The following is a 57,671-nucleotide window of genomic DNA, read 5'->3' as shown; positions in this document are numbered from 1 at the left end:
GGTGCCGCCCATTCTTTGCTGAATCTGAAATATTTCCTGGCCAGCCAGTAGACCAACGCCCAATAAATAAGATAGGCTTCGATGATCGCGCAGAGTCCCCGGAACATGATAGCCGAGGCCAACCCGAGGGCACCTGCGGCCTTCACCCCGACAAGGGCCCCGAGAATGACGATGGCCGTCTTAATATACCACTCAGGCCGCGTTGCTTCCTTCAGGCTGTCGGCAAAGGCTGGAAAAAAGTTGCCGATAAACAGCCCGCCGAGCAGGGCAACAATAAGTCCCGCCTCCCCGGTCAATTTTAATGACCAGGTAATACCGTATTTTTCCAGATCTTTTGGAGTATTGGCGGCTATATGTGCCTCATGACCAATAACGACGCAGATGAATGTCAGAACGAAAATGATGGTAAAGCCGTAGATAAATTTTCCGACATTGCCCCCGAGGGCCTTTATCCCGACACTTAAGATGGCAGTGAATGCCACATAGGTAAAAAAGAGAGATCCCCAGCCCGAAAGGCCGGCATAGTTTTTTGAAATGGGCGAAACCACCTTGCCCAGGTCTGTCCACATATTGTTTTTAAATCCCCATCCGAGCAGGTCGGCTCCCGACATGACCCCGAGGGACAGAAAAAAAATAAACAGACCGATCCAGACCGACCACCAATCTTCACTCGTAAAGAATCCACCCTCTTCGCTTGCCATACCTCAACCTCCTGTAATTTAGTGTTAAACAACAGAACGCAGTATGATGGGCGGATAGTCTTCTCTGTCTGGGAATAGAATCACCTCCTTGTATCAGACACAAGAATGATCGCCCAGAAAAAAAATGTCAAAAAGAGTCTTCGCAATTGGCTAAAAACAGTTCAGCAAGGAACTTTGGGAACACGATTATCGAACCACTTTTGCACGATAAATTCAAAGCTTATTTTGAAGGCACGCAATCTTCACCGAAGATATGGCCCGGGAAAATAATCTGTCAGGTACTAACAGGGCGGTTGAGCGTAGCGTCAACTGTTATGAATTGTGTGTTATGTGCTCCAGCAGAATTTTTGCCACATCTTCCGGTGGTTTGTTATCGGTTGTTATCTGGATGAAGCGCTGATAACCTTTCTGTCTTTCCTGTAACAGCGCAATGATCCTTTCGCCCGGGTCCGGGACATCGAGCAGCGGTCGGCGATTTTCCTTATCTCTGGTCAGCCGTGCTACTAATTCCTCGGGAGCGGCAACCAGGCAAAAAATCCAACTGTTGCTTAACACTTGGATGTTTGCCGGATTGAGCATAAAACGCCCGCCGGTTGAAATAACCAGGCCTTCTTTTTCGCCGAGTTCCCTGGCAATATCGGTTTCCATCTGTCGGAAGGCCGCCTCACCCGATTCGGCGAAAATTGCCTGAATCGTTCGTCCCTGGCGAGTTTCAATGAGCGCATCCGTATCAATGAATTCGCGCTGCAGTTTTTTGGCCAGCAGTTTACCGACGGTTGTTTTCCCTGTTCCCATAAAGCCCGTCAGGATGATGTTTTTATTGTCTTTATTGTGCATAATTTCGATTTGCAGTGAGTATTGGCCGGATTTTTTGTAATATCAGCGAAAAGAAGAGTATGTTTTGAGCGAAAACAACAGGTATTTGACAGGTTGGCTTGCAATGGCGAAACAGTACCATCTTTGGCCAGGTGAAGCAATCTGAAGCGCAGGCACATTTATCGGATAAGAGGATTATGAGGCAACAGAGCATCTTGCAGGTTGTTGTACGCGGCGCCGTGATCGGCGGACCCAGGCCACTGATATGTCTGCCCCTGGTGGGAGACACCAGGGACACGGTTCTTCACGAAGCAAGAGAGCTGGCTGCGCTGCGGCCCGACCTGCTGGAGTGGCGTGTCGATGGTTGCGAGCTGGTGGAGAACAGAGAAGCTTGTTTATCCTTGTTGCAGGAGCTGCGGGGATGTATTGGCGATATGCCGCTGATATTTACCTGTCGGATTGACCTGGAAGGCGGGATGACAAAGATTGCCCGGGAACAACGGCTGGAACTGTTTGTCGCGGCAATGGCAACCGGCAATGTCGATATTGTCGATGTCGAGTTGTGCAATGGTCTGCAATTTATCCAGGCCATAAAAGAACGGGCCCAGGCCAATAACGTCAAATTAATCCTTTCGTACCACAATTTTACCGAAACCCCCAGCGAACCCTTTCTCTATGCCAAGCTGGTCGAAGCGCAGAATGCCGGCGCCGACATTGCCAAACTGGCAGCAATGCCGAACAACTATGGCGATGTCCTGACTCTTCTCAGTGCGACTAACAAGGCCAGAAATGAAATTATTCAGTGTCCGATGGTAACTATCTCCATGGGAGCTGAGGGGGCCATCAGTCGCCTGGCCGGCGGACTGTTTGGCTCCGATATTACCTTCGCCGTTGGCCTGCAGCCATCAGCACCCGGGCAGATACCTCTCCAGGCGCTGGCAGGCGTCATGGATGTGCTTTACAAAGAATAACTCCGGTATTTCCAGAGGCTATTGCCTTGCTGCCATCAGCGAATGGGCCACTTCCGCCATCTGGTCAACCAGCGGATCGACACCGGTAAACAGTTTAAAGGCTGCGGCGCCCTGATAAATGAGCATTCCGAGACCGGGGACAATGGGACAGCCTTTGCCTTGCGCCGATTTGAGCAGTCTGGTCATTAATGGGTTGTAGACGATATCGGCAACTATTAAATGCGGCGATAGCAGCGATTCTTCAAGCGGCAATACCTCTTCCTGCGGATGCATGCCAAGGCTGGTCGTGTTGATCAGTACATCGCTCTCAGCCAGTGATTTTCTGAGGCTATCCGGCGGCTGTCCTGCTGCTGCCGCACAGGGCCGTATCTTCTTATTGATTTCATCGGCGAGGTCCTCCGCTTTTGCCGCCGTACGGTTGTGAATAGAAATCTTTTCTGCCCCATGAAAGGCAAGGGTCATGGCAATGGCCCGGGCGGCGCCGCCGCTGCCAAGCAGAAAAAAGCTTTTCCCGTGAACTGTGCTGCGGGTCTCTTCCTCAAAAGAGCGGATAAAACCCTCACCGTCGGTATTATACCCTTTTGTTTTGCCATCCCTGACCGTAATGGTATTGACTGCGCCGATTGTAGCGGCCAGGGGATCTAACTCGTCTAAGTGTTTAATGATATTTGTTTTATGCGGAATGGTCACATTAAATCCGGCCACATTCATCCGCGCAAGACCGGCAAAAACCGTCGGGAGATTTTCCTCGGTCACCTCAACCGGCATATAGCAATAGTCCAGGTCGAGCCGCTCGAAAACGCGATTGTGCATGGGAGGGGAGATGGAATGGCCAAGTGGATTGCCGAGAAGTATCACGAGTTTGGTCGTAACGGTCGGATATGGTTTCATGTCTTTTTTTTCAGATGAGTGCAGGGATAGTTTTTTACCGAAGTGTTTTCTTTCTACCATGCGGCGGTCTAATCGGCAACCGTGCCGTGTCCTGGCGTTTCAGCTGCAGTGCAGAATTTTTTTGCGCGGCAAGTTGAAAAATGCCAGCAGCAGGCCGAGCACAACCAGCAGGCAGCCAGCCCATTGAACAAACACCAGGTGTTCGGCAAGGACGATCTGTGCAGTGACAAGGCCCGCCACCGGGACAAGCAGCGACAGCGGGGCGACCCGGTTTGCCGGATATCTGGCAAGCAGGTAGCTCCATGCCCCGTAGCCGAAGAGGGTCGCCGCGAAGGCCAGATAGGCGATGGAAAACAGGGAAAGCGCATGCAGATGCGTGAGGGTCCGGACGACGGCTGCCGGAGAGTCAAGCAGGAGTGAACACAGCAGCAGCGGCACCGGCGGTACCAGTGACGACCAGACGACCAGGCTCAGCATGTCTATTTTTTTGCCCTGTGCCGCGGCGGCCAGGGTCGCCTTGCGCACTACAATATTGGAAATTCCCCAAAACGCTGCACCGCCAAGAGTCAGCAGCAGCGCAGCAAGAGGGATGGTGGTCGCGCTGATGGAGCCTCCGGTCACCAGATACAGGCCGGTCGCCGCCAGGACCAGCCCGGCAAGGTGCCGAAAAGAGACCGATTCCCCCAGCAGTATAACGGCAAAGAGCATGGTGAAAAAGGCCTGTGCCTGGAGCACAACCGAAGCAACCCCGGCGGGCATGCCGATATGTATGGCATAGAACAGACAGGCAAACTGACCGATGCCGACCGAAAATCCGTACATCAGCAGGTGAATAAATGGTAGTTCCGGCCGCTTGATAAAGAGGACGGCCGGAAATGCCGCCAGAGAAAAACGGAGCGAGACAAGGAGCAGTGGCGGTACCCCGTTTAAGCCAAGCCGGATAACGGTAAAATTAGCGCCCCAGATAATTACGACCAACAGGGCAATTACCAGATCTTTTGTCTTCATTGCTGCTGTGTTTTCCGCGTGTTCAAATACTAAGATCTGGGGAGCTTGTATTGCCGGCCGGGCTCAGAGCACTTTCCAGATGCCCTCGGCCGTGGTGATAAGCGTGTCCCCGCAGCGTATCTCACCCTGCATGAAGACCAGCGAACGGGTCTTTCTGAGGACTTTCGCGGTACCCATCAGGATATCGCCCGTAGTCGACGCGGCAATAAATTTTATATCAAAGGAGATTGTGGCGATCCTTTTCTCCCCGCCAAGGCTCCGGTACGCAGCCGTTCCCATACCCGCATCCATGAGGCTCATGAGAAAGCCGCCGTGGGTGATGCCACCCGGATTAAGATGCATCTCCTGAACGAGGGCTTTATACTGGTAAACGGATTCAGCAATTTTTCGAAATTCCAGCCCGCCATTGTGCTTCATAAAGCCGACAACGCTTATCTGTTGAAATGTCTCATCCATATTGATTACGACGCCATCCTGTTTGAATTACGGAAACTATGCGCGGGATAGGTACCCAGCATATCAACCCGTTTGGCAAAAAAACGCAGTTCTTCAAAGGCCAGCTGCAGCGAATGTTCGTCAATATGTCCCTCTACGTCGGCGTAGAAGCGGGCGACGTTAAAGTCTTTATCGACATAGCTTTCCAGTTTCGCCATCTGCACTCCGTTGGTGGCAAACCCGCCCAAAGCCTTGTACAGTGCTGCCGGAATGTTTCGTACCTCGAAGGTGAAACTGGTCAGGTAACTTTTGCCTGCCTCGAATGGTGGCACATCTTTTTCCCTGGAAAAAACCAGAAACCTTGTGGTGTTGTGCGATGCATCCTGAACGTCCTTTTTCAAGATCTCCAGCCCATATATTTGGGCCGCCAATTCAGAACCGATTGCCGCCTGGGTCTTGTCACCCCATTTTTTTACATCGCAGGCCCCTTTGGCCGTATCGGCGACGACATGTTTGACAAGATGCAGCTCCTCGATGATTTTTTTGCATTGGGGAATGGCATGGACATGGCTGTGCACATCGGTCAATTCTTCCAGCTTTGTCCCCGGCAGTCCGAGCAGGCAGTGGCGGATCAACTGGAAATGTTCGCCGATGATATGGAGCTGCCCATTGGCGATGAGATAATGGACGTCGGCGACCCGTCCGGCCAAAGTGTTGTCGACCGGAATCATGGCCAGATCGGCCATTTCCTCGCGAACCGCCAGAAAAGCTGCCTCAAACGAGACACTGGGTACCGTTTCAAGTTCGGGGTAGGCGATGCGGCAGGCAAGGTCTGAATATGCGCCGGCCATTCCCTGAAATGCTATCGTTTCATACATATTATCCATTGTAAATCGACTCTATCTCTTTTTTCCGGTGGTGGAAAATTTCATTGTTAAAGAAGGTTTCGAGCTTATTTGCCGCTGCCTTCGATTGATTCTTTGCCTCGTGTCATATAATAAGCACAAAGTATGGGAATCAAGGTGGCCATCATGACAACCAGAGCGACAACATTGGTGATCGGTACATCACGCGGTCTGGTCAGTTGGTTGAGCAGCCAGATCGGCAGGGTGCGTTCTGGTCCGGCTGTAAAAGTGGTGACGATGATTTCATCAAACGACAGGGCAAAGGCCAACACCCCGCCGGCCAGCAGCGCTGTGGCGATGTTCGGGAGGATAATATGGAAAAAGGTCTGCATACCATCCGCGCCGAGATCCATCGAGGCTTCGATCAGATTCTGTGAAGTTCGCCGGAATCGGGCTATGACATTGTTGTAGACCACCACCACGCAGAAGGTGGTATGGCCGGCCACAATCGTCCAGAAATTAAGATCCCAACCGGCCATCCTGAACGCGGAAAGCAGGGCGATGCCGGTGATGATGCCCGGCAGGGCAATCGGCAGGATGAAGATGAGGGTTATCGTCTCCTTGCCGAAAAAGCTCCGCCGATACAGGGCGGCCGCGGCCATGGTTCCCAGCACTATCGCCGCAGCTGTGGTAATTGACGCCACTTTTAACGAGAGGGTGATGGCATCGAGGATATCCTGACGGGCAAAGGCCGCCGCGAACCACTTGAGGGTAAAGCCCTGCAGCGGGAAACTGAACGCGCTTTCTTCGGTGTTAAAAGCATAGGCCGCAATGACAATAATTGGGAAGTGCAGGAAAAAAATCCCGCCGAATGCTACAAATTTGAGCCAGAAGGGGCATTTTCCGTCAGAGCGCATCGAAGGCCCCCATTCTTTTGGCAAAAGTCAGGTACAGCCCGATGACGACGATCGGGACGACGGTAAAGGCGGCAGCCATCGGCATATTGCCGATAGCTCCCTGCTGGGTGTAAACCATGGTTCCGATAAAAAATCCTGACGGGCCTACCAGCGTCGGAATGATGTAATCGCCGAAGGTCAGGCAGAAGGTGAAAATAGATCCGGCAACCACGCCGGGCATCGCCAGCGGCAGGAGAATTGTCCGGAAGGTCTGGCCCGGGCGCGCCCCCAGATCGGCCGAGGCGGTCAGCAGGTTAGGGTTGATCCTCTCGATTGACGACTGAATGGGCAGGATCATAAACGGCAGCCAGACATAAGAAAATACCAGCAGGCGGCCAAGGTGCGAGGTTGACAAAGTGTTGCCGCCGATAAAGGGGAGGGCCAGCAGGCTTTCCAGTGCGTGCCCCAGCCCGGCCTGGTTGATGAACCAGTACGCTATTCCCCCTTTGGCCAGGATTACCGTCCAGGAATACACCTTGACGATGTAGCTGGCCCACATCGGCAACAATACGGCAATATAGAAAAATCCTCGCTGCCAGCCGCCGGCATACCGAACCATATAGTAGGCGATTGGAAATCCGAGGCAGGCACAAAAGAGCGAAACTGCCGTGGCCATGGCAAAGGTACGCAGCACTATGTCGAAATTGGCGGCAAGAAGGAGATTCTGGTAATTTTTCCAGGTAAAGACCGGGAGCACCGTCATGGAGAAATCATCGAAAGTATAGCCGCTTTGCACCAGCAGTGCCAGCAATGAGCCGAGATAGACAATACCGAACCAGAGCAGCGGGGGCAGCAGCAGAAGAAGGAGGTACACGGTGCTGCGCCGATAGAGAAAAGAGGAAATATTGCGGCGCAGGGCGATATGGGATTTGACGGGCGTGGTCATCGCGTCGCCCTACAGATCGCCAAGGTGGACCATCGCCCGCCTGGACCAGCCGATCATGACCTCATCGCCTACCCTGGGCAGAATGTCTTGCGCCGAGGATTCGCTTGCCAGCTGGACGCTGAAGAGCAGGCTGCCGGCAATTTCCACCTCGTATCGACTGTGTGCACCATAGTATTGAATATCAACAAGTCTGCCGGATATATGAATGGTCTCCGGCGTGGGTGGCCCCTGGACAAAACTGATATGTTCGGGGCGAATCGAAAAAGAATGCGGTTGTCCCGAGATGTCCAGGGCCGGCCGACCCTCGACAACGTTGGAGGTTCCGACAAAATTGGCGACGAAGACGGTGCTCGGACGCATATAGAGATTCTGCGGAGTGTCGATCTGTTCCAGCCGTCCGGCATTGAAGACCGCCACCCGGTCAGACATCGACAGTGCTTCCCCCTGGTCGTGGGTTACATAGATGAAGGTGATGCCAAGTTTGCGCTGCAGGGCTTTTAATTCGACCTGCATCTGTTCGCGGAGCTTCAGATCAAGAGCGCCCAGCGGTTCGTCAAGCAGCAGGACACGGGGCCGGTTGACGAGGGCGCGCGCCAGGGCGATGCGCTGGCGCTGGCCGCCCGAGAGTTGCCAGGGCTTGCGCTTGCCTAAATCAGGCAGAGCGACCATGGCCAAAGCTTCCTGCGCCCGCTGTTTTCGCTCAGTCTTGGCTACCCCTTTAACCTTCAAGCCGTATTCGATGTTTTCGAGGTTGGTCATATGCGGAAACAGGGCATAGTCCTGAAACACGGTATTGACATCCCGCTCATAGGGCGGAACACCCGTTGCGTCCTTGCCGTGGATCAGGATGGAACCGGTTGTCGGCTGTTCAAAACCGGCAATGAGGCGCAGGCAGGTGGTCTTCCCTGAACCGGATGGACCAAGCATTGAGAAGAACTCACCTTCGCCGATGGTCGCTGAGATATGGTCCAGGGCACGGACTTCGCCATAAAATCTGGAAACAGTATTGAGTTCGACGGCTACGACCATTTCGACGTTCAACGGCCTCCCATGATGGCGATGTAATCCTGGGTCCAGCGACTGTACGGCACGCATGTTGTCTGGGTGGCGCATTGTGACTGCGGCGTCTTCCAGAACTTGATCTGGCTGAATTGTTCATACCCGTTGCTGGCACAGAAATCGGAACCACCCGGAGCCTTGGCCTTGCATGCACCGGGAACTACCGGGTTTGCGCCAAACCATTCGGACAGCGGGGCCTGAACCTTGTCGCTGAGCGACCATTCCAGCCATTTATAGGCACACACTTTATTTTTTGAGGAAGCGCCCAGCATGGTCGTATCGGCCCAGCCCGTGGCGCCTTCCCGGGGAATGACAGAGGCTATCGGCTGTTTCTCGGACTGCAGCATGTTCACCTGAAATGGCCAGGCACCGGAAGCGACGACTCCCTCGTTTTTAAAATCAGACATCTGGACGTTGTAGTCATGCCAGTAACGGTGGATCAGCGGATGCTGCTGCCGCAGGATGTCGAGCACAGCCTTGTACTGCGTTTCGTTCAGCTCATAGGGGTCTTTGATGCCCAGTTCCGGTTTTGTGCGCATCAGATAGAGGGCGGCATCGGCCATATAGATGGCACCATCATAGGCCTGAATGCGCCCTTTGTTCGGTTTGCCGTCGGGCAGGTCCTGCGGCACAAACAGCACATTCCAGGATTTTGGTGGGGTTTTAAAGACGTTGGTATTGTACATCAGCACATTTGGTCCCCACTGGAAAGGGACACCGTAATGTTTGTCCCCAATGGTATGCCAGGGGGCATTCTGCAGGCGCGCATCAATTGTATGCCAGCTGGGGATTTTGTCCGTATCAATTGCCTGCACTTTTTTTCCGGCAATGAGCCGCAGGGATGCATCTCCAGAGGCGGTGACCAGATCGTAACTGCCCTGGTTCATAAGTGAGACCATCTCATCCGAGGTCCCGGCGGTTTTGACGGTGACTTTACAGCCGGTGGTGTCTTCAAATTCGCCCACCCAGTTATAGTTCTTGTCGGTATCGCCGCGTTCAATGTAACCGGGCCAGGCGACAATGGACAACTTCCCTTCTCCCGCCTGTTCTGCGGCCTGGGCCGGGGGAAATGCAGTGGTCAGGGCGAGCAGGGAAAAGAGAGCACCGAGGGTGACAGGCTTGAGCAAAGCAGGCATACGAGTCTCCATTGTTAGGGGTTGACTTCAGGTAAAATATACTGGTGCTGAGATGTTGCTTTCGGGGAGGAGTCTCACAGCATGGCACTCCCCATATATCTTGCATCGGCAATATGATTAACCTATCCTTTCCATGCTGTTTCCACAAGTCTTTTTCCACAACATGAAGTACTCCGGCAATGGCGGCCGGAATCTTCGCCGGCCCTATTGTTGGCGGTGATCTACCAGGTACTGCAGATAGGTGTTATCGGTTCCACAGCAGCCGCCCAGTATTTTGACCCCGAACTCACGGTTGAGCCGGAGCATATTATCACCCCAGTGCTGCAGGTCATCCTGATGCAGGATGGCGGCGCCATCCAGTTGGCTGTGATCCAGGGAGGAGCTGTTTGCCTGAATGCCGAGCAGACGGTTGAACAGTGCCGGCGGCTGTGTTTCAGCGCAGACAAAGGTAGGGTACACGCAGTTGACCATGTAACCAAGCGGCGGCGTGACGAGACTGTCGTCAAGAGTGTTGATCGCATCGATGAGCGGCGTGCCGTCTAAGACCTCTGCTTTGCGGTTAATGACAAAACTGATGATTGCCGGGATACCCGAGCGGGCCAGGGCGCGGGCCATGCCCAGAGCTTCGGAGACGGCTGGAATGGTCTGGGCGATAATGCAGTCAACGCCGGCGATGGTCAGCTGCTCGATCTGCCACTGGTGGAATACCTGTGCCGCCTCGGCGTCGAGAGCCTGCTCCGTTTTGTAGCAGTCGTTTTTCGGGCCGATAAGACCGCCGATGAAGACCTCGGAGTCTGGCGCCTGCCACTGCTGCTGGAGATTGCGCATGAAGCTGACCGCGTCAAAGAGCAGGGATTTGTCAAAGCCCGCCTCGGCAATCCGCACCTGATCGATTCTCCAGGTGGGCGCACAGAGCAGAATCGGCAGGCCAGCCCGGGCGGCTATTTCCCGGTACTGTCGATAGATTGCCGCCAGCTTTTCGCGCCCCCTGGCATCATAGATAAGCGGGGTATTAAAAAGCGTTGGATGGAGTTCAACCTCGCCTGCCCGGCGAAGTCGTTCAGCGATGGCACACTCGGTCAGAACCAGAGAGGCGGATGTGAGAGTCGTTTGCAGATCCATAGCACCAGTTGCTTATTGCTGTATCGGGATAAAAAACAATACTATACACCTGATAAAAGAAAGGTCAACCAGGGTTATACTCTCGTGCACTTCATCTCCGGTGGTGCCGGAATGCACAGAAAATCCGCGTGACTCCCATGAGTACACAGGGTATGGTATGAGGAGAGGAATTATAAAAAACATCCTGACCGGAGAAATGGTCGTAACGGCTGTTAAGGCGTAATTGTACACATCCGCAATCTCCATCTTAACCGATAAGCAGCAATGGCCGTTTATATCCCGAAACAGATCAGTGAGTTTTTCGCGGCTGCCAGGCAGCCTTACAGCTATAATCTCCGGCGGAATATTTATATCTGGTTTGGCATCCTGTGGGGGCTGCCGATTCCTCTGGTCACCATCCTGATTCAAGTTCACTTTCTTCAAGCCTCCGGCGTTGAAAATTCGTGCCTGACCGCTATTACTTCACCTCCACAGTGGTTTTTCCTGGCCCATCCCCTGCTGTTCGGGGTGATATTCGGCATTCTGGGAACAATCAGAAACGACCAGGACGCACAACTCAAAAAGATGATCAAGAGACTTGAGCAGTTGTCCACCCTCGATCCCTTGACCGGTTTAAGCAACCGCCGCTATTTCGCCCATATTTTTCATGATGAATGTGCCCGGAGTCTGAGGCGGAAAGAAGCGATGACCTTGCTCTTTCTTGATCTCGATCATTTTAAACGGGTCAATGATGATCACGGTCATCATTTTGGTGATCTTGCCCTGCAGGCAACCGCCCTCTGTCTTAAAAAACAGTGTCGTCCCTATGACACGATTGTTCGCTGGGGGGGAGAAGAGTTTGTTATTCTGCTGCGGGCAACCGATGAAGAAGCGGCCCTCCACTTTGCCGAACGAATCAGGCTGGCCGTGCAGAGAGGTTTTGATCCCCCCCTGCCATTTCCTATGACGATCTCTATCGGCCTGGCTCAGTACCAGGAAAATGATACCCTCGAAGATTTAACCAATCGCGCCGACAAAGCGCTCTACCACGCCAAACAGACCGGCAGGAACAAGGTCGTCCCCTGGAGTTCCCTGCCTGAAGGGGAAGACGGATAGAGGTATTTTACCAGGAGTCTCTGGCCATGGCTTTATTTTCGCGGGGCGAAGGACCGCCGTGTGGGCAACATGCATTCGATATGAGATTGGCCGTTTTTTATCTTGCGGGCAATTGATGGAGGGAATATTCATTATAAGCTCGGGCGATTTGTTTGGCATGCCTTGATTAATAGATCGGGGGCAGCTTTGTTAGCTGTCTTTCTTATCCTAATGAAATGTGATTACCACTAAAGTTCAGCTTAGAAAATCCAGAGGGATATGAGGTGCCCTTTGCACGGGACGTCATAAACCCATCCCTGGGGGCTTGACCGCAGCCATCCAGGCTGCGGAACACCCGTGCAAAGGACATCTCATATCCCCTTATAGCTGAGGGTTAGTGGTAATCACATAATTAAAAGGTTGCACTTCGTTGAAAAAAATCTGCAAATATTTCCTGTTGCTCATCACCACCCTGGCAACCCTGGCGGGTGCGGTGGTCTGCGGTGGGTTTTTCTGGATACAATCCAACCCTGGCCTGCAATGGCTGCAGGCTCAAATCAACGGTCAGATTCCCGGAAAAATCAGTGTTGCAAGCCTGAGCCTGTCACTGCTGCATCCGGAACTGAACGTAGATGGCGTTGTACTCAAAGATCCTCAGGGGCTGACCCTGGCCGGTTTCAGTCATTTTTCAGCAGGGCTGGACTGGCGGGGACTCTTGCAGCGGGAGATCCGCGTCAACCATATCCTGCTGCAGGGGCCATGGGCCGATGTGGCTGTCAATAAGGATACAACGCTTAACCTGATGACTGCCCTGGTGCCACCTGACCGGGAAAAGACGACGGAACCGCCAGCCGAAAGTGGAGGATTCCCCTTTAATATCGTTTTTAACTCGATTCAGCTGGCTGGCGGTCGTTTCACCTTTTCACCGGCAGATGAGGCCATGCACCTGGAAGCAGCCGGCTTCAATATCGCCGGGAGTGGCGATCTCAACAAGCAATCCGGCAACCTGGAGGTTTCTTTGAGCGATGTTCGATTCCGCAGCGGCGACATGCAGCCACTGCCGGCAGAGATCATCTTGAAGGCCGGAATTAATGACGGCAAACTGAGCCTTTCCACCTTCCGGATCATCTCCGGGCAGACGGCCGTCAATCTCTCCGGTACAGCCGATCAGCAGCACGCGGAGCCAGTGGTCGACGCCGTTCTGACCTTTGACAGCCAGCTGGCGGAGTTAGCCAAGATTCTGCCTCTTGCCGGTGACTACTCCGGCCCGGTGAAGGGACATCTTAACCTCAAGGGCAGGGTGGCCAACCCGGATGCCAGGCTCATGCTGTCGGTTGATCAGGCAGTGCTTGCCGGGCAACCTCTGGACCGTGGTGAGCTGGCTGTTGCACTAAAGGACAGGGAGGTTAATCTGGAGAAGACAGCTCTCCGGCTGGCCGACGGAACGGTCTCTCTGGATGGCACGGTTGATCTTCGTGCCGCCTTTCCAACAGGCTTTCTGGCCCCGCCAAAAGATATCAACAGTATCGCCTACGCCCTGAAGCTGGCGCATAATATCCCGGAGCTCAACAGCTGGGTGAAACAGTTTGTCGATTTACAAGGGGCAACAGACGGGCAGCTGTCACTGACCGGAAAAGGTATCATGCCTGCGGATATTTCGGCGCAGCTGACGATGCAGGCAGCCGGACGGCAGCTTATCGCACCCGGCATGGAGAGAGCGACGGATGCCAATGTGCAGCTGACGGCAGAAATGGACCGCGGCACACTTTTGGTATCTGGCCTCAAGGTTAACACAGATGGTCTGCAACTTGCCGGAGACGGCCGTTTTCAGCTCGATGAGCAAACTGTTGCGGCACAATTGACCTTGAAAGCGGATGATCTCGCACGGGCCCTTGCTGTCGTCGGAGTACCGTCGGTCGGCGGCGCCTGTACGGCGGCGCTGAGTGTTGACGGCAACGTGAAACAACCCCAGTTTTCGGTGGATCTGGCCTCAAAGAACCTGAAGTTTGCCGCCTATTCCCTGGGCGATCTGCTCGTCCAGGCCAATATGGACCAGGACGGCCTGCTGCAGCTGAGCTCTCTTGCGCTGCAGAACAAAGGCTCCCGGATACAGGGCAAGGGTCGCCTTCGACTCCTGCCTCTGCCGGAAGGCGGCGGCCTCGATCCCGAATTTGCCAATTACCTCCAGCTCTCTCTGAAGACAGTATCCCCAGCCGATTTTATGCAGGCTGCACCCGTTAAAGGCACAATCGACGGCCAGCTGCAGGTGGATGGTGCGCTGCGTACACTGCAGGGCGACCTTGCCCTCACCGCCAGGTCGCTGAAGAGTGATGCCGTCACCATCGGCAATATCGACAGCCATCTCCGCTTAAAGAGCGGCACCGTCTTTATCGATCGGCTGCAGCTCGACAATAAGGGCTCCGCCTTGCGGACAGCCGGCTCCATTCAGCTCTTCAACCCGGAAACGCTTGGCCTGCTGGAAAATCCGCTGGTGAACCTGACTGCTGATGCAGACCACCTTAACCCTGCCGACTTTGTCGACTCGGCGAGGGGTGATTTGACCTTCAAGGCTGCGGTCCAGGGCAGCTTTGACAAGCCCGTTGGCCGGATAAACCTGGCTGGTAAAAAGGTGAGCTTTGCCGGCCAGTCTCTCGAAAAAATTGCGGTTGATGCCCGTTTTAAGGACCAGCGCCTCTGGCTGGATCAGCTGCTGGCAACTTTTGGGCCAGGCGAACAGATTCAGGGCGGCGGGTCGGTGGGGCTGGATAAAACCATGGATCTCTCTTTGCAATCGACGGACATTTCGGTCGCCTCCATTCCGCAGCTGCGTGAGGTTTTTCCGGGTAAAGGAGTGTTGCAGCTCGATGTTGCGGCCAAGGGAAAAGTGGATAACCCGGATGTCAACGGTCAGCTTGTCCTCTCGAATATAATTGTCAATGAAGGGGCGATGGAGGACGCCCGTCTCAGTTTCAGTCTGCATGATATGCTGGCCAAAGTGACGGGTAAACTGAATTTTGCTGTGCAGGCAAGCTGTGATCTGAAAAAAGGCGATTTCAATGGCCGGCTGATCTTTGACCGTACCGAGACCGCCAGCTATTTTAAGGCTGCAGGGAAACCGGACTTGCATGGTACCCTGACCGGACAGGTCCAGGCCAGCGGCAATATCCGTGACGCTGCGCGCGCCTCGGTACAGGTGGATCTTTCTGCCCTGCAGCTGCTGTTCAAAGACGTGTCGTTGCTGCAGTCTGACCGGATAGCTCTGCAGCTGGCCGACCAGAAACTGACTGTTCCGCCGATTGAACTGGCGCTGCTCTCTTCCGGCCGCTTGAAAGTGCAGGGCGATGCGCTTCTTGGCGGCAGTTTGAACATCCAGGTCGACGGTCGGATCCCTCTGGCCGCGGCGAAGTATTTCAGCGATGAACTGGGTGATGCCACCGGCAGCTTGGCCCTGCAGGGAAAACTCACCGGCAACAGTGCCGATCCGCGGATTGACGGCCGTGTCGATTTGGAAAATATCGGCATGACCGTGCCTGGTCTGGTGCAGAAACTGCATGATCTGAACGGGCAAATTGTCATGACTCCCACCGATATTCGCGTCGATACCCTCAAGGGATTCCTCGACACCGGTTCTTTTATCGTAAACGGCACCGTCGCGCATGAAAAGTTTGTGCCGACCCAGGTCAATCTGGGGCTTCAGGCGAAAGCCCTGCCGCTGGAGGTGGCGAACACCCTATCCCTGCTGCTCAATGCGGACATCAACATCACCGGGAAAGACAAACTGGCGAATGTCACCGGGGACATCGTGCTGCTGGAAGGGCTGTACTATAAAGATGTGGAGATGAACCTGTTGGAGATGGCAACGGATCGCAGGAGGACAGTGGCTCCCCCGGCCAAGCCGGTATCTTTGCCATATTTTGATACCGTCAAGCTGGACGTCAAGATCAAAAATCGGCAGCCCTTTTATGTCCAGAACAATCTGGCCGACCTGGAGATCAGTCCGGATCTGAGGGTCGGCGGTGGACTTGCCCGACCCATTATCAACGGCCGGGCCCAGGTAGACTCGGGGACACTCACTTTTCAGAAAAGGACATTTGAGGTGAAAAAAGGTGTCATTGACTTTGTCAATCCCTACCGGACCGAAGCGGCAATCGATATCGAGAGCCAGACGACCATCAGAACCTGGACCATCACGCTTACTGTTCAAGGCACCCCGGATAATTTGCAGCTGCGGCTTTCATCGGTCCCGGCGGAATCCGATTCGGATATCCTGTCACTTATTCTGTTTGGCCGGACCGGCCAGGAGCTGGTTGCCGGGGAAGGGGGATCAAAGCGTTCCAATGCCCAGATCATGGCTGAAATGGTTGCCGAAACCTTTGGCGGAGATATTAAAAAAAATACCGGCGTCGATATCCTGCAGTTGGAAGCCGGAGATGGCACGGACACCGAGGGTACCAAAGTGACCGTCGGCAAGCACCTGTCCGACCGCATTACCCTCAAGTATGCGGTTGAGTCCAAGGATGGGGCGGTTGTCCAGCGTGCTATAACGGAATATAAACTGCTGGAGCGTATCCTGCTCAGCGGCTTTCAGGACAACCAGGGCGTCTTTGGCGCAGAACTCATATTCCGGGTAGAATTCAGATGAACAAGCAGCCGAAAAAACGCCGCAGGCCCGCACCATGGCGGATGTGGGTCCTGGTTCTGGGCCTGTTGTTTCTTCCGTGCGTGCGGGGGGTGGCCGACAATACCGTCACGGTCGATAATGCTGCCGCACAGCGCAATGGCCCGGCAATGGTCGTCAGCGGTATCCAGGTGGTAATAGACGGTACTTTGCCTGAAGACAGGAAGAATTCGTACGCCTATATGGCCAGGCAGCTTATCCGACTGCACCCCGGCGATGTTCTTCATGAAAAAGCCCTGCAGGCTTCGATCGATGCCCTCAAGCTCAGCAATCGCTTTGCGGCCATCCATGTTGATTCGACTTCCCAGGCCGGCGGTGAAACACTCATTTACACCCTCACCCCTTACCGGACAATCGCCAAAATAGATATTGCGGGAAAATCTCCTCTTTTTGAGCGGGAAATTTTAAACCAGATGACAATTTATCCGGGTAATCCCTACACGCTGGAACAATTGTCGTCCCAGACCGGGGCAGTCGCCAGGCGGTATAAAAGAGAGGGCTATATCGACCCGAAGGTGTCGGTAACCGAACAGCTGCTGCCCGGAGACGAACAGGCCGTTATCCTCGTCGATATCGATAAAGGGCCGCACTACGTTCTCGGCACCCTGGCTTTTGCGGGCAACACGAATGTTTCCGCCACTGCCCTTAAATTGCGGATGTCGGTCTGGCGGGCTGATCTCATGCTCTGGTTTGGCCGGTTCAGTGAATATCAGCTGAAAAAAGACATGACCGCACTGAAAGACTACTACTACAGCAAGGGTTTTGCCGAGGCTGAACTGTCCTACAGTCTTGCCCATCCCGGCGATTCACGGCAGGTTGACGTTACTGTGCAGATCAAGGAAGGACCGCGCTATTCAGTCGAATTTTCGGGAAATAAACAGTTCTGGGATATGACTCTGAACAAAGACGTGGTTATTTTTACCTCGGGTAATCGAAACAATACCGGCATTAGAAAAAGTATCAGGAATATCAAAAAACGCTACCATGAGGCGGGGTATCTTGAGACGACGGTCAAGGTTGACAGGTGTCCCGGAACAGAAACCGGCGAGCAGACACAACCACTGTGCTTTGCCATTGAGGAAGGCCCGCAGACCATCGTGGACGAGGTAACCATTGCCGGCAATGAGGCTGTCCCGGAAGAACAGATAAAGGAGCAGATGCTCACCCGGCCGCCGTCGATTCTGCACGATGGTGCCTACGTGCCGGAGACCCTGGAAACCGACACCTATGCGGTGACAACCATGTATCTGAACAGCGGTTTTACCAAACGTACGGTGGACTCCAGGGTGAAGTTCAATCAGGACAGGACCGGTGCCGGCGTCTCACTCGATATCGAGGAAGGCCCGCAGACCATGGTGCGCTCGATTGTTATTAAAAACTTGACGGGGGTGCCGGAAGCGGCGGCAAGAAAAGTGCTGGTGCATCATCCGGGTGACCCGTTTCGAAGCGCCGCCTCGGAGGTGGAAAAAGAAGCCATCATCGGGCTGATCTCGGAAAAAGGGTACCCCTATGCAACGGTGCAGACGGATACTGCATACAGCGCGGATCATACCCAGGCGGATATCGTTTATACCGTCGATACCGGACCGCGGGTAACCCTGGGCAATATCTTCGTCTCCGGCAACCTGCGTACCGATGAAAAGGTTATCAGGCAGGAGCTGGCGATGGAGCCGGGCGGTCCCCTGTCACTGCAGGCTCTTTATGAGGCCCAGCGCCGCCTGCGGGACATGGAGATCTTTCATAGTGTGAATTACCGCACCTTCGGCTTGAAGGAAAAAGCGGACACGGTGGATCTGTTTGTTGAGGTCGAGGAGAATAAACCCTATTATGTTCAGGGCGGTACCGGGTATCAATCGGATACCGGTTTCTTTGGCCGGATAAAAGGCGGCGACCGCAATCTGTTCGGGTTGAACAAGGAGCTGTGGGCTTCAGCTGCAGTAAGCGAGACCGGCTACCGGCTGGAAACCCAGTTCACCGAACCCCGGTTTCTGGGCACCCGAACCGCGGCCACTGCCGGTGTCTTCGCCGAAGAGCTGACCGAGTTCAACCAGACGTTCGGTACCCGAAGCATCGGCGGATCACTGGGCGTCAATCGCATCTGGGACAAGCATCTGACGACGGCCATCAGTTTTGGTCTGGAAAGGCGCACGGAGTTCAGTGTTGATGCGCAGCCCGGAGAAGAATTCGACGAAGAGACCCGGACCGACTTCGTCACCACACCCTCATTCACCTATGACACCCGGGATTCTTTTGTCCGGCCAACCAGGGGCCTGCTCTCGTCCATGGGGGTGAATGTCTCCAAGGGGGTGGGCAACCAGCTGGATGACTTTGTCCGCTATAAATTCGATACCCGTTATTACTGGACTCCCTTGAAAAAACTGACCCTGGTCAGCAGGGCGATGGTCGGACAGGTGGTTTCCTACTCGGACAGTGCCCAGATTCCCGATGACCAGTTGTTTTATCTGGGGGGCATCCAAAGTGTCCGGGGTTTTGCTGAAAACCTGCTGCGCTTTGACAGCAATGGCGATCCTGTCGGCGGCAAGACTGCCGTGGTGGGCAACCTGGAGGCGCGTATCGATCTGGGCAGGAACCTGGAACTGGCCACCTTCTACGATATGGGCACCGTGCAGGATACGCTGCTGGATGAAGGATCGAGCGGGTTTCGCTCGTCGGTGGGGCTCGGTCTGCGCTATCTTACCCCGATCGGCCCGATAGGTCTGGTCTACGGGCATAACCTGAATCCTGAAGACGGCGAATCGTCCGGCAGATTTCACTTTTCCATTGGCTACAGCTTTTAAGCGGTGATAAAAGATTGGCGCAAGACAAAAGGATCCGGAAAATATGCACAACAACACTTCCTTCCGCCCGGTCAGTGATTAATGTAATCAGTACATTAGGTAACCAGGATCAACTTTGATACACTGGTAACAACGTATAATTCCAGATGGATAAGTAAAACAAACCAAATGCGGCAATACAGCAGATGAACATTGCTCTCCGCTTTGGAGAGTTTTCACGACGCCATCAATTTTCACATTTAACAAGAGGACTACAACGATGTATGAAAATGTAAAGCAGATACCACTCGCGCAGGCCCAGCAGCAAGCCTCAACTATTTTTCTGGCCAAAGTCTTTAACTGGATGGCCCTTGGCCTGGGGATTACCGGGATTGTCGCTTTTGTTACTGCCAATACCAGTCTGGCCGGGTTAATCATCGGCAGCCCGCTGTTCTTTATCCTGATGATCGGTGAGCTGGGGCTGGTCTTTTATCTTTCGGCCAGGATCCAGAAGATTCAGGCGTCAACCGCCTCCAGTCTGTTCCTTGGTTATTCGGTGCTCAACGGCCTCACTCTGTCGGTGATTTTTCTCGCCTACACCAGCTCATCGATTGCCGGAACTTTCTTTATAACTGCCGGTATGTTTGGCGCAATGGCCGTTTATGGCCTGGTGACGAAAAAAGATCTTTCCGGCTGGGGTTCCTTTTTATTTATGGGGCTTATCGGTGTCATTATCGCCTCAGTGGTCAATATCTTCCTGAAGAGTTCCGGCATGTCCTGGATGATCTCCTTTATCGGGGTCATTGTCTTCACCGGCCTGACTGCCTATGATGTGCAGAGAATCAAAAAAATAGGTGAGGACGGAATCATGAGCCAGGGCAGCGAGGCAATCAGCAAAGGCTCGATCATGGGCGCTTTGACGCTCTATCTGGATTTTATCAACCTGTTCCTCATGCTCCTGCGCTTTTTTGGCGGCAACAGGAACTGATTGGCTGCAGGAACCACTGGTTTTGGCTGAAAGAAAAAACACGCCCGGATTCCGGGCGTGTTTTTTTTTGAAAAAATCCCTCTACTTGTAAGGTGCTTTCCTGTTGGCCCGCTCCAGGGTGGAAATATAGAGTTTTTCCACCTTTTCTCTTGCCCACGGGGTCTTGCGCAGAAATTTAAGGCTGGACTGCACCGAGGGGTTATCGGTAAAACAGCGGATCTTGATGTATTTGCCTAATTTTTCCCAGCCATAATCGGCAACCAGAAAGTTCATAATCTGTTCCAGAGTTACGCCGTGCAGCGGGTTTTTGGCTTGTTGTTCGTTCATATGTCAAATTTAATGAGAAATTAATAGAAGATACGATCAATAATGTATAGTGTTGTTCGCCGTGGTACAAGCTTTAAAAGCGGTGGGACATGAAGATGCCTCCGCCTGCGCCCACGAAGGTTTTTGCTGAAGGGTCGTTGCATGAGAGTTGGTATAGTATAAACGCTGAAAAATATTATTGAGGAGCATTCACATGGCTGCGAAAAAGATTCTGATGCTTGTTGGTGATTATGTTGAAGATTATGAGGTGATGGTTCCATTTCAATCCCTGCAGATGCTGGGCTATCAGGTGGATGCGATCTGTCCGGATAAAAAGGCCGGGGACTTTGTCCGCACCTCTATTCATGATTTCGAAGGAGACCAGACCTATAGCGAGAAGCGAGGCCATAATTTTACCCTCAATGCCGATTTTGATGCGGTCAGGCAGGAGGAATATATCGGTCTGCTGATCCCCGGTGGACGTGCCCCGGAATATCTGCGCCTTAACGAAAAGGTGCTGGATATTGTCAGGTATTTTGCCGGAGCCGGTAAACCTATTGCCGCTGTCTGTCATGGTGCCCAGCTGCTTTCGGCAGCCGATGTGCTGAGGGGCCGTGAATGTTCTGCCTACCCGGCCTGTTCGGTTGAAGTCGCCCTCGCCGGCGGGAAATATGTGGCGGTTGAGATGAACAGTGCCCATGTCGAGGGGAACCTGGTCACCGCACCTGCCTGGCCGGCCCATCCAGCCTGGCTGGCCAGATTTATCGAGAAGCTCGGCGCAAAAATCACTCTGTAAGAGGTTAGGTTTCGTCAGCTGGTTCCCATGCGCCGCATGGTAACCAGCTTCACGAGTACCCGCAGGGAACATTAAACAGCATCCCGCAAAGCCTTTTGGCGGAGTCGGACAATAAGCCGGATATACATCTTTTTTTACAATAGACATGGAGGGGATATGTTTGCTGCGCGGCTGGACAGATTAACACGATACATGGAGGAGAAGGAATTCTCCGCAGTCGCGGTCAATGCCGGGCCGACTCTCACCTATCTGACGGGATTGCATTTCCATTTGATGGAACGGCCCGTGGCCATCGTTTTTACCCCTGGCGATGATCCAATTATTATTCTGCCGGAGCTCGAGCAGGCAAAGCTTGCGCGCCTGCCTTATGGTGCAAAGGTCTATGCCTACAAAGAGAGCCCGGCCGAATGGTCCGGTGTCTTTCGTGCAGCGCTGGCAAAGCTCGATCTTGCCGGCAGGAAGATCGGGGTGGAGCCTGGCCAGCTGCGTTTACTGGAGTATGAGTATCTTCGTTCCGCCATCGGTGATGCTTTTTTTACTGATGGTTCGGCAGTATTTGCCGCGTTGCGAGCTATTAAGGACACCGAAGAAATAGCCAATATGCGCAAGGCGGTAAAAATTGCCGAGGCGGCGCTTGAGGCGACCCTGCCGATGATCAAAATCGGCGTTGCCGAAAAAGAAATCGCCGGGGAACTTTTTATGCAGCTGATTCGCCAGGGATCGGATACGTCTCTGCCGTTTGCGCCGATTGTCTCCGGTGGTCCAAATGGTGCGAATCCCCATGCCCAGCCTTCCCTGCGGCAACTGGCTGCGGGCGATCTGCTGGTCATCGACTGGGGGGCGAGTTGCGACGGCTACATGTCCGATCTTACCCGGACTTTTGCCGTGGGCGAAATTGATGCAGAGGAGCGGACAATTCATGCAATTGTCCAGCAGGCAAATGCCGCAGGCCGGGCAGCGGGAAAACCGGGGGGCAGCTGTGCTGCTGTTGATAACGCCACCCGAAGGGTGATTGAAGAGGCTGGCTATGGCCAGTATTTTACCCACCGTACCGGCCACGGTATCGGCATGGAATGCCATGAAGAACCCTATATGCGGGGGGATAACGAGCAGCTGCTGGAGATGGGGATGACCTATACGGTAGAGCCCGGCATCTATCTTGCGGGGCGCAACGGGGTTCGTATCGAGGACGATGTCCTGGTGACGGCAGACGGTGCCGAATCGCTCAGCACCATGACCCGCGAAATACGGATCGTCGGATAGTGTCTAGTTCATCTCCATCCTGAAACGAGTCAGGAGGACGCCTGGCTTTGCAGGTAGGCCTGGACGAATCTGATGTCGCTGTAGCTGTAGTCGCTGCCCAGGGCCAGTTTTATTTCACTCATTTTCTTATCCGGCATCTGGTTTATTTTCTCCTCGATTGCCTGCTGCTTCGCCGGGGGCAGCAGCCTTTCGATGGCCAGTTCGCCCCGGGCAACAAAATACGCCAGATGCCCCTCGACGGTGGAGACGACCAGGTCGCGCTGAGCAGCTATCTGGGGCAGTGTCAACCCTTCTTCAAAGAGCTCAAGGCTGAGCTTTTTCGTATCTGTTTGGGCTGCTGCCGGTTGTTCGGCGGGCTTCTTGGGCTCCTGGTCCAAAGATTCGGCTTTCTCCGGGAGAGTGACCTCCTCGATATTGTTTTTCCGCCGGTAACTCGAAACCATGGCGACCAGCTCTTCGCCGTATCGCTCCGAGAGCTTCTTGCCGATACCTTTTATCGCCATCAGGGCCTGGAGCGAGTCGGGCAGATGAACGACGATTTGGATCAGGGTCTTCTGGTGGAGGATATGAAAATGAGGAACTCCTTGTTCTTTGGCCTCTGCTGCCCGCCATTCCCGCAGGGTTTGAAAGAGTTCGGGATGGTCGATATCTGCCTCCGAGTAAGTGGCCTGGGTTTTTGCCACCCTTGCCGATTCTTTTTTCGGCACCGTTTGTATTTCAGCCGATGAAACTGCCCGGAGATAGTGTGCTGCACTGAAACCTGTCGCGCAGGATTTGACGGCAGCCAGCTTGACCGCCGTTTCTTCCTGCAGACGCGTCCTCAATTTGACCGCTTTTTTGCGGATTTCCTTATTGTCGGTTTCTATCTCCAGCTGGGGGATGCATGTGTTCATACCGGCTGTAATTTTTTCCTCGAAATAAACCGATGCCTTCTGGATGCGCTCGAGCACTGCCGGATCTTCTGCCGGGAAAACATTCTGGCTGAAGAGCCCCTGCAGCTGCCGCCTGAAGTTTGCCCCGACAGTACAGATCTCGTTCACGGTCTTCTGGCGTAATGCATGAAGATCTCCGGCGCCTAAGACAACGAGCAATTCAGCATTCCTGTCCACAAGAGATACCAGCTGGCTGAGCAGAACCTGCAGTTCCTTAAAGTCAAAACATTCCAGGAGCAGTCGCTGCTGGTATTGTATTTTAGCCAGGGCCAGCTGTTCCGCCGTCACCATATTTTTCGCGGCCTGTTCGACGAAGCGCAAGACCATGCTGTCGGTTTTTACCGCTCGTGGGGAAAGCGGCGAACTGAGCACCATCCCGTCAAGGGTCCGGCAGCGGCTGAGGGCGACGTACACCTGGCCATGGGCAAACGCAGCCTGGGCATCGATGATGGCCCGGTCGAAGGTCAAGCCCTGGCTTTTATGGATGGTGATGGCCCAGGCGAGCTTCAGTGGATACTGGATGAAGGCGCCGATTTTATTCTCGGTGATCTCGAGCGTCTCCGGGTGCAGGGAATACTCGATGTTTTCCCAGGTTGCCGGTTCAACCACGATCTCGTCGGTATCGTCGGGGCATTGTATCCAGATTTTTTCGCCGGAGATGCGGGTGACCCGGCCGATTTTGCCGTTGAAGAAGCGTTTTTCCGGTGTCGAATCGTTGCGCACGAACATCACCTGCGCCTGTGGTTTCACCTCAAGGGTTACCGCGGTGGGGAAGGAGTGCTCCGGGAATTCACCTTCAATTTCGGCATCGAAGCGGTGGCTTTTCTGGGAAAGTTTCTGCAGCCTCGACGCGTTGATGGCGTCGGCGTTGCTGTTGTGGGTACAAAGCGTTATATATCCCTCGGCCTTCTGGTCTCCATCGCCAAAACCCTCGATATGGCGGGCATTCAGGCTCGACAGCGTTGCCTGGTCCAGGTTGTTGTCGCGAACCCGGTTCAGCAGCCTGATAAAGTGGTCGTCTTCCTGGCGATAGATATGCTGTAATTCGATGGTGATCAACGCACTCTGGCGCAGCGAGCTGCTGCTGAAAAAATACGGGGAATCATAGTATTGGCTCAAAATGCGCCAGTCGGCGTCTTTGACCACCGGAGAGAGCTGATGCAGATCGCCAATCAACAGCAGCTGCACCCCGCCAAAGGGCAGACTGCTGCGGCGGTAGCGGCGTAAAACGGCGTCAACGCCGTCGAGCAGGTCGGCCCGGACCATACTTATCTCATCGATCACCAGCAGGTCGAGACTTTTGATGATATTGATCTTTTCCTTGCCGAATCTGTGTCGGGCCGTCGTTTCGCTGCCCGGTACGAATGGACCGAACGGCATCTGAAAGAAAGAATGCAGGGTTACCCCGCCGGCGTTGATCGCGGCAACACCGGTGGGAGCGGTGACGATCATCCGCTTGGGAGATTTTTTCTTGAGATTGTGCAGGAACGTGGTCTTGCCGGTGCCGGCCTTCCCCGTCAGATAAATATTGCAGCCGGTTTCCCGGACAAATTCATCGGCGAGCTGCAATTCCGGGTTTGCAGGGGTTGTCATTTCTTTTTGCCATGTTGCGGAAAGTTGCCCTGGATAACGTTTGATTTTCTTGACGGCACATCCCCGGGGAAAATTGTCTGTTGTTCAGAGCTGCTGCCGCAGCACTTTTTATATTTTTTGCCGCTCCCGCACAGGCAGGGATCGTTGCGGCCGATTTTCGCCGAGCGAATCGGGATGGGGCCGCCAGATCCGGCAAACTGCCGCTGCCGCTTTTTTTCGACTGCGCGGGCATGCTCCTGGAAGGTCTCGATGGCCAGAGGCAGGGAGGTCAACAGGAAGATCTGGATCTGCGCCTCCCGATCTTCCATCTCGATGTCCAGTCCTGCGAAGGCCTCCTGGAACACCTCGTCCGGCATGTCGTCAAAATACTCCATCACCTCCATGGGATCGACCAGTCCCTGGATAGTCATCATGCTGTGGTAAAGCTCCTCTTTTTTCTGATCGCTTAACTCAGGATATTCCTCTGGATCCCACAGCTCCTCGCGAAGTGCGATGGCCTCTTCGAACCCGGAGATCCATTCGTAGAGTGGGGCAAACTGGTCCTCGTGCAGGGTTTCTATGTTGAAGGGAAAGGTGAGCCGGTTCTTCTCGAAATCGTCAATGCCCTTATTATAGGCAGCGATCAGACTGCCGGTCATTTTCTGCCCCTGCTCCATCGAATCAAATTCCGGCATGTCGCCGCCAAAGATGATTGGCATCCATTCACCGGGCATGATCAGCTCGGGGGTCATTGCCAGCCCAAACAGGTAGCCCAGCAGTTCATCAAAGCTGAAGGCAGTATCAGGATCCTCCGCTTTAGCCAGGAGATTCTGGAGATTTTTTTTATCGGTTGTTGTCAACATGAGTCTTTGGATCCTCTGGTTTCTGTTCGTTTAAGGAGAGCGTATGCACATACAGATAGTCAAAAAGAGCGTTTTATAAAAGAGAAATTTGCGGGAAGTTTGCTATTCTCCGGAAACTGGCTTATACATGGACAAAGGTCTACAACTTCTGACGGGAACGCGCGAAAGTGCTGCTATCAGCCGCCACCAGAAGAGGAACGTATGAGAGTTGCAGTTTTTTCGGATATCCACGCCAACCTGGAGGCATTGGAGGCAGTCCTCGAGCATGCCGGTCGACAGCATGTTGACAGGTATGTCTGTCTGGGCGATGTGGTGGGCTATGGGGCAAACCCCAACGAGTGCATCGAATTGATTCAGTCCCTGCCCGATTGCCCCTGTGTGCTTGGCAACCATGACGCTGCTGTGCTCGGGATTCCCACCAATATGAAACCGGATGCGCGACGGGTAATCCTGTGGACACGGGAGGTCATCACCAAAACCGGTATGTGGTTTCTGACCGAGATGGAAGATCTCATCAAATGGGACAATATTTCCTTCTGCCATTCAAATCCGTACCGGCCCCGCAACTGGTATTATGTCTCCGAGAAGACCTATATCTCCAGTTCGTTTGCCCGATCGAAAGCCAAGGTCCTGTTCGTCGGCCATACCCATGTACCCGTTGCGATAACGCGAAAAAACTTCTTCTGCGTCTATATCAGATCACCGCAGCACAGCATGGTGGTGCCTGTCGCTGAGAAAAACCGCCAGATCTTCAATTGCGGGAGTGTCGGGCAGCCGAGAGACGGCGATCCTCGGGCTGCCTATCTCATTTATGACACTGCACGGCACGTGGTCGAGTTTTATAGAGTTGTGTATGATTTCAAGACGGCCGGAGAAAAGATTCTGGCTGCCGGTCTGCCCGGGATCTATGCCCACAGACTGGTAAACGGGCTGTAATACCTTTGCACGGAACACCCGTGCAAAGGGCACCTCATATCCCTCAAGACCTTCTGTGCTGAACAGTAGTGGTAATCATAAAAAGGTAAGGCTTGGAAATATCATCGGGGCTGCGATGTGTCGCGCATTATTCAGGGAAGAGTCCTCCCCGGCCAAACTGCGGCAGACTGGATTGCAGGTCCTCCTGGAGTTCTGTGGCGCTGCGGTAGCGTTTTTCCAAATCCTTTTGCAGGCAGTGCATGATGATGCGCTCGAGATTGATATCAAGCTGCGGATTAATTATCCGCGGCGCTCTGCTTTCAACAGTTGTGTCGATGTCTAAGGGGTACTGATCGTTTCCCTGAAAATAGGGCACGGTATTGGTGGCAAAAATATAGAGGATGACCCCCAGGGCCCAGACGTCGCTGGCCAGGCAGCTGCGGCCTTCGAACTGTTCCGGCGGCATGAAATTGACGGTGCCTGCAGAACTTTTGTCCGGTGGCTGCCAGGAGAGGTCCCGGGCGATACCGAAATCGAGAAGCTTCACCTGACCGCTTTTGTTGATGATGATGTTTTCCGGTTTGATATCCCGATGCATGATTTTATGCTTATGGGCATAGGAGATGACGGAGACGAGCTGCAGAAACCAGGCTGCTTTGTCGAGCGGGGCAATGGGCTGCTGCAGTAACTGTTGCAGGGTCGGCCCTTCGACATATTCCTGGATCAGGATAAACTTGCCGTTATCTTTGACAATCTCCAGAAGGTGGACGATATTGGGATGGTGGACCAGTCTCTTCAGGATGGCGGCTGAGCGCAAGACCCGGATATTCATCTCGGCTGAGTGGGGTGTTTTGGCCACGGCGAGTCTGCCGGTACCGATCTCCTGTACCAGCCAGGCGTCGCCAAAGCCACCGGAACCGAGCTTTCTCACCTGCAGCCATTTGTCGGAGATGCTGTCCGTTCTCGCCTTTATTAGCAACGATTTCGGGGCAAAGTAACTCAAGCCCTCCCGGAAAAAATCGACCAGCCGATTGACGATATCCCGCTTGTACCGGGATGCATTCGTTTGCGGTAAGGATTCTGCTGCCGATCGCTGGACCACCGCCTGGCCCATCTCGAGCAGGATCAGAAACCCTATGGAGAACCTCTCTTCATTGAGCGGCAGATCCATGAAGTCATCTGCCCCGGCATTGAGATATTTTCTGATGTCTCCTTTCCGCTGTGGGGGAATGAGAAGGAGAAAAGGGGTAAAAGGCCCGACAAAATCCCGGATAAGGCCGATGACTCGATCCTGTCTTTGCGGTTGCGTATCCACCCTGAAGACAACCAGGCAGATTTTTTTCTCGGGAAATTTATGGATGAAATTCCGGACGGTTCCGATGGTAAGCGGGACGATATCAATTTCAAAAGAAGAAACCAGCCGTTTAACAAGCGTAGTTTCGGCATCGGACAGACCGAACAGCAGTATTGTCTCAGATGGGCTTTGCAAACTGTTTCCTCTTGTTGAAGGGGATAATTGTAACCTATAAGATCAAACGGCTTGCAGGCAACCGGTTTTTGTCTGTGCAGGATGAAAAGGACAGGGTGACGAATGAGGTTCATCCAACAAGAGGAATCTTGCCGCATTGAAGAAGCTGTCAGCAGACTTGATTAAAAAGCGCAGAACCAATACTATCTGGAGATGGGCGGCAGGAGGATTTCAAGCCTGAGAGGATTGTGGGTACAGACAAGAGGTTCAAAAATCCCAGAGAAGGAGGAATGAGATGCGCGAATCAGGATATTGGGCGGATAACTATCAGAGGAACAAGCTGTCGGTTCAAGATGCCATTGCCAAGATCCAGTCAGGGCAGCGTATCTTTATCGGTTCATCCTGCGGCGAACCGCAGCAGCTGGTGAAAGGACTGGCCGACGCCAGCCTTACCTTCACTGATCTTGAGATCGTCAGGATGTTCAGCGGTGAGAGTACCTCGCTTTCCAGGATTGCCGAGAAATCGAAATCACAGAATCTGAATATTCGATCTTTTTATCTGGGGTCTGCCAACTCGGAGAGTTTTAAAGGCGATCTGCGCTTCATCACGCCGATCAATCTTTCCGATATACACAAGTTGATCAAATCGAAAATGCTGCCGATCCAGGTTGCCCTTATCCAGGTGACTCCACCGGACGATTTCGGCTGGATGAGCCTTGGCATCTCTGTTGATGTCACTGCGTCTGCCGCCGCCGGTGCCGACCTGGTTATCGCCCAGGTGAATAGCAAGATGCCGAGAACGCTAGGGCGCAGTTCGATCCATGTCAACGACATCGACTATTTCGTCGAGCATGACGAGACCCTGATCGAAATCGGTACCTATCCGGATGTCAAAGCCGCCGGCAAAATTGCCCGGTATGTTTCCCGGCTGGTGGAGGACGGTTCGACGATGCAGATGTCGCTGGGCGGAACGTCGGAAGCAAATATCCAGGCGCTGATGGAAAAAAATGATCTGGGCATTCACACCCAGTATGTGACCAACACCATTATGAAGCTTATGGCCATGGGTGTTGTGACCAACAAAAACAAGGGCTTCAACAGCGGCAAGATCATCTGCAGCAACGCCATCGGCAACCAGAACCTGTATGATCTGCTCGATTACAACTCCGCCGTCGAGTTTCATCCGTCCAAGTATGTAAATGATCCGCGGAAAATAGCCAAAAACAGGAAGATGGTGGCGATGAACACCGCCCGGGAAATCGACCTGACCGGCCAGGTGACCGCCGATGCACTGCCCTTCAATAATTTTTCCGGCGTCACCGGTATCCTCGATTTTTTCCGGGGTGCAGCCATGTCTAAAAAAGGCAAATCGATTCTGATGCTCACATCGACCAGAGACGATGGCACCCGGAGCCGGATTGTGCCGATTCTGGAGAAGGTAGCGGTGGTCGTGCCGCGCAGCGAGGTGCAATACGTGGTAACCGAATACGGTTCGGTAAATCTTTTCGGCAAAAGTATCCAGGAACGGGCGCTCTCGTTAATTTCTATCGCCCATCCGGATTTTCGGGACGAATTGTTCGAGCAGGCGAAAGATCTCGGGCTGCTTGGACCGGAACGAATCCTGCGGGACGAGATGCATTCCATCTATCCGCTTTGGCTTGAGGAAACCAGGATCATCGACCGTAAAAAAATAACCTTCCGGCCGGTGAAGCTGACCGATGAGCGAAGTCTGCAGGAGCATTATTACCGGCTCGACAGCACTGATGTTATCTCCAGGTTCTTCCATGAAAAAAAGAGCTTTATCAGCACCCAGATCGAGCGGACATTCATAATCGATTATCTCAAGGATCTGACCATCGTCGCGGTTGAGGGACAGTCTGGCTATGAGCGGATCCTGGCTGTCGGGGAGTATTATCTCAACCCGGAAACCGAGCTGGCGGAGATTGCTTTTTCGGTGGAAAAGGAATGGCAGGGGAAAGGTTTATCGTCAATCGTTATCCAGAAACTGGCCGAGGCGGCCAGGAGAAATGGCATTAAAGGTCTCACCGCCTACACGGCAAAAGAGAACAAGCGGATGGTGAAACTCTTTCACACCCTCAACTACCAGGTAAAGGCGGTTTCCCAGGGCAGTATGATCTACCTGGAGACTATTTTTGACCAGAAGCAGGATCCGGCTGAATAAACGTCGCCGCATATCCCCGTAAAACGAACAGCTCACACCCTTCCATTCCGGCAGGCTGAGTTTCAGGGGCAATCAGATTGCAATATGCCTTAAATCGAACTGGCCGGCAGGATCTTTTTTAGAATCAGGAATCCGACCAGGCCGGAAACAAGGGAGCCGAGAATGATGCCCAGTCTCTGATCAAAGACCGTGAGCGAAGAGGTCTGGTCGAAGGCCAGCGATCCGATAAACAGGCTCATGGTAAAGCCGATGCCGCATAAGGTCGCCATCCCGTAGAGGGAGCCCCAGGTCATTCCTTTTGGCATGGCTGAAACCTTGAGGAGTATGGCAAGACCTATGAAGGTGAAAATGCCGGCCTGTTTGCCGAAAAAAAGACCCAGAGCAATACCCATGGGAACGCCCTGGCTGAAGAAATCAAGGGAAGTGTTCGCAAGAGTGATGCCACTGTTGCAGAAGGCAAATATCGGAAGGACAAAAAAATTAACCGCCGAGTGCAGATCGTGTTCAATCTCCATGAGAGGCGACAGGTCGGGATCCGTGCGGGACCGCATGGGAATAAATATTGCCAGGAGTATACCGGCCAGGGTGGCGTGCACTCCCGATTTGAGCAGGGCAACCCACATAATTGAGCCGACGAAGACATACATGCTGAAGTTTTCCTGGCCTCTCCTGTTCATGTAAAAAAGGATGCAGATGCAGACAGCCGCCACAATCAGGGCAGCCAGGGATATATTTTCGGTGTAGAAGAGAGCGATTATGATGATTGCGCCGATATCGTCAAAAACCGCCAGGGAGGTCAGCAATACTTTCAGACTGATCGGCACCCTGGAGCCGAGTAAAGAAAGGATTCCCAGGGCAAACGCAATGTCCGTCGCCGCTGGAATGGCCCAGCCGCGCAGAGCTATGGGGTCCTGGTAATTTATCCCAATGTAGATGAGTGAGGGCACCACCATGCCCCCCAGCGCTCCCAGAGCCGGAAGAGTGACCTTGCTGATGTCTGATAATTCGCCGATGAGGATTTCTCTTTTTAACTCGAGCCCTACCAGGAAGAAAAAAGACGCCATCAAACCGTCATTTACCCAGAGCAACAGGGGTTTGGCAATTTCCAGAGGACCTATCCGGATATGCACCGGGGTCGTTATAATAAGGTCGTAGTAGCCAGATAAAGGGGTATTGGCAAGTATCATTGCCAGTACCGCAGTCACCATGAGCAAGAGGCCACTGCCGGATTCGGAGTGGATCACGTCGGAAAATCGAAGGATAATTCTGTCTTTCATCTGTTTATTGCCTTGCGTAACCTTGAGAGATCCCACGTCCTGAGGAGAATGAGTGAAAAGATCGGTCATGAATAAAGATCATAACAATTTAATCCAGTATTTTCGGGTGTCAATGCAGGCTGCCACTTATGTCTGAGTCGCTGGCATGGTCGGTATGGTGAAATAGGCTTAAGATTGCGGTTTTGCTGGCGGAGCAGCCCCGCACGTCCCTTGCAGTTGCTGGCACAACCAGGAGGCTGCGCGGTGCAGCACCCAATATCCTGCCGTAACGGACTGAAAAAAGAGAGAAAAAATATGAACGCGGTTTTGCTCAGTATCCTGTGGATAGCCTGGTGTACCATGCATTCCATTTTGATTGACGCCTCGATACTCCGGCACATTAAAACCCATGTACCCAGACTGACCCGGTACTATCGACTCCTGTATAACGGATTATCTGCGATTACCCTCGTGCCGTTGATCATAATGACGAAAATGGCCGGTGGGCCGGTGGTCGTCAACTGGGAGGGGAACGCCGTTTTTGTTCGGGTGAGTTTTCTAGTCACTGCCTTGCTGCTTTTTAGAGGCGGTGCGCAAAAATACGATTTGCAGTATTTTCTAGGTCTTAAGCAACTGCAGACGGGAGAGGAACATCTGTTGCTGAGCGAAAAAGAGGAGTTCCTTGAGACGGGGGTTTTTGGTATTACCCGGCATCCGTGGTATTTGGGCTCTTTGCTGTTCCTCTGGTCAATGCTGGCCGAATATCCTCTCCCGGTTTTTCTCGCCGTCTGCATCTTGAGTGTCTACCTGGTGATCGGCACCATGCTTGAGGAGAGAAAGATTGTCACGCAATACGGTGAGAGGTATCGCCGCTACCGGCAGCGGGTGTCAATGTTATTTCCCTGGAAATGGCTGGTACGGTTGCTCCGATAATACGCCCCGGGCGGCTTTTTTTCCCTGTTTAAAAATTATACCACAATGTAAGATATTATTTTCTCTGCAACTTCTACGTAAATCTCTTTCTTGCCAGAATTCGTCTCATCTCCAATAAATGACACAGAACAGGAATAATTAATATTCGCATGTAATTTTATACACTTTCTCAGCTTATGATGTATATTTAAAATGAATGTTGAGAATAATTATTGACTCGATTTCTGTTTGAAAAGTCTGGAATGAAATTTGTTTGGGTTCAATAATGTGATAGGTTGTTCCCTCGTGTTCAGAGTATTCTCATAACTGATAAGAAGATCAAAATAGAGCGAGCACCCCACTAGGGGATACTGAAAAGAGTAACCGGCTCTAAGACGTACGGCACTAACCAGCCGTTTGAGATGAAAGAAGGAGAAATTTCGGTGATTCATAATTTCAATGATGATATTTCAACCCCGGATAAATTTGTTGTAACACTAGAACTGGTGCCGGGTCGTGAGTCGAGCGGCAGGACAATCGACACGATCACCGGCATTGCCAGGGAGGCTCAAGCCGACGGAAGAATTACAGCGGTGTCGATCACGGATAACCCTGGCGGGAATCCGGCACTCAGTCCTGATGCACTCGGCCATGAAATCCTCAATGATGGAATGGATGTTATTGTCCATTTTACCTGCCGTGATACCAATCGGGTGGGCATGGAGAGCCGGGCGCTGCAGCTTGCGCATATGGGCATGAAAAACATCCTGGCCCTGACCGGCGATTATTCCGGCAAAGGGTTTGGGGGAGCCGGCTTGCCGGTCTTTGACTTTGATTCGGTCATTCTTACCTCGATGCTGAGCAGCCTCAATAAACGACTCATAAGGGCGGGCCATGCCAGTATTTTTGTCACCGGCTGTGCCGTGTCGCCATTTAAATATACCGAGGCGGAAGCCTGGATCCAATACAAGAAGCTGGAACGAAAAATCGAGGCAGGTGCCTCGTTTGCCATCACCCAGCTTGGTTACGATATTGACAAATATGAAGAGCTGCTGCTGTATAACAAGGATAAAAAAATCGAGGTACCGGTCCTCGCTTCCCTGTATGTACTCGATAAACGATCTGCCCGACCGATGCACGCCGGCAGAATTCCCGGTGTCCACGTCACCGAAAAACTCTACAATAAAGTGATGCAGGAGTGGGAAGGAGCCGGGGAAGGCATGCAGCATGCCATTGAGCGGACGGCCCGGCTGGGGGTTGTCCTCAAGGGTATTGGTTATAAAGGTATCCACCTTGGCGGTATCCATGACAGTTTTGCCACCGTTGGTAAAATTCTTGATCGGATGGCGGCGATTGAACACAACTGGCTCGATTATCTTGACGAGTTTCGTGAGGATGAACCCAATCGTTTTTATCTGTATAAACAGGCAGAGACGGCAAAGTCGGTTATTCCGGGCAAAGAAACGATAAAAGTGAAGCTTACCGATAACTTCCATTACCTGTTTCTGCGCACAGCCCATGAGCTTTTTTTTGATAAACGTGCAGCTCTCGCGCCAATGTACAAAAAGATCTCCAATTCACTGGATAAAAGCAACACCTCATGGCTGTTAAAAGTCTTCCTGGAAGATCCTTTTAAAAAGGTGATGCTTTCCTGCAAGAGTTGCGGTGATTGCGGCATCCAGCATGTGGGGTTTCTCTGCCCCGAGTCAGGCTGCCCGAAGCATACCCGAAATGGCGCCTGCGGCGGGAGTAATAACGGTTTTTGCGAGGTGAACACGGATAAGCTCTGTGTCTGGGTCAGGGCATACCGGCGGATGAAAAAGCATGGTGAGACCGACAAGCTTACCCGTGAATTTGTGCCGCCCCGGCTTTGGGAGCTGAAAGATACCAGTTCATGGATCAACTTTCACCTTGAGCGCGACCACCAGAAACCGGTGAAACCACCTGCGCGGACGCTGTAGCCCGGCGCACAAAGTGTACCGAGGTGATGTCGACAAGTATTTCCTGCAGATGTCGGTTCGGATGGGATGTACTATGCGTAGAGATATATGAGGACACGTAGTCGTCTATTCCACGTTTCCGTAGAGATAATTCCGCATTTCCGGTTTTTTGTTGGTTCTGTCGAGTGTGCAGCCTATCCATAACTGCACATAAGCGCGCATATAGGGATTTTGCAGGCTGAGTGGAGCGGTTTATGCATAAGTTTAAATGTATCACATGATGGTGTATCAGTTCAAACGTTATCATAACGATAGATACAAATCACAACCTCCCTGGGGGTAAAAATGCATAAAATCACAAAATTTTATAAAATATCTGCTTTTCTTATTGTTTTTATTACCCTTTCAATCGTTACAGTTGCCGCTAATCTCATATGGAACGGTGGTAGTAAGAATGACCGAATTGGGTTAGGCAACGGCCCTGCCTCAGACGTGCAAATTGATAATCAGCGTCAGGTTTCTGCTGAACCTTCCGCGGGAGGACAGGCTGATGTCAAAGTTGGTGGAGAAAAAGAGCCCAGAACCTTCAAAGACGCTCTTTTTCAACATAAATATCCTGAGTTTGACAGTCCGTATGCAGCAGATTTGAATGCTGATAAATGGTTCGATGCCAATAAAAAACATGACGTCATGGCTTCGTTATTTACTTCTCCTGCAAATGATGGGAATGGTAGTGACGGCAGCTTCGCATATCGTGTCGGTGGTATTAGCCTGAACAGGATTGGCAGTGGCGGAAGCAGTGGTGGTAGCAGCGGTAGCAGTAGTGGTGGTGGCGGTAGCAGTAATGGCGGCGTGAGCGGTGGCGGCGGCGGTGGCGGTGGCGGTGATGTTTCAGGTCCTCCGCCGGATGACCTGGTGTATCTGCCTGAAGACGATATCGTCAGTCCCGGTCCCATAGGAGACATGCCGGTCGTCTCTGTCGAACCTGTTCCTGAGCCTGCAACGATGCTTCTTCTGGGAGCAGGCTTAGCAGGCTTAGTCAGTTATCGTCTCACCAGGAAAAAAGCGTAATCAAAGAAGGAAACACGCAGCTTATTGAATTCTAAAACAGCTGACTCTTCCCGCTCCGAACCACTTGTTAGACATGTGCCTTCAGAGCGGGATTTTTTTGTCATTTAAACCTTGATATATCATATGGTTATCCTGCAAATGTGCCCATTGACAGGTGCAGGCGTCGCTCTTTTTCCCTCCGGACTTTGTCGGGGACGGGAAGGCGAGGTGCTTATCTGTAAGGGTTACGCCAGGCAAATACCGGGAGGCCTTCGAATGGGGAAGAGAGGCTTCCCGGTAACCAGCAAAACGCGGGATCGCATATTCCAGCCTCCCTTTAAAGGGCTTCGATACTACCTCTTCTTTATTTTTTCCAGTTCGGCCATTTTTGTGATGATCAGCTGACATACCTGGCGTGTGCCTCCGGTGCGCGGCAGCAAGAAATCCTGAACCTGTTTAATCACCTGGTCCCTGGCGACCGCGGTATTCAATGCCGTGAGCAAGGTGGCGGTCAGCTCGTTTTCATCGGCGACCTCGGTTACCAGGCCGGCAGCGACGATTTCGCGACCAATCCAGGCAAAATCGTGCCAATGTGGGCCGATGATTGGTTTGAGTCCAAACGCTAAAGGTTCAAGGAAATTCTGCCCGCCGAGATTGGCGAGGGCCCCCCCGACAAAAGCTGCTTCTGCCAGCGCATATGCCCCGGCGAGTTCGCCGAAGACATCCCAGACAATAACCGTTCCGGGGGATTGACGGTCGAGGATTTTTGAACGTTTAATGGCCTTGATATTTTGTCTGGTCAGCATTTTGATCAAATGATCAGCTCGCTCGATATGCTTGGGGAAGAGGCCAACGGTGATGTCCTGGCGGAGAGCGAGGATACGGGCAATCGTATGGAGGATCTGTTGCTCTTCTTCCCGGCGAATTGAGCCAAGCAGCAAGAACGGGCTGTTTTCGGGTAGATGAGCACCAATAGGATTGTTCTCCGGTCGACCTGGCCGGGGGCATATCCGGTCAAACTTGATGTTGTCCATCAGGCTGACTTTTTCCGGGCCGACCAGTCGGGAAAATCGCTCCCTGTCGGCGGGGGATATGGCGAGGACTTTTTCGGGCCCGTATTTTTGAAAGAATTTCGCGAAATATTTATAGGACCGAAAACTTTTTTCCGACATTCTGCCGTTCACAATCATGACCGGCACCTTGTTTTTTTTTGCCCTGATCAAAAATCCGGGCCACAACTCAGTCTCGACAATGACCGCCAGTTTTGGTTTAAACCGGGCAAAGGCCTTATCCATGAGATGCGGTGCATCAAAAGGAAAGTAGGCGATAGAGAGGTCGAGGGGGCTGTCGGGTGGCAGGTTTCTGCAGCCTCTGCCTAGACTGTCAATGCCTTGTTTGGTGCCGGAGGTAACGAGTATCCGCCATATTTTTTTATTGGGTAAAAGAGGGCCAAGGCCTTCGAGTACCATATTGGTGAGCATGGACTCGCCGCCGGATGCAGCCTGGATCCAGAGATCGAACGGCCCCTCTGCAACATCTTTTAAGGTTCTCTGCTGCCAGCCAAGTCCTACCCTTGGCAACCTTTTCAAGACAAAAAGAGCTGCCAGCCAGGCCAGATTGTAGAGGGAGAGAACTATGTTTATCACAGGAAGGTCGCCGGCAAGGATTGAGGGACTGGTGGTTGTTTACAGAATGAATATAAAAATGTGAGTACCACTAACCCTCAGCTATATGGGGATATGAGTTGCCCTTTGCACGGGTGTTCCGCAGCCTGGATGGCTGCGGTCAAGCCCCCGGGGATGGGTTTATGGCGTTCCGTGCAAAGGGCAACTCATATCCCTCTGGATCTTCTAAGCTGAACTTTAGTGGTAATCACATTTAAAAAAGAACAATCCAGTGATAGTATCGTGTTTAGATCATCATTTCAATCCTCAGCTGGTTTAATGCCGTTAAAGTGCTTTGTGGGACTCTTTACAGTACTCGCTTGACGGGTGTACGTTCCATCACGAAATAATTTTCTTGTAAAAAGCCCAAGAAAATTATTTCTATGTCACTAAAACCCTGTTCGGAGAAAAAAATCATGTCATCTCGCAAAACAGTCGGACTTGTGCTTGGCAGCGGTGCCTCTCGCGGCTGGGCACATATCGGTATTATTGAAGCGCTCCAGGAGGCGGAGATCCCCATTGATTTTATTGCCGGTTGCAGTGTGGGTGCCTACATCGGGGCGCTTTATGCGAGTGGCAGCATCAACAGTTTAAAGAAATTTTTGCTGCGGATGGATGGCAAAAAGATCTTTTCCTATTTCGATGTTGTTTTTCCCCGTTCCGGCCTGTTGAACGGGTCCAGACGGGTTCAGGAACTCTTTTCGATGCATACTGATGTGCAGACTTTTGCCGAACTCAATATCCCGCTGGTGATGGTGGCAACCGATCTTATGCTCGGGGAGAAGGTCGTCTTGAAATCCGGTAATATTATCGAGGCCCTGAGAGCGACTATGTCCTATCCCGGACTCTTTGCCCCGGTCCGGATCAACGGCCGCTGGCTGGTAGACGGGGGGCTGGTCGATCCCGTTCCGGTCGGGGTCGCTCAGGCAATGGGGGCGGGAATCGTCATCGCCGTAGACCTCAACAGCAGGATTGTTTCCCGCGTCAGGCGGCGTCACCGTATGCCAGGGGACGAAAAACAGATCGAAACATCGACCATGGCAGCGGAAGGGGAACCCGAACCCCGCAATGAGCTGGTGAAAAAGATGATTGATTTTTATGAGGGTGCAGAAAGCAAATTGAAAATAAAGACCAGCGGACTGCTGAAACGCGATGCATCGACTCCGGATATTATCGAAACGGTCATGACATCCATCGGCATCATGCAGGAGCGCATAACCCGTATCAATCTCGCGGTCGATCGACCGAATATCCTGATCCAGCCGCGCCTGGGCGAGCTGAAGATGATGAACTTTGACCATGTGGCGCACGCGATTGAGGAGGGATATATTGGCGTTCAGGAAAAACTCGAAGATATCCGTAACCTTTTGGAATCGACCTGAGGCAGGTGGCGGTTATAGCTGGTTGCCATGCGGCGCATGGCAACCAGCTTCAATTCGAAGTTTTTAGATGGCGTTGTAAAAAAGGCCGATCATTTTTTATTGGCCGAGGTGTAACGGTCAGTGGTGCGATCCTGCAGGTAAATATTGGCAAACTGATCGCGTCTGGCGGTGTCAAACCACCGGTGTCCCTGCTCCTGGCAGGCCGCGCAGGCGTCGACCGGGATATGGACGGCCAGAATCGGCTGCCCCCGGTTGGCCGAGGATTCAATCCGCAGCGCGCCGCCGCAGTCATCGCAGATGCGGATCGTCTCATGCTGCTGTTCCTGAATATTATCGGTGTCGTAATAGATGTTGCGGGTGCGCTGGTCCGGGTTGTCCATACTGCGTACCGATCTGGTCAGGGCCTCGCGGTTGTGCCATTGTTCCAGGACTCTTTCGCCAAGCTGATGGATATACTCGGTGGTTTCTCTGCTTTGCCGATAGGCTGCAGGATCATAGTCCGGTTCACTCAGATGGTCGTAGTCCAGACCAGCCATGGCCAGAATAATACCGGTGTTGACATAGGGCAGGGCGCCTTCGATGGCATAGCCTCCCTCCAGCACGGCAATATCGGCCTTAAGCAGCGTGGTCAGCTCCGCATATCCCCGAGCGGACAGGTTCATATTGGTAATGGGGTCGGAATAATGGTTGTCCTGACCGGCGGAATTGATGATCAGCTCCGGTTTGAATTCATCCAGGATCGGCAGGACCATTTCCCTGATCGCATACAGGAATCCTTCATCGGAGGTGTTGGGCGGCAGGGGGATGTTGACGGTGGTGCCCACGGCATTGGGACCGCCCCGTTCTTTTAAGAACCCGCTGCCGGGATAGAGGGTGCGCCCGTCCTGATGAAGGGAAATAAACAGGGTATTCGGGTCATGCCAGTAGATGTCCTGGCTGCCGTCGCCGTGGTGACAGTCGGTATCGACAATGGCGATCCGCTTCACCCCGTAGGCACGGCGGATATACTCGATCATGATCGCTTCGATGTTGACGTTGCAGAACCCCCGGCAGCCATGGACGATGCGGCAGGCATGGTGGCCGGGAGGGCGCACGATGGCAAAACCTCGTTCAACGGTGCCGTCCATCACGGCCATGCCGATGGTTTTAGCCCCGCCGGCACTGATGAAATGGGATTCGGTCATCACCGCCCAGGGATCGGGCACACAGAAGTGCACCCGCTGCACATCGTTTATCGTCACCAGGTCCGGCTTATACTCATAAATACCATCAATATCGAGCAATCCTTCTTCAAACACCTGGTCCTGGGTGTAGAGCAGCCGTTCTTCTCTTTCCGGATGGGTGGGTGAGATGGCCCAGTCAAAGGCCGGAAAGAAGACCAGTCCTGTTTTTTTCTTGGCCTGTAACATAATGCCCCTGGTTGGTTAGTGTTGATCGACTTGCAGAGAGTCAAAGTTTTTTCAGGGAAGGCTTTTTACCAAGCCATCACCGTACACGGATGAGTCCGGGTTTAACCTGCATCCGCACCCGCATATTCTTACCGACGGTCTGAAACCCGCGGACCATGTTGAACTGACTTTCCTCCAGCACCTCGGTTTGCATATCATTTGGGTTGGCTCCGCGCTGGATAGCCTTTTTGCGCAGTAAATCCTGGGCCATGGCGCGAGCGTCATCCAGACTGAAATTGTAGGGAATTTTCTGGCTGAAGTTTTCGCTGGGGGAGGTGGCTCTTCCCTGGTCGGTGTCGGCGAAGAGAATCACTTCACAGGTGGTTCGGGCCAGGGCGCAGCCAATGGCGTTGGCGACATGATGATGGGGCACGACCGCCACCTCGCCGGAAAACATGGTCTGCAGTTCGTTTGCAAACTGCGGGGCCGGACCGCCAAGAATGAGGATATGGCTGACCCGGATCTGGCTGCCTTCCCAGAGTTCGTGCACGGTATAGACCGGCTTGCTGTTGATGGTTTTGATCATCTCTTCGGCGGCGTCTAGTATGGTCTGACAGGCTGAGGTGAAAATTCTCTGCGCTGCCTCCTCTACGCTCAAGCCGAGAGCCTCGGCTATGGGGGCCAGGCCGGCCCTGGACTTTGCCGCATCGCCGCCGTCACCGCCGCCTTTGCCCAGCACATAAAAGGCATCTGTCGGAGTTGGCTCCGGACCGCCATAGGCCATAGCCTTGCCGATTCGGTCGGGACCGATGGTCAGTTCCCCGTCCTGGACCCGGACCACGCTGTCGCCGCCAATACCGATGGAGTGGGTGAGCAGGGCGCGAATCAGGGTTTTGTAGGGGGTGATCTCGATGCCCAGCGGGGCAAGCAGGGGGGCTTTGTCGATCAGCACTGCCATATCCGTGGTCGTTCCGCCGATATCAAGCACCAGGCAGGTCCCTTCCGCGGGAGCTGAGGAGATGGCGCCCATGACGCTGGCCGAGGGGCCTGACAGAATAGTCTGGGCCGGGTGGTCCACCGACGACTGGATATTCATGTTACCGCCATCGGGCCGCAGAATGCGGATGGGCATGGTCAACCCTTTTTGGGCCAGCGATTCTTGAACAGCGGTGAAAAATTTCTTATGAATGGGGTAGACGGCGCAGTTCAGATAGGTCGTGGCGATGCGCCGGGGGAAATTGAGGCTGCCGGAGAAACAGTGGCCCATAAAGACCCGCTCCACATACGGCTGCAACAGAGCCGCCATCTTTTCCTCCTGCGCCGAGTTGCGAACCGAGAACTTGGACACCACGCCGGCATAGCGAATTCCCCGGCGCTGCAGCTCCTCGCCGATCGATTGCAGCTGATTGTCGTCAAGGGTTTTGATCTCGCGGCCACGATGGTCCTGCGCTCCATCTACCGTATAATAGAATTCGTTGGTTCGAAAATGGCGGGGATCGATACCCGGACCGCCTGCCACCACCATGCCGACTTCGGGAAGTTTTTGCTGGGCAACCAGGTTGGTGGCCAGGGTGGTGCTGAGAACGGCCCGCTGAATAGCTGCCGGGTCGATGCCCTCGATAATGGCGTTGAGGCCGGCAATCAGGGTTTCAAAGAGATTGTCCGGATCGGTGGCAACTTTAGCTTCGCGGATAAGTTTTCTGCCGTCCAGCAGAATGACGTCGGTATGGGTGCCGCCTACATCGAGTCCAATGATCATTCCGTTCAACCGAGGTGAAGGTATGGTAATCGGAATCATTAAGAAGAGGTGCCGCGTCAGTAATCATTCCGTTACCAGATATGGCTCTTTACATTATATCCAGATAATATGAGTACAAAAGAGCTGCATAGCGGTCAAGTACTATTTATTGGAGATCACCCCCCTTTATTATCGTCGCAATGCGAACCGGTATTCTTCCTCTGTTGCGGGACACCGGGGCTGGGTTGCTTCAGATCATGCCCAGGCCTGCACGACTTTTCTCATAAAACGCCGGCGACGCAGTGGTTGGGAAAATTCTTGCAAAACCTTGCCTAGCTCGTTATATAAGCACATTGCAGTTGTTGACTCGTGCATGCACGTACACATCAAGCTTATAACAATCCTTGCAGCCTGCAATATCGGCGGCTGGGTATGGTCCAATCGAGTCTTTCCTTTTTATTAGCTATCGCATGATCAAACTGACCCGCCTTAATCACTCTGAACTGTATCTCAACCCGGATCTCATCAAAACCCTTGAAGAGACCCCCGATACGGTCATTACCCTGCTCAATGACGACCACTATCTGGTACGGGAGCGAGTAGAAGAAATCATCGAAAAAATCGTGGCCTATCGCGTGCGCATTCTGCACCAGTCCAGGCAGCAGTAAGCAGGCGCCTCGGCGAATTTTTTGTTATGACCCTGGCGTTGCCAAATGTTTCCGCCATCGTCTTTCTTCACCGGAAACGACTTGTGAGATGATCATTTGATGGTCGCAACTAAGAAGAATAACTGTATTTTTTTGCAGATAAAGGTATACGCTCCGTTATTATGACTATTATTTTCAGCAATTGTTAAAGTATCTCAGATTTCTCTTTTATTTTTTCTGAATTTCGCGATATGCTTTCTGTATACCGTTACAGTTCTTGCCCGTGTTCTCGGCAATCCCCCTCCCTCTAACAGTGTTTCGAGCAGTACTCTATGGATTTAGCGACTATTATTGGCTTGATCTTCGGCCTCGGAGCCGTCATCGGTGGTGCCTCGCTTGAGGGGCTGCACCTGAATGCCCTCGTGCAGCCAACGGCTGCACTGATCCTTTTTGGCGGCACATTGGGGGCGACTCTTATCAGTTTTCCGATGTCCACATCTATTCAGGCTCTAAAGGACATCAAAAAACTGCTTGTTCCTTCAGGGAAAAACGATGAACTCATCGCCGAAATCTGCACCTATGCAGGCAAGGCTCGCAAAAACGGCATAATTTCCCTTGAGCAGGATGCAGAGAATCATAAAGACCCGTTCATGAAAAAAGCCATTTCCCTCTCTGTGGATGGGGTCGAACCTAAGGATATCAGAGAGTTGATGGAAATTGACCTTGCCTCCGCCGAGGAGCATAGCAAGATGAGTGTCGAGTGGTTTGAGGCGGCAGGTGGTTACGCCCCGACCATTGGTATTATTGGTGCGGTGCTTGGTCTCATCCATGTTATGAGCAACCTGGAAGACACCTCCAAGTTGGGTGCTGGAATCGCCGTGGCCTTTGTCGCGACCATTTACGGACTGATCATCGCCAATATCCTCTGTCTGCCGGCCGCCACCAAGATAAAGCACCGCGTCAAGGATGAGGTGCTGCATAAGGAGATGATCATTGCTGGCATCGTTGCCATCCAGAACGGAGAAAATCCAAGATTTATCGAAGTGCGGCTGCGGTCCTACCTGGCGGGGGGCGGCAAGGGGCATGCCTCCGCGGTAGAGGAAGGGGGGAAGTAAATGGCGCGAAAAAAACAACCGGAAAAACCGGCGAACCATGAGCGCTGGCTGATTTCCTATGGCGACTTCATCACCCTGCTGTTTGCAGTATTCGTCACCCTGTACGCCATGTCGCAGACCGACAAAAAAAAGGTGGATGAGGTTGCCGCTTCCTACCGCAGCGCCTTTGGGGTCATGGCGGGGTCATCGTCGGGTAAACCGGATATTCTGCAAAAGACCGATTTTATGCCTGTCCCTGCAATGCCGCCAGCGATGCAGCATCCGGAGCAACCAAAGGCGCAGCAGGACGGCACCCGGAAAGTCCAGGCCACGACAAAGGAATTCAAGGAAATTGAGGGAGAGATAGAGCGGTTTTTGGCCCGGCAGCATGACCTCGATAAAGTCAATCTGGAAATAACCCGAAGGGGGTTGGTAATCAGCCTGAAAGAGGCGGGTTTTTTCGACTCGGGCAGCGCGACGCTCAAGCCGGAGGCTTCGGTTATTCTCGATAAAATTGCCGAATCACTCGATCCGTACAGCAACGCCGTCAGTTTTGAGGGTCATACCGATAATATGCCCATGCGATCGCAGAATTTCCCCTCCAACTGGGAGCTTTCAACCGCCCGGGCAACCAGTCTGGCCCATCTTTTCATTGAAAAACATGGCTTTGTTCCGGGGAAGCTCTCGGTGACCGGATATGGCGAATTCCGGCCGATAGCCGACAACAGCACCGAAAAAGGCAGAAAGCAGAACCGCAGGGTTGATATTGTGCTCATGAGTGCTGCAAACGGCACGGTTGAGGAACAACCCTGATGTCTCGAGGACACCCCGGTTCAGTAGCTGAACATCAGGGGTAATCGGATAAAACATGTTGCGACGCTTTAATCAGGGAAAAAAGTTGCAAAACTTTCGCTGACTGGGTAATGCAAGCATAATTTGGTGTTGCCGAAGCAAAGATTTTGTGGATGGGAGACCATGTTGTATGGCCCCCCTGGAAAATGATTGTTTATCACCAATCTTCCCTGCCGCTGATACTCTCCCCTTGATGCCTCCAGAATCCGGCCAAAATACATTTCGGAACAGATCCGTCCCCGATTCGAGCTTTTCCTGGCGTCGGTCACTGAGCCATGACTTAGGCTATGGCCTTGCCGCGGTGTTGATTATTGCCGGCGCGCTTACGCTTTATGCATATGCACCCGGTAATGTAATTTCGCCGTCAGCTGGCTGGCGATATCTCGGCCCGGCTCTTGCGGCAGTGATTGCCGCCGGCATTCTGAAAGTCATTTTGACCGGGCGCCTCTTGACGCCTGGCGAAGCGATCCAGGATTTTGTGTTTTCCGGGCTCCTTGGTGCTTCAGCGAGCCAGATGCTGCTCTGGCAGGCACCACAGAATATTTCCGGACTCTTCCACCTGAGCCCCATTGCCGCGACGGTTTTTTATCTGCTCTATCAGTCTGCCAGCACCTACCGGCTGCTGAGCTCAAGAAAACACCTGGACGTCGTTATGGGTACGGCGATCACACTTATTCCTTTTGCCCTGGGCCTGCCGCTCGCCCTGCCGTCGGAGCAGCTGGCGGTTTCCCTGGGCACACTTATAACCGGGGGTCTGCTGCCGGTTTCTTCAGCCTGGTACGCGGGAATCGGCCGGGGGCTGCTGCTGTTGCTGTTCAACGTCATCCTGGCCCAGGCCTTTGCTCTGACCACGTCCCGCCGTCCGCTGACCGGCGCGTACGCGCATCTCTGCCTGCTGTTGGCTGCTGTCGCATCGATCCTTGCTCCGGGCGTGGCGGATATGGGATCAGGAAATTTCGCCGCCGGATTGCCCGGTGCCTTGCAACCGGTTGCCGCAGTTCTTGCCACCCTGCTCTCCCAGGGGGCCTTGTGGGCCGAGGTCTTTCTGGTGACCGGGATGTTCATGGATGGAATGCACGGACGAGCGCCGACATACGCCACGATGAAAGGGCATGCTGTCAGCGGGATGAAAAAGGGCATGATTTTCAGCGGTGTCCTGATGACGTTTCTACAACTCCTCCACCTCGTCGCCGAGGCAACGGTCGTGCAGATTCTTTATCATGGTTTTCCAGTGCTGCTGTTGGCCGTCGTCGGTGCGATGGCGTTTCCCCTCGGCAAAACAATCATCGAAAGTTTTGACGGAAGCCAGTCGTTTTTTCGCCGGGCCCTGAGTGCCTCTTTACAGCCGATGCTGGCGGGCCGCGGCCTGGTCGTTGGCATCGCCTGCGCCATCGCCCTGAACGTCCATCTCCCCGCGCTGCCGGTTGCCCAGCGTATCGCCTTTGGTCTGGCCGCGGGCGCGCTGACCTATGCCGGGGTCAGTGTGCTGCGCGATCTGCTGTACGGGGTACGCAACTGCGGCGGACTCAAATCATGGCGCCTCTATCTGGTGGAAGGCGCGCTGGGCGCATTTGTCGGTGGTGCGTTCGCCTTTTATTTCGATGCCACGCAAATTCCCGTCGTGCTGGATAAGCTCAAGTTGTACAATACCTTTGGGCTGCTCCCGGTGGCCGATGAATTTTACCCACTGGTCAGCAAGTGGGGGCACATTCAGCTGGGCACCTACGCCGGCGGCGCGAAACTGCTGTTCAATGAAGCGTTGAAAGGCGTTATCGGCTGGGGCGTTGCGGCCTGGCTGTTTGCCATCAACCGTTCGTTCCTTACCGCGCTGTTTCAGCGCGATCCCGCGCCGATCCGGCGGATGTTTTCCCGTCAGGGCGCAGTCGAACTGACCGAGGGCACGATTCAAGTCCTGCGCTGGGGATTGTGGATGGCGCCGATTATTTTCACCTTCCTCAAACAAATGGCCGAACCGACCTGGTATAATCAGGATGGCGCGATTCACACCGTTGTCTGCATTTTCCAGGCTGGGACCTCGAGCTCCGCAGATTTTCACGCGTGGAGTCTGAAAGTGTTCATGTGGGTGCTTGCCTACGATTTCTTCCGTATTCTGATCTGGATTGATCACATGGGGTTGCGCGTCGCAACACTCGTCAATCTCAGCTTTATCGGCATGGACCGGCTTGATGAACGATTTGCGCGCTTCATCGGCCCGGCGGCGTCGGCAAGCCGGTGTATTCCAGAAGGCATCAAACGCTTCACGACCTGGGCGCCGCTGCTGATCCCGTTTTTTATCCCGCGGGGACAGGATTGGGACTGGGCATGGTCGCAGTCCGAAGCCATCCAGAAGGCATCCGGCGGCGGGCTGGTGGCAATTGTGGGAAGCTGTTCAATCCTGCAGGTGGTGCTGGCGGGCATGGCCGCAGGGCTCGCGGTTGGATGTGCCTCCTTTTGTTTCCGCGCCTGGCGTTCACCTGTTGCGGCAGGGCGGCCAAGCAGATTCCGGCTGGACAATCTCGCATATGGCGTCGAATGGCAATGTAGCGGGGCAATCACCGGCACCCTGGCAAGAAATGGCTTCGATCTCACCCGACGGGCTTACGACCGTCTCGAGCCTGCCGGCCGTGCCTTGTTTGTGGTCGAAAAGATGCCATCCGGGGTGGCTAAGTCGTGGCCGGTGATCGGCAATTTCCCGGAGGAGATCGCCCCGCTTGCGGTGGCTGAAATGGATGCGTCGAGCCTTGTTCTGCGCCAGACGGAGAGCGAAATCGAGACAGTGGTCCGCGTCACCCTGCCGGCAGATGCCGAGGCCGTCGAGCTCTGGGAAATCACCGTGACAAATCGAGGCTTGTGTGCACGTGAACTGGGGATTGTGCCGTATCTGGAATGGGTGTTGAATTCCCCGCAGGCCGACCGCAATCACACCCAGTACAACCGTCTTTTCCACGAATTACATTACGATGCCGGCGTAAATGCCCTGATAGCGGAGCATCACGACACTGGACAGATCGGCTTCCTGGCGGCGGGAACACCACCGGATGGATTTTTACAGGGGCGCGTCGACTTTATCGGTCGGGCGGGCTGTCTGTGGAGGCCCCGCGTGCTGGAGACGCTCGCGTTTTTAAAACCGATCAACACGGAGGCGTGTCCGAGCTTTGATGCCATCGGCAGCTTGTTGCTGAACCTTTCCCTGGCGCGTGGTGCGTCCGGCACCGTGCGACTCTTGATGGGCTGCGTCGAAGATCGGCAGCATGTCGTGGATTTAATTTCGTTCCATTTGCCTCATCAGGCTGATCCCCAAACGACGTACTGTGAGAAAAACGGCGATGACGAGGCTCCGGCCAAACCGCATATCGGCCACGGTGAAATTCCCCCCGGCACCCCGCTGCCATATTGTGCCTTCTCCGATGGCGGCAACACCTTGCGGGTCAACACACCGTTCACGCCGCGCCCGTTCGACCACACGATGGCGAACGCGCTCGGCCACGTTCTTTGCGTGACCAATCGCGGACTGCACAGCTCGGCCAGCCTGAACGCACAGCAGAACCGGCTCACGACGGACTGGGCCGACACGGTGACCAACGAACTGCCGTCGGAACTATTCTACCTCTATGATGTCGAGGAGCGGCTCTGGCTCTCGCCCACGTATCTGCCGCTGCGCGACACTGAAGCCATCTACGCAACCGATTTCGGCCTGGACGGGACAGCGACGTTTTCGATGCAGCGCGGCAGGCTTGCTACGGAACTGACGGTGTTCGTGCCGCCCGATGAGCCGGCAGGATTGTATCTGCTCACTCTTCGCAATGATGGCGATGCACCCAGAAAAATCCGCCTTGCGCCGTATTTCCGCATGACTCTCGCCGACCATCCGGAAAACTCCGGACCATTGAATATTCAAGTGGATGCGGCCAACGGGACCATCTCTTTCACCAATCCCCGCAACAGTTTTCGTTCCGGTCCGGCGTTTGTGGCTATTTCCGAGACGCCGGAGAGAATTGAGACCCGGCGCGGCTGTTTCTTCGGCCCGGGCCGTCTTCCTGCTCATCCGGTAATGGTGGAGAGTGGCGAACCGTGGGACGGGCCAACCGATGACCTGACAGCCATCGCCAGTTTTCTCGTCACAGTGGTCATTCCCGCCGGCGAGTCGCGCACGATCTCGGTCACCCTCGGCCAGAGCGATACGCACCACCAGGCGGATGCGGTTGCAGCGCGGTGCCGGACGGTTTCGGCTGTACAGGCGAAGCTGGCTGCCACCCGTGCCTGGTGGCTTGATATGATGCGGCCCCTGCAGGTTGCAACGAACGACCCGCAATTCGACCGCCAGCTGCACTGGCTGATATACCAGGCGCTCGCCGAACGCCTCTGGGCGCGCCGAGGGTTTTACCAGGCAAGCGGTGCGTTTGGTTTCCGCGACCAGCTGCAGGATGCGGTTAATTTACTCTGGGTGGACCCGGCCCTGGCGCGGCGGCAGATCTTGCTGCACGGGCGGCAGCAGTTTCTTGCGGGCGACGTGCTGCATTGGTTCTTTCTCCAGCAGAATGGCAGTACGGGTCTGGGGGCGCGCACCCATTCCTCCGACAACCTGCTCTGGCTCGGCTGGGCCACCGCCGACTATGTGCGCCTGAGCGGCGACGAGTCCATTCTCGATGAGAAGCTGTCGTATCTTGCGGCAGAAACCCCGTTGCCGCCGTTGCCCGAAGGTCGGCACGGTACCGGGTTGTTCGCCCATGTCTCGCCCCGTGAAGAGACGCTCCTCGACCATGTGCTGCGTGCGGTTGATCTGGTTCTGACAAAACGTCTCGGCGTGCACGGCCTGCCGCTCATCGGCACGGGCGACTGGAACGACGGACTGGATGCCATCGGCTCCGAAGGCTGCGGGGAGAGTGTCTGGCTGGGTTTTTTCCTGCACAGAATCCTGGAAGATCTCCTCGCGGTGATCGAAAAACGTAAAGGTGCTGTGCGGCGGCAATTGTATTGTAAGCGTCTGGACGCATTGCGCGCCGCCATCGAAGAGATGTGGCGCGGCGACCGCTATTTGCGGGCGATCCACGATAACGGCACGGAAATCGGGGTCCAGGGCAGCGGTGTCTGGGAGATAGACGCGCTGACCGCCGCTTGGGCGGTGATGTCCGGTATCAACCGCAAGCGCGGTCGCATCATGTTCGATACCGCTCTGCGATTGCTTGAGCGCGACGACGTCATTCTGCTGGGCTGGCCGGCCTTGCGCGAAGATTCCCGGCCATATCTGGGCCGGAGCAGCCATTATCCGGAAGGGGTGCGGGAGAACGGCATGTATTGCCACGGTGTGCAGTGGCTGATTGGTGCCGCGCGGCTGCTCGCCGAGCAGTGCGCAATTGACGGCGAACTTGCGACGGCGCAGTTGTATCGTGATACCACGATCCGCCTGTGGCGCAAAATCGCGCCGCTTTCGCACGTAGCACCTGATAAAATGGAAGTGTACGGCGGCCAGCCAAATAAGCAGGCAGCGGACCTGCTCACCCACTTTGAACCGGGCCGCATGGGATGGAACGGCTACACCGGCGCTGCGGGCTGGATGCTGCGGCAAGCCTGCGAGGGGGTGATTGGTGCGGCGCTGGTCAACAATCGCGTGGTGTTGCCCGCTGACATGGCCCTGCCTCGCGGTGATCTGAAAATTCTGCACGTGCAGCGGGAGGTACCCTGATTTGCATTGGAAAACTGTTCAACAAGAAGGCCTGAAGTCGAACCGGTCGCACATTACAGCCAGCTGCAAGCGGTATCGAGACAGAGTCTGCCGGTTGGTATTGGCCGCGTTGCTGCCGGCAATGTTGCTGATGCTGCTGGCAGTCTGCCGGACGGCGCAGTGCCAGCCGACACCGTTCAATTTTCCGAAGGTCAATCCGGCGCACACGCACACCAGGCTGCTGCTCGAGAACGCATTGCGCTATGCCGGCGCCGCCGAGCTCATGACCGACCAGACGTCGGGGTATCCCTTTGAAGGCTGGAACCAGGAGCCGAAACGGGGCCTTTACCTGCGTCAATTCACCCAATTGACCGCCATCGGCGAGTGGCTGGAGTTGCTGGCCAACATCACAGCCGGGTACGCGGACAACCCGTATCTGTCTCGCGTCGAGGCCCAGAAGCAGCTGGCACATTGTATTGACAGCCTGCTGCAGGACCAGCAGGACCCGCGACTGAGCGCCCTGGGTTTGCTGGTGAATTTCATCGGCTTTGACAATTCGCAACGGTTGCCCCCCCTGTCGGAAATCCTCGAGAAACAGCAATTTGTCGACGCTTTCGGACCGCAAACCGCCGAGGCCCTGTGGCAGGGAATGCGCGAAAAGGGCTGGATTATCCCCCGCCTTAACGGCCGCGAGGCGGACATCAAAAGAAGCGCGCACTACGGCAAGAATAATTTCGATGGCCCGCTGGCCCCCTACGCGGACGATGCAATGAAGGCGCGGGTCCTGGCGCTGATGGACAGGCGGGTGGTGCAGATCGTTTTCGGCGACAACGCCAATCTCTCGGCATCCGTGGCCAAGGCCATCGGCGCGCTGCTGCATCCGGAATGTAAGGACGATCCCGCCATTGCCGGGCTGCGAAGAAGGCTGGAGACGTTTCTGGAGAACCAAAAACCGGGGTATGAACATTTATTTGACACCAAAACCGGGACCTTTGCTTTCGGCTGGGATGCCACGCGTGACCGCCTGTTTGGCTGGGAGGATGGCGCGGGTAATTATGTTGTCGGGCATATGAATTATCTGGTGAACGAATTCCGCGGACCGCTCCTGTTCGTCACGCTCCGCTATGGCTTTCCGGCAGAGGCTGTGGCCAACGCGGGTTTCAAGATAAAGCCGTATCGCAGGCAGGCAGGAGGTGACATGTATACGCTGGCCACGTGGGAAGGATCGGCCTTTCAATCATTCGGCCTGACCCTGTTTATGCAGGAACTGGACAATCCGGCCTGGCGCAGAATTCTGGGTGATACGGTGGACATCGAGCTGGATTACGCCGCCCGCAATAACCTGCCCGGTTTCCTGTCGGAGGCCTATAGCGGCCAGGGCGTCGAATACACCGGCCGCATTGGCATCCCGGACATCGCCATTGCCGAAGAGGCGCGCATCACGACCGCGCCGTCGCTTTACTCTCTGGGGGCTGCCAGCCAGATTGCGCCGGACAGGATTGAGCGTTTTCTGGGGACCAACTGGCCGGTGATATCCCGTCTTTTTACCGAACACGGGCCGTGGGAAGGTTATGACACCAAAAGCGGCACCGCTATCGAATACCAGACCACGGCCCATACACTCGCTCTTCTTCTCGGCACCATTGGCTCCGCGCCGGATGCTATGCGGCGCTATCTCGAAGGAAAAGGATTGTATGACAAGCTGCTGGCCTGGTATGCGGCCGGGGACGCCATGGATTTTTTGGTACCGGAGGTGCAAATCGTTTCCTGGACGAGTGATGGCAGCCCGATCAAACTTTCCCGTGACCACCATTCGTTTCGCATCGAAGGCCGTCCCTTGCAGAATGGCCGGGTCACCTTGACGGTGCCGCAGGCAGGCGGCGTCAATATGTCGGGCGGCGAGCTGCATATCCGGTATCGCGCGAAGGTCCCGCTCGAGCATGCACTTATTACGTTGCAAAAGGTTACGTCCGGCCCCTATGTGCCGCAGCAATTCGCCAACGAAATATATGTCCGGTTTGACGCGTCGCCGGAGAAGGAAAAAGAAATTTCCATTCCGCTGCCGGCCACCCCCGGGCTGGCCGGAACCCGGGGACTGGTGATTGCCTTTGGCCGCGACAACGAACCGGCGCCGGTTGACGTGACGATTACGGCGCTGAAGTTTGTGCCGTATCAGAAATAAGAGAACGTGTGCGTGAAAAATTCCCGATACATCAGTCGATCAATGCCAAAAGATCCGGTCCGAGATAGGTCCGTTCATTTTCGCCAAGGATGCCAAGCGAAAGGCAGATGAGTGTCCAGAAATGGACCACGCCGTAGTTGCCGCCGTAATGATGGCCGATGTCCTCCATCTGGGAATGGCAGTTATGACACGGGGTGAGCACGTAGGCGGCACCGGTTGCGGCGATCTGGTCAAATTTTCGTTTGCCGTAGGTTCGCCGGTGCTCGGTCATGCCCGCCTGGAGAAAACCGCCGCCCCCGCCGCAGCAGTAATTGGCGCTGCGGTTTGGCTGCATATCGATAAAGTTTTCTTCACCCACCAGGCTCTTTACCACAAAGCGCATATCCTCGGCGATGGCGTCGCCGTAAGCCTTTCTCACTATCATGCAGGGGTCCTGCACGGTGAAGGTAATGTTGTTGGTGTTCCAGTCACTATTGACCGGCAATTTCCCTTCTCTGATCCATCTGGCATAATAGGTGATCAGGCTTTCCAGCTGAAAATCGGCCTCCATGCCGAAGCGGTTTATCGCATTCCACATGGTATAGTAGCTGTGGCCGCACTCGGTATTCAGCCAGACCTTGCAGCCTAAGGCATTGACCGCATCAACCCTCGTTTTGATGACTTCGTACCAGGCCTCTTCGTCGCCTGAGAACATGCAGAAATTCTCTGCCGCCCACCCCTTGGAAGAGTAGGTCCAGTCGGCACCAACCATATCGAATATTTTCCAGAGCGGGACCATCTCGTCCGGCTCGTTCATCGGTTCGCGGGAATTCTGGTTGACAAAGAAGTGCGCTCCCTTTTTGTCCATCGGTGCCTGCAGATTTTTAAAGGCAGGCTGGGTTTCCCGGACCTCTTGCAGCACGTCCTCGACAACGAAAATAAAATCATCGGGCGGCAGCCCCATGGCGGAAGTCGAATCAGTGGAGCGAATAAGCTGGCAGGAGCGGACGATGCCGGCCGGTTTTGCCTCCTGCGGCCAGTTGCCGCGGGCAATAAAGACCAGCTGGGAAATATCGATATTCATCGGACAGACATGCTGGCAACGCCGGCATTGGGTGCAGCACCAGACCCATGGTGTGGTCGATAATTCTTCATTCATGCCAAGCATGGCCATGCGGATGAATTTTCTCGGGTCCATGTTTTCGATTCCCGAGGCAGGGCAGCCCGACGAACAGAGGCCGCAGGTAAGGCAGGCATCAAAGCTTGCTCCTTCCGGCAGCAGTTCGATGGCTTTTTCTTTAAAGTTGATGGTGGGTATCTTTTTATCCGACATAATCAATCCTGATGGCGTCGTAAAAAAATCTTACGCCTCGCATATGAAGTTTTTTACTTAGCCATCCCCAAGATGAAGTTTTTATGAGAGTATCACTTTTTCTTTCGGGCACTTATATGCGTGCGTGCAAAAGATCTTCGGCGGCCTGTACCGCTTTATAGGCTGTGGCGATGGCGATGCCGGCCCCGCTGCGGCCACGAATCCAGTCCTGGTGGGCGAGGATGATGCCTGCGGCAAAAAGCCGTTCGTGATAGGGGGTACCGTTTTTGCCCAGCGGCCGGCAGGAGGCATCAATCTCGATTCCGGCTTTATGGATTAAATGCCCCTGGCGGTCGGTATATTGCTCGCGATACCAGTCGGTACGCGATGGAGGTTGGTGCACCGGCAAATCCAGCAAGGGTTCGGTTATGCCGGTGATATGAGCCTCCAGGCCGCCGCTCAAAAAGCGTCCGGTGGCGAGAATGACTGCCTTGGCATGGATGACGATGGGACCGTAATTGTCCCTGAGATTGAGCTGTGCGCGGTCTGGGGCGAAGCTGAGGGCGGTGATTTTCTGCTGCGGGATGAGGGTGATGCCCTTTTGCGGGAACACCTGTTCAAACATCTCCCGCAGACGAATCCCCGGCACCGACGGCGGCATGGTCGGAATCTCGAAGATGGTAAGACCGGTCAGGCGTTCAAGCTCGCTGCGGACCAGATCCGGGGTGTGCATGCCAAGCAGGGCTGGAAGGCCGATAGTCTTGATCTCACCTGCCGCTTCCCGCAGGAGTTCGGCGAGCCGTGTTCTTGTTGCGGCCACCTCAAGGGCGCGGGCCATGACTTCCGGGTAGATTTCCCCTTTCTCCATATCCGGAAAATCGACCCGTGCAGCAGTGAGCTGTGGCCATTTATGTCGGAGATTGGCCACCACCTCGCGGGCACTGAACCCTTTCAGGCCGTGAAAATCAATAATCACGCAAGGTCGCTGTGCGGCAAACGCCTGCGGGCCGGCCGCCATGGTGGCTGGTACACAGAGGGTTTTCTTGAGTGTTCCGGCGGGAGTGAGCGCGGTAATATTCGTTTCTTGCGGGCCGGTGTAGGCGATACCGGACTCGCCAAGAAAGGTGGTGAACTGGCGGAAACCCTCGGCTATATCCTGTGCCGGGATGTGGCTGAGTGGATGGTCGGGGTGCGATTTTTTTAATAATTCCAGGCCATCCCATGGATTTTCGACGGCCTTTGAAGATTCTTCAACTGCGCCAAGCAGATCGAGATAGCCGGTGGTATACGCGACGGCGCCGGTATTGCCGACCTGGGCAATTTTGATCTTTCGGTTCAGGGCAAAGATAGATGCTGCACATCCTGCTAGGCCCGAGCCGACAACAGCCAGTTCGGTCTCGAAGTGGCGGGTTTCTTCTTTCATGAACTTCTCCACTATTTCAATGAATTTTTATCGTCTAGTGACTGTTCAGAAATGAGATATTTTGTTCTAAATAGAGGCTCTCGATGAATTTAACCACAGGCATATATATGATATTCCGAAGATTAAATTTCGAGAGCAACGAATAGTTAGGGCAAAATAGCCATTTCTGGACAGTCACTATCCAGATTGTCGAGTCCGAGCAGCCCGCAATGGAGCGCTTCCGCCAGTTCCATCTGCGCCGCCTGTCGGCCCCAGATAACCGTGCGCATGCCTTTAAATCGTTCGTTGAAAAAATCGCGCATGTGGGTCAGGCCGGTTGTGTCGCGATAGTACCCCCGGTCATAAAGATAGGAGGCGATACGAATGCCGCAAAACGAACCCTGGCAAGGTCCTTTGCCGGCACGGGATCTGAGGGCAATTGCCTCCAGGGTCATCTCTGCTTCGGCCCCCGGAGCGCATTTGACAATTTCATCGATGGCCGATTGAGGAACCATTTCACATTCGCACAGGATCATGTCATCGGCGTTATTGGCTTTATACCAGTAGCGGGGCGCAGCGCCCGGTTCGGTCCACCGGCAGGCATCTCCGTCCGGCAGGGCAACGCTGTCGGTTGTGCAGGCCTGGGTGTTGCCGAGTCGCCGGGCGACGAGATCGGCAGTTTTTTCAGCCATCAGGCGAAAGGTGGTCAGCTTTCCCCCGGTTATGGTGCAAAAATTAGTCAATCCCTGGGAGGTGTGATCGAGCAGGGCAAAGCCACGGGTTGCCGCGCGGCCGTCCTCTCCGGGTGAAGATTGCAGCAGGGGCCGAACCCTGGAAAACGCCCGGATATACCGGGCGGTGGCCAGGGCTGGGATCATTGCCGCACCTTCCATGACATTACGATCGATCTCAGCCACGGTGGGGCGGACGGTCTCCAGGTTGTCGGTATGGACGGAGGTGGTTCCAAGGACCGACACCGTTCCCCCGGGAACGAGAATGTCGCCGTCGGCCGGCGGCCGCAGTCGGTTGATGACATGGCCGGCCATGCGGTCATGGCTGACCAGCAGGGTGCCTTTTGAGTAGAGCAGATTGACATCGGTGCAGCCGGCTTTTTGCGCGATGTTCATGGCCCATGCTCCCCCGGCATTGACATATTGTCTGGCCTGGATATTGAACATGACCCCGGTGCGATTGTCCCGGCAGATCGCGGCAGTAATCTTCCCGTTGTCGATCCGGAAATCGATGATTTCGGTGTGGGGCCGATAAATGCTGTCATTGAGCAGCCGGGCATGCGCGACATTTTCCAGGGCCAGTCGAAAGGGGTCCACGGTTGCATCGGGCACTAAGTAGGCCTTGACCAGTTTTTCCGACAGCAACGGTTCCATCCTTAGCGCTTCGTTCGGGCCGATTTCCGTACAACTGATGCCGGCCGCGGCGCAGAATTGCGGGAATTTCTCGGCAAATTCGAGGTCGTCGCCTTCCACGGCAACAAACAGGCCGCCGGTTTGTTCAACACACTGGGGTGCCAAACGCTTCAGGATTTCGTTTTCAATCCGGCATTCAATCGCCGAATGGCGGTCGTTCGAAACATAGCGTCCGCCGGAATGCAGCAGGCCGTGGTTGCCGCCGGAGGCTCCGGCGCACAGGTCGCGTTTATCGATGAGCAGGGTGTGCAGTCCGCGCAGGGCGAGATCGCGCATGATTCCTGCGCCGGTGACGCCGCCGCCGATGATGAGGACATCGGTTTCTAGAGTGTTGTGGCCTTTTACTGCAGGCTGGTCGAGGGGGGATTGCGACATAATTCTGGGTCCTTGCCGGAGTGGAGTTGTGCCGGTATTTCAGGATCCAGCCTTCTAAGAAAAAAGTCTACTGCCTGAAACCGGAATAATTACCCATCTGTTATAAACCTGTTGGCAACATAGTTCAAGTGAAATTGAATGAAATTTCAAATGAAAGTCAAATCAAGTCAATATGAAAACCAACGTGTGTGTGCGCTCTCCTGGCAAGGGGAATGACAAAGGCCATTTTGGCGTAAGCTGCCAGCTGCAGCGATTATTTCGTCAGGGTGCGGCGAACCGCGTCTTGCCAGCCTTTGTATTTGCGGATGCGAATTTCTTCGGCAAGTGCCGGGGTGAAACGTTTATCGCATTTCCAGGTCTCGCTGAAACGCTCCGGCGGGGGAAAGATTCCCCTCTGCAGGCCGGCCAGGTAGGCGGCGCCAAGGGCAGTGGTTTCGAGTATGATCGGTCGATCAACGGGGGCGTTCAGGATATCGGCAAGAAACTGCATGGTATAATTTGAGGCAACCATGCCGCCATCGACACGCAGAACTGTCTCACCAACATTCTGATAATCTCCGCGCATGGCATCGAGCAGGTCGCGGGTCTGGAAACAGACTGATTCCAGGGCGGCCTTGGAGAGTTCGGCCGGTCCGGTGGCCCGGGTGATTCCAAATATCGCGCCGCGGGCTTCAGCGTCCCAGTGTGGTGCTCCCAGACCGGTAAAGGCCGGGACCAGATAGACGTCCTGGTTGATGTCCGCCTGGCGGGCCAGTTTTCCGGTCTCGGAAGC

The 57,671-nt window shown here is 54.2% G+C and carries 41 protein-coding genes (2 of these 41 cut by a window edge); 18 read left to right on the top strand and 23 right to left on the bottom strand.

All coding sequences use genetic code 11. The features are described from left to right. Together FCL47_RS15885 and FCL47_RS15880 are read right to left on the bottom strand one after the other, a co-directional pair. Window positions 1-701 carry the start of a putative sulfate exporter family transporter gene (locus tag FCL47_RS15885; RefSeq protein ID WP_136814511.1) on the bottom strand. It extends 751 nt beyond the left edge of the window, so 701 of the gene's 1,452 nt are visible here — the first part of the coding sequence; it begins with the start codon at window positions 699-701; the stop codon falls past the left edge of the window. 312 nt (window positions 702-1,013) lie between these two features. Continuing rightward, window positions 1,014-1,538: a shikimate kinase gene (locus tag FCL47_RS15880; RefSeq protein WP_136814510.1), complete on the bottom strand. Its 525-nt coding sequence runs from the start codon at window positions 1,536-1,538 to the stop codon at window positions 1,014-1,016. A gap of 176 nt (window positions 1,539-1,714) precedes the next feature. Here FCL47_RS15880 and aroD point away from each other — a divergent pair, with 176 nt between their 5' ends. Continuing rightward, window positions 1,715-2,488, top strand: a complete 774-nt coding sequence (aroD, locus tag FCL47_RS15875; RefSeq protein WP_136814509.1) for a type I 3-dehydroquinate dehydratase — start codon at window positions 1,715-1,717, stop codon at window positions 2,486-2,488. Window positions 2,489-2,506: 18 nt separating this feature from the next. Here aroD and FCL47_RS15870 read toward each other — a convergent pair whose 3' ends face one another. From FCL47_RS15870 to FCL47_RS15830, 9 genes are all read right to left on the bottom strand, one after another. Continuing rightward, complete coding sequence (locus FCL47_RS15870) at window positions 2,507-3,379, bottom strand: shikimate dehydrogenase (protein ID WP_167496523.1); 873 nt, start codon at window positions 3,377-3,379, stop codon at window positions 2,507-2,509. 99 nt (window positions 3,380-3,478) lie between these two features. Further along, a complete protein-coding gene (locus tag FCL47_RS15865) occupies window positions 3,479-4,387 on the bottom strand; it encodes an EamA family transporter (RefSeq protein WP_136814507.1) in 909 nt (302 codons plus the stop codon). Between the two features lie 63 nt (window positions 4,388-4,450). After that, window positions 4,451-4,843 (bottom strand): PaaI family thioesterase, encoded by a 393-nt coding sequence (locus FCL47_RS15860; protein WP_136814506.1) that lies wholly within the window; start codon window positions 4,841-4,843, stop codon window positions 4,451-4,453. A gap of 5 nt (window positions 4,844-4,848) precedes the next feature. Next, entirely contained in the window at window positions 4,849-5,709 is an 861-nt protein-coding gene (locus tag FCL47_RS15855; RefSeq protein WP_205747338.1) for a prephenate dehydratase, read from the bottom strand. A gap of 65 nt (window positions 5,710-5,774) precedes the next feature. After that, window positions 5,775-6,584, bottom strand: a complete 810-nt coding sequence (locus FCL47_RS15850) for an ABC transporter permease (RefSeq protein ID WP_136814505.1) — start codon at window positions 6,582-6,584, stop codon at window positions 5,775-5,777. Further along, window positions 6,574-7,509, bottom strand: a complete 936-nt coding sequence (locus FCL47_RS15845; RefSeq protein WP_136814504.1) for an ABC transporter permease — start codon at window positions 7,507-7,509, stop codon at window positions 6,574-6,576. The genes FCL47_RS15850 and FCL47_RS15845 overlap by 11 nt, the downstream gene beginning before the upstream one ends. 9 nt (window positions 7,510-7,518) lie before the next feature. Then, on the bottom strand, window positions 7,519-8,538 hold the full coding sequence (locus FCL47_RS15840) for an ABC transporter ATP-binding protein (RefSeq protein ID WP_136814553.1): 1,020 nt from the start codon (window positions 8,536-8,538) through the stop codon (window positions 7,519-7,521). 8 nt (window positions 8,539-8,546) lie between these two features. Further along, window positions 8,547-9,716 carry an ABC transporter substrate-binding protein gene (locus FCL47_RS15835; RefSeq protein ID WP_167496522.1) on the bottom strand — a complete coding sequence of 390 codons (1,170 nt, stop codon included), beginning with the start codon at window positions 9,714-9,716 and terminating at the stop codon, window positions 8,547-8,549. Between the two features lie 192 nt (window positions 9,717-9,908). Further along, the gene (locus FCL47_RS15830; protein WP_136814502.1) at window positions 9,909-10,826 is read right to left on the bottom strand and encodes a homocysteine S-methyltransferase family protein; all 918 of its coding nucleotides are present in this window, start codon (window positions 10,824-10,826) and stop codon (window positions 9,909-9,911) included. Between the two features lie 264 nt (window positions 10,827-11,090). Between FCL47_RS15830 and FCL47_RS15825 the strand changes: the two genes are divergently transcribed. The 4 genes from FCL47_RS15825 to FCL47_RS15810 all read left to right on the top strand — a co-directional run bounded on the left by FCL47_RS15825 (window position 11,091) and on the right by FCL47_RS15810 (window position 20,343). Beyond that, window positions 11,091-11,921 carry a GGDEF domain-containing protein gene (locus FCL47_RS15825; protein WP_136814501.1) on the top strand — a complete coding sequence of 277 codons (831 nt, stop codon included), beginning with the start codon at window positions 11,091-11,093 and terminating at the stop codon, window positions 11,919-11,921. A gap of 409 nt (window positions 11,922-12,330) precedes the next feature. Next, on the top strand, window positions 12,331-16,542 hold the full coding sequence (locus FCL47_RS15820; RefSeq protein ID WP_136814500.1) for a translocation/assembly module TamB domain-containing protein: 4,212 nt from the start codon (window positions 12,331-12,333) through the stop codon (window positions 16,540-16,542). After that, window positions 16,539-19,376: an outer membrane protein assembly factor BamA gene (gene bamA, locus FCL47_RS15815; RefSeq protein WP_136814499.1), complete on the top strand. Its 2,838-nt coding sequence runs from the start codon at window positions 16,539-16,541 to the stop codon at window positions 19,374-19,376. The genes FCL47_RS15820 and bamA overlap by 4 nt, the downstream gene beginning before the upstream one ends. A 259-nt stretch (window positions 19,377-19,635) precedes the next feature. Further along, on the top strand, window positions 19,636-20,343 hold the full coding sequence (locus FCL47_RS15810; protein ID WP_136814498.1) for a Bax inhibitor-1/YccA family protein: 708 nt from the start codon (window positions 19,636-19,638) through the stop codon (window positions 20,341-20,343). Window positions 20,344-20,424: 81 nt separating this feature from the next. On the opposite strand, the gene FCL47_RS15805 is transcribed toward FCL47_RS15810, so the two are convergent. Beyond that, window positions 20,425-20,670 (bottom strand): VF530 family DNA-binding protein, encoded by a 246-nt coding sequence (locus FCL47_RS15805; RefSeq protein ID WP_136814497.1) that lies wholly within the window; start codon window positions 20,668-20,670, stop codon window positions 20,425-20,427. A 193-nt stretch (window positions 20,671-20,863) separates the two neighbouring features. On the opposite strand from FCL47_RS15805, the gene FCL47_RS15800 reads away from it, so the two are divergent. Together FCL47_RS15800 and FCL47_RS15795 are read left to right on the top strand one after the other, a co-directional pair. Continuing rightward, window positions 20,864-21,445 (top strand): DJ-1/PfpI family protein, encoded by a 582-nt coding sequence (locus FCL47_RS15800; protein WP_136814496.1) that lies wholly within the window; start codon window positions 20,864-20,866, stop codon window positions 21,443-21,445. A gap of 156 nt (window positions 21,446-21,601) precedes the next feature. After that, the gene (locus FCL47_RS15795; RefSeq protein ID WP_136814495.1) at window positions 21,602-22,708 is read left to right on the top strand and encodes a Xaa-Pro peptidase family protein; all 1,107 of its coding nucleotides are present in this window, start codon (window positions 21,602-21,604) and stop codon (window positions 22,706-22,708) included. A 29-nt stretch (window positions 22,709-22,737) separates the two neighbouring features. Here the strand turns inward: FCL47_RS15795 and FCL47_RS15790 are convergent, their stop codons facing one another. Both FCL47_RS15790 and FCL47_RS25125 read right to left on the bottom strand, forming a co-directional pair. Further along, on the bottom strand, window positions 22,738-25,233 hold the full coding sequence (locus tag FCL47_RS15790) for a helix-turn-helix domain-containing protein (RefSeq protein ID WP_136814494.1): 2,496 nt from the start codon (window positions 25,231-25,233) through the stop codon (window positions 22,738-22,740). After that, entirely contained in the window at window positions 25,230-26,075 is an 846-nt protein-coding gene (locus tag FCL47_RS25125; RefSeq protein ID WP_136814493.1) for a YecA family protein, read from the bottom strand. The genes FCL47_RS15790 and FCL47_RS25125 overlap by 4 nt, the downstream gene beginning before the upstream one ends. A gap of 201 nt (window positions 26,076-26,276) precedes the next feature. Here FCL47_RS25125 and FCL47_RS15780 point away from each other — a divergent pair, with 201 nt between their 5' ends. After that, on the top strand, window positions 26,277-27,011 hold the full coding sequence (locus tag FCL47_RS15780; RefSeq protein WP_136814492.1) for a metallophosphoesterase: 735 nt from the start codon (window positions 26,277-26,279) through the stop codon (window positions 27,009-27,011). Window positions 27,012-27,138: 127 nt separating this feature from the next. On the opposite strand, the gene FCL47_RS15775 is transcribed toward FCL47_RS15780, so the two are convergent. Further along, entirely contained in the window at window positions 27,139-28,479 is a 1,341-nt protein-coding gene (locus FCL47_RS15775; RefSeq protein ID WP_136814491.1) for a serine/threonine-protein kinase, read from the bottom strand. 274 nt (window positions 28,480-28,753) lie between these two features. On the opposite strand from FCL47_RS15775, the gene FCL47_RS15770 reads away from it, so the two are divergent. After that, window positions 28,754-30,640, top strand: coding sequence for a bifunctional acetyl-CoA hydrolase/transferase family protein/GNAT family N-acetyltransferase (locus tag FCL47_RS15770; RefSeq protein ID WP_136814490.1), 1,887 nt, complete (start codon window positions 28,754-28,756; stop codon window positions 30,638-30,640). 89 nt (window positions 30,641-30,729) lie between these two features. Here FCL47_RS15770 and nhaA read toward each other — a convergent pair whose 3' ends face one another. After that, window positions 30,730-31,917 (bottom strand): Na+/H+ antiporter NhaA, encoded by a 1,188-nt coding sequence (gene nhaA, locus FCL47_RS15765; protein WP_136814489.1) that lies wholly within the window; start codon window positions 31,915-31,917, stop codon window positions 30,730-30,732. 243 nt (window positions 31,918-32,160) lie between these two features. On the opposite strand from nhaA, the gene FCL47_RS15760 reads away from it, so the two are divergent. The 3 genes from FCL47_RS15760 (at window position 32,161) to FCL47_RS15750 (ending at window position 35,819) form a co-directional block, all read left to right on the top strand. Further along, window positions 32,161-32,829, top strand: a complete 669-nt coding sequence (locus FCL47_RS15760) for an isoprenylcysteine carboxylmethyltransferase family protein (RefSeq protein WP_136814488.1) — start codon at window positions 32,161-32,163, stop codon at window positions 32,827-32,829. 422 nt (window positions 32,830-33,251) lie between these two features. Continuing rightward, window positions 33,252-34,769 carry a methylenetetrahydrofolate reductase C-terminal domain-containing protein gene (locus tag FCL47_RS15755; protein ID WP_167496521.1) on the top strand — a complete coding sequence of 506 codons (1,518 nt, stop codon included), beginning with the start codon at window positions 33,252-33,254 and terminating at the stop codon, window positions 34,767-34,769. A 324-nt stretch (window positions 34,770-35,093) separates the two neighbouring features. After that, window positions 35,094-35,819 carry a PEP-CTERM sorting domain-containing protein gene (locus tag FCL47_RS15750; protein WP_136814486.1) on the top strand — a complete coding sequence of 242 codons (726 nt, stop codon included), beginning with the start codon at window positions 35,094-35,096 and terminating at the stop codon, window positions 35,817-35,819. Between the two features lie 332 nt (window positions 35,820-36,151). Here the strand turns inward: FCL47_RS15750 and FCL47_RS15745 are convergent, their stop codons facing one another. Beyond that, a complete protein-coding gene (locus FCL47_RS15745; protein WP_167496520.1) occupies window positions 36,152-37,444 on the bottom strand; it encodes a 3-deoxy-D-manno-octulosonic acid transferase in 1,293 nt (430 codons plus the stop codon). A gap of 434 nt (window positions 37,445-37,878) precedes the next feature. On the opposite strand from FCL47_RS15745, the gene FCL47_RS15740 reads away from it, so the two are divergent. Then, window positions 37,879-38,844, top strand: a complete 966-nt coding sequence (locus FCL47_RS15740; protein ID WP_167496519.1) for a patatin-like phospholipase family protein — start codon at window positions 37,879-37,881, stop codon at window positions 38,842-38,844. An 89-nt stretch (window positions 38,845-38,933) separates the two neighbouring features. Here FCL47_RS15740 and FCL47_RS15735 read toward each other — a convergent pair whose 3' ends face one another. Then, window positions 38,934-40,253, bottom strand: coding sequence for a histone deacetylase (locus tag FCL47_RS15735; protein ID WP_136814483.1), 1,320 nt, complete (start codon window positions 40,251-40,253; stop codon window positions 38,934-38,936). A 76-nt stretch (window positions 40,254-40,329) separates the two neighbouring features. Next, window positions 40,330-41,991: a hydantoinase/oxoprolinase family protein gene (locus FCL47_RS15730; protein ID WP_136814482.1), complete on the bottom strand. Its 1,662-nt coding sequence runs from the start codon at window positions 41,989-41,991 to the stop codon at window positions 40,330-40,332. A 449-nt stretch (window positions 41,992-42,440) separates the two neighbouring features. On the opposite strand from FCL47_RS15730, the gene FCL47_RS15725 reads away from it, so the two are divergent. From FCL47_RS15725 to FCL47_RS15705, 5 genes are all read left to right on the top strand, one after another. Beyond that, the gene (locus tag FCL47_RS15725; protein WP_136814481.1) at window positions 42,441-42,638 is read left to right on the top strand and encodes a flagellar FlbD family protein; all 198 of its coding nucleotides are present in this window, start codon (window positions 42,441-42,443) and stop codon (window positions 42,636-42,638) included. 311 nt (window positions 42,639-42,949) lie between these two features. Then, window positions 42,950-43,732: a flagellar motor protein gene (locus tag FCL47_RS15720; RefSeq protein ID WP_136814480.1), complete on the top strand. Its 783-nt coding sequence runs from the start codon at window positions 42,950-42,952 to the stop codon at window positions 43,730-43,732. Further along, window positions 43,733-44,524: a flagellar motor protein MotB gene (locus tag FCL47_RS15715; RefSeq protein WP_136814479.1), complete on the top strand. Its 792-nt coding sequence runs from the start codon at window positions 43,733-43,735 to the stop codon at window positions 44,522-44,524. A 169-nt stretch (window positions 44,525-44,693) separates the two neighbouring features. Then, the gene (locus tag FCL47_RS15710; RefSeq protein ID WP_136814478.1) at window positions 44,694-50,246 is read left to right on the top strand and encodes a GH36-type glycosyl hydrolase domain-containing protein; all 5,553 of its coding nucleotides are present in this window, start codon (window positions 44,694-44,696) and stop codon (window positions 50,244-50,246) included. A 1-nt stretch (window position 50,247) separates the two neighbouring features. Then, window positions 50,248-52,407: a hypothetical protein gene (locus FCL47_RS15705; RefSeq protein WP_136814477.1), complete on the top strand. Its 2,160-nt coding sequence runs from the start codon at window positions 50,248-50,250 to the stop codon at window positions 52,405-52,407. A gap of 31 nt (window positions 52,408-52,438) precedes the next feature. Here the strand turns inward: FCL47_RS15705 and FCL47_RS15700 are convergent, their stop codons facing one another. The 4 genes from FCL47_RS15700 to glpK all read right to left on the bottom strand — a co-directional run. Then, the gene (locus tag FCL47_RS15700) at window positions 52,439-53,719 is read right to left on the bottom strand and encodes a (Fe-S)-binding protein (protein WP_136814476.1); all 1,281 of its coding nucleotides are present in this window, start codon (window positions 53,717-53,719) and stop codon (window positions 52,439-52,441) included. Between the two features lie 112 nt (window positions 53,720-53,831). Continuing rightward, entirely contained in the window at window positions 53,832-55,121 is a 1,290-nt protein-coding gene (gene glpB / locus FCL47_RS15695; protein ID WP_136814475.1) for a glycerol-3-phosphate dehydrogenase subunit GlpB, read from the bottom strand. Between the two features lie 146 nt (window positions 55,122-55,267). Further along, window positions 55,268-56,899 (bottom strand): anaerobic glycerol-3-phosphate dehydrogenase subunit A, encoded by a 1,632-nt coding sequence (gene glpA, locus FCL47_RS15690; protein ID WP_136814474.1) that lies wholly within the window; start codon window positions 56,897-56,899, stop codon window positions 55,268-55,270. Window positions 56,900-57,152: 253 nt separating this feature from the next. Then, window positions 57,153-57,671, bottom strand: the final stretch of a protein-coding gene (gene glpK / locus FCL47_RS15685; protein WP_136814473.1) for a glycerol kinase GlpK. Its footprint extends 969 nt past the window's final position; the window shows 519 of its 1,488 coding nt (coding positions 970-1,488); its start codon lies beyond the right edge, outside the window; it ends in the stop codon at window positions 57,153-57,155.

This window comes from Desulfopila sp. IMCC35006 (genome assembly GCF_005116645.1).
Lineage (GTDB): Bacteria > Desulfobacterota > Desulfobulbia > Desulfobulbales > Desulfocapsaceae > Desulforhopalus_A.
Note: the sequence above shows the minus strand (reverse complement) of the source record. Positions and strands in the feature narration are given on the sequence as shown.

Excerpts from the sequence above, each read along its gene's own strand:
- FCL47_RS15880 (WP_136814510.1), bottom strand. The coding sequence starts at position 1,538 with ATGCACAATAAAGACAATAAAAACATCATCCTGACGGGCTTTATGGGA.
- aroD (WP_136814509.1), top strand. The coding sequence starts at position 1,715 with ATGAGGCAACAGAGCATCTTGCAGGTTGTTGTACGCGGCGCCGTGATC.
- FCL47_RS15870 (WP_167496523.1), bottom strand. The coding sequence starts at position 3,379 with ATGAAACCATATCCGACCGTTACGACCAAACTCGTGATACTTCTCGGC.
- FCL47_RS15865 (WP_136814507.1), bottom strand. The coding sequence starts at position 4,387 with ATGAAGACAAAAGATCTGGTAATTGCCCTGTTGGTCGTAATTATCTGG.
- FCL47_RS15860 (WP_136814506.1), bottom strand. The coding sequence starts at position 4,843 with ATGGATGAGACATTTCAACAGATAAGCGTTGTCGGCTTTATGAAGCAC.
- FCL47_RS15855 (WP_205747338.1), bottom strand. The coding sequence starts at position 5,709 with ATGGATAATATGTATGAAACGATAGCATTTCAGGGAATGGCCGGCGCA.
- FCL47_RS15850 (WP_136814505.1), bottom strand. The coding sequence starts at position 6,584 with ATGCGCTCTGACGGAAAATGCCCCTTCTGGCTCAAATTTGTAGCATTC.
- FCL47_RS15845 (WP_136814504.1), bottom strand. The coding sequence starts at position 7,509 with ATGACCACGCCCGTCAAATCCCATATCGCCCTGCGCCGCAATATTTCC.
- FCL47_RS15840 (WP_136814553.1), bottom strand. The coding sequence starts at position 8,538 with ATGGTCGTAGCCGTCGAACTCAATACTGTTTCCAGATTTTATGGCGAA.
- FCL47_RS15835 (WP_167496522.1), bottom strand. The coding sequence starts at position 9,716 with ATGGAGACTCGTATGCCTGCTTTGCTCAAGCCTGTCACCCTCGGTGCT.
- FCL47_RS15830 (WP_136814502.1), bottom strand. The coding sequence starts at position 10,826 with ATGGATCTGCAAACGACTCTCACATCCGCCTCTCTGGTTCTGACCGAG.
- FCL47_RS15825 (WP_136814501.1), top strand. The coding sequence starts at position 11,091 with ATGGCCGTTTATATCCCGAAACAGATCAGTGAGTTTTTCGCGGCTGCC.
- bamA (WP_136814499.1), top strand. The coding sequence starts at position 16,539 with ATGAACAAGCAGCCGAAAAAACGCCGCAGGCCCGCACCATGGCGGATG.
- FCL47_RS15810 (WP_136814498.1), top strand. The coding sequence starts at position 19,636 with ATGTATGAAAATGTAAAGCAGATACCACTCGCGCAGGCCCAGCAGCAA.
- FCL47_RS15805 (WP_136814497.1), bottom strand. The coding sequence starts at position 20,670 with ATGAACGAACAACAAGCCAAAAACCCGCTGCACGGCGTAACTCTGGAA.
- FCL47_RS15800 (WP_136814496.1), top strand. The coding sequence starts at position 20,864 with ATGGCTGCGAAAAAGATTCTGATGCTTGTTGGTGATTATGTTGAAGAT.
- FCL47_RS15795 (WP_136814495.1), top strand. The coding sequence starts at position 21,602 with ATGTTTGCTGCGCGGCTGGACAGATTAACACGATACATGGAGGAGAAG.
- FCL47_RS15790 (WP_136814494.1), bottom strand. The coding sequence starts at position 25,233 with ATGACAACCCCTGCAAACCCGGAATTGCAGCTCGCCGATGAATTTGTC.
- FCL47_RS25125 (WP_136814493.1), bottom strand. The coding sequence starts at position 26,075 with ATGTTGACAACAACCGATAAAAAAAATCTCCAGAATCTCCTGGCTAAA.
- FCL47_RS15780 (WP_136814492.1), top strand. The coding sequence starts at position 26,277 with ATGAGAGTTGCAGTTTTTTCGGATATCCACGCCAACCTGGAGGCATTG.
- FCL47_RS15770 (WP_136814490.1), top strand. The coding sequence starts at position 28,754 with ATGCGCGAATCAGGATATTGGGCGGATAACTATCAGAGGAACAAGCTG.
- nhaA (WP_136814489.1), bottom strand. The coding sequence starts at position 31,917 with ATGAAAGACAGAATTATCCTTCGATTTTCCGACGTGATCCACTCCGAA.
- FCL47_RS15750 (WP_136814486.1), top strand. The coding sequence starts at position 35,094 with ATGCATAAAATCACAAAATTTTATAAAATATCTGCTTTTCTTATTGTT.
- FCL47_RS15740 (WP_167496519.1), top strand. The coding sequence starts at position 37,879 with ATGTCATCTCGCAAAACAGTCGGACTTGTGCTTGGCAGCGGTGCCTCT.
- FCL47_RS15735 (WP_136814483.1), bottom strand. The coding sequence starts at position 40,253 with ATGTTACAGGCCAAGAAAAAAACAGGACTGGTCTTCTTTCCGGCCTTT.
- FCL47_RS15730 (WP_136814482.1), bottom strand. The coding sequence starts at position 41,991 with ATGATCATTGGACTCGATGTAGGCGGCACCCATACCGACGTCATTCTG.
- FCL47_RS15725 (WP_136814481.1), top strand. The coding sequence starts at position 42,441 with ATGATCAAACTGACCCGCCTTAATCACTCTGAACTGTATCTCAACCCG.
- FCL47_RS15720 (WP_136814480.1), top strand. The coding sequence starts at position 42,950 with ATGGATTTAGCGACTATTATTGGCTTGATCTTCGGCCTCGGAGCCGTC.
- FCL47_RS15715 (WP_136814479.1), top strand. The coding sequence starts at position 43,733 with ATGGCGCGAAAAAAACAACCGGAAAAACCGGCGAACCATGAGCGCTGG.
- FCL47_RS15710 (WP_136814478.1), top strand. The coding sequence starts at position 44,694 with ATGGCCCCCCTGGAAAATGATTGTTTATCACCAATCTTCCCTGCCGCT.
- FCL47_RS15700 (WP_136814476.1), bottom strand. The coding sequence starts at position 53,719 with ATGTCGGATAAAAAGATACCCACCATCAACTTTAAAGAAAAAGCCATC.
- glpB (WP_136814475.1), bottom strand. The coding sequence starts at position 55,121 with ATGAAAGAAGAAACCCGCCACTTCGAGACCGAACTGGCTGTTGTCGGC.
- glpA (WP_136814474.1), bottom strand. The coding sequence starts at position 56,899 with ATGTCGCAATCCCCCCTCGACCAGCCTGCAGTAAAAGGCCACAACACT.